The sequence below is a fragment of the Caballeronia catudaia genome, assembly GCF_001544755.2.
Classification (GTDB): Bacteria; Pseudomonadota; Gammaproteobacteria; order Burkholderiales; family Burkholderiaceae; genus Caballeronia; species Caballeronia catudaia.
Genome location: NZ_FCOF02000018.1, coordinates 1 through 56,081, shown reverse-complemented (window position 1 = coordinate 56,081; position 56,081 = coordinate 1). Strand labels below are relative to the sequence as shown.

The 56,081-nt window shown below is 64.9% G+C and carries 55 protein-coding genes and 2 pseudogenes (1 of these 57 running past the window's edge); 27 read left to right on the top strand and 30 right to left on the bottom strand.

The features are described 5' to 3' along the window. Positions 1-373, top strand: the 3' end of a protein-coding gene (hpnH, locus tag AWB75_RS19900; RefSeq protein WP_061125805.1) for an adenosyl-hopene transferase HpnH. 782 nt of this gene lie to the left of the window's left edge; the window shows 373 of its 1,155 coding nt (coding positions 783-1,155); its start codon lies beyond the left edge, outside the window; it ends in the stop codon at positions 371-373. Between the two features lie 64 nt (positions 374-437). Here hpnH and AWB75_RS19895 read toward each other — a convergent pair whose 3' ends face one another. The 4 genes from AWB75_RS19895 to AWB75_RS19880 form a co-directional block, all read right to left on the bottom strand. Next, a complete protein-coding gene (locus AWB75_RS19895) occupies positions 438-833 on the bottom strand; it encodes a type II toxin-antitoxin system VapC family toxin (RefSeq protein ID WP_061125804.1) in 396 nt (131 codons plus the stop codon). Further along, the gene (locus AWB75_RS19890) at positions 830-1,069 is read right to left on the bottom strand and encodes a type II toxin-antitoxin system Phd/YefM family antitoxin (RefSeq protein ID WP_407642155.1); all 240 of its coding nucleotides are present in this window, start codon (positions 1,067-1,069) and stop codon (positions 830-832) included. Before AWB75_RS19890 ends, AWB75_RS19895 begins: the two co-directional genes overlap by 4 nt. A 142-nt stretch (positions 1,070-1,211) precedes the next feature. Further along, the gene (locus AWB75_RS19885; RefSeq protein WP_061125865.1) at positions 1,212-1,406 is read right to left on the bottom strand and encodes a YbdD/YjiX family protein; all 195 of its coding nucleotides are present in this window, start codon (positions 1,404-1,406) and stop codon (positions 1,212-1,214) included. Positions 1,407-1,422: 16 nt separating this feature from the next. Then, entirely contained in the window at positions 1,423-3,507 is a 2,085-nt protein-coding gene (locus AWB75_RS19880) for a carbon starvation CstA family protein (protein ID WP_061125803.1), read from the bottom strand. 152 nt (positions 3,508-3,659) lie between these two features. Between AWB75_RS19880 and AWB75_RS19875 the strand changes: the two genes are divergently transcribed. Together AWB75_RS19875 and AWB75_RS19870 are read left to right on the top strand one after the other, a co-directional pair. Beyond that, entirely contained in the window at positions 3,660-5,087 is a 1,428-nt protein-coding gene (locus AWB75_RS19875; RefSeq protein ID WP_061125802.1) for a cache domain-containing protein, read from the top strand. Further along, entirely contained in the window at positions 5,077-5,715 is a 639-nt protein-coding gene (locus AWB75_RS19870; RefSeq protein ID WP_061125801.1) for a response regulator, read from the top strand. Before AWB75_RS19875 ends, AWB75_RS19870 begins: the two co-directional genes overlap by 11 nt. 29 nt (positions 5,716-5,744) lie before the next feature. Here AWB75_RS19870 and AWB75_RS19865 read toward each other — a convergent pair whose 3' ends face one another. After that, on the bottom strand, positions 5,745-6,362 hold the full coding sequence (locus tag AWB75_RS19865) for an MlaC/ttg2D family ABC transporter substrate-binding protein (protein WP_061125800.1): 618 nt from the start codon (positions 6,360-6,362) through the stop codon (positions 5,745-5,747). Positions 6,363-6,621: 259 nt separating this feature from the next. On the opposite strand from AWB75_RS19865, the gene hpnN reads away from it, so the two are divergent. Further along, the gene (hpnN, locus tag AWB75_RS19860; protein ID WP_061125799.1) at positions 6,622-9,282 is read left to right on the top strand and encodes a hopanoid transporter HpnN; all 2,661 of its coding nucleotides are present in this window, start codon (positions 6,622-6,624) and stop codon (positions 9,280-9,282) included. Continuing rightward, positions 9,279-10,208: an MlaA family lipoprotein gene (locus AWB75_RS19855; protein WP_061125798.1), complete on the top strand. Its 930-nt coding sequence runs from the start codon at positions 9,279-9,281 to the stop codon at positions 10,206-10,208. The genes hpnN and AWB75_RS19855 overlap by 4 nt, the downstream gene beginning before the upstream one ends. A gap of 44 nt (positions 10,209-10,252) precedes the next feature. Here the strand turns inward: AWB75_RS19855 and AWB75_RS19850 are convergent, their stop codons facing one another. The 9 genes from AWB75_RS19850 to AWB75_RS19810 form a co-directional block, all read right to left on the bottom strand. After that, entirely contained in the window at positions 10,253-10,726 is a 474-nt protein-coding gene (locus AWB75_RS19850; RefSeq protein WP_061125797.1) for an acyl-CoA thioesterase, read from the bottom strand. A gap of 129 nt (positions 10,727-10,855) precedes the next feature. Then, positions 10,856-11,512 (bottom strand): phosphorylase, encoded by a 657-nt coding sequence (locus AWB75_RS19845; RefSeq protein ID WP_235012171.1) that lies wholly within the window; start codon positions 11,510-11,512, stop codon positions 10,856-10,858. A gap of 26 nt (positions 11,513-11,538) precedes the next feature. Then, on the bottom strand, positions 11,539-13,518 hold the full coding sequence (gene shc, locus AWB75_RS19840) for a squalene--hopene cyclase (RefSeq protein WP_061125795.1): 1,980 nt from the start codon (positions 13,516-13,518) through the stop codon (positions 11,539-11,541). Continuing rightward, on the bottom strand, positions 13,518-14,795 hold the full coding sequence (hpnE, locus tag AWB75_RS19835) for a hydroxysqualene dehydroxylase HpnE (RefSeq protein WP_061125794.1): 1,278 nt from the start codon (positions 14,793-14,795) through the stop codon (positions 13,518-13,520). The genes shc and hpnE overlap by 1 nt, the downstream gene beginning before the upstream one ends. Beyond that, the gene (gene hpnD / locus AWB75_RS19830) at positions 14,795-15,643 is read right to left on the bottom strand and encodes a presqualene diphosphate synthase HpnD (RefSeq protein WP_061125793.1); all 849 of its coding nucleotides are present in this window, start codon (positions 15,641-15,643) and stop codon (positions 14,795-14,797) included. The genes hpnE and hpnD overlap by 1 nt, the downstream gene beginning before the upstream one ends. A 225-nt stretch (positions 15,644-15,868) precedes the next feature. Further along, a complete protein-coding gene (locus AWB75_RS19825) occupies positions 15,869-16,810 on the bottom strand; it encodes a GGDEF domain-containing protein (protein WP_061125792.1) in 942 nt (313 codons plus the stop codon). A gap of 19 nt (positions 16,811-16,829) precedes the next feature. Next, positions 16,830-17,450 (bottom strand): chemotaxis protein CheC, encoded by a 621-nt coding sequence (locus AWB75_RS19820; RefSeq protein ID WP_061125791.1) that lies wholly within the window; start codon positions 17,448-17,450, stop codon positions 16,830-16,832. Beyond that, on the bottom strand, positions 17,443-17,811 hold the full coding sequence (locus AWB75_RS19815; protein ID WP_061125790.1) for a response regulator: 369 nt from the start codon (positions 17,809-17,811) through the stop codon (positions 17,443-17,445). The genes AWB75_RS19820 and AWB75_RS19815 overlap by 8 nt, the downstream gene beginning before the upstream one ends. A 109-nt stretch (positions 17,812-17,920) precedes the next feature. Next, positions 17,921-18,121 carry a hypothetical protein gene (locus AWB75_RS19810; protein ID WP_143746463.1) on the bottom strand — a complete coding sequence of 67 codons (201 nt, stop codon included), beginning with the start codon at positions 18,119-18,121 and terminating at the stop codon, positions 17,921-17,923. Between the two features lie 490 nt (positions 18,122-18,611). On the opposite strand from AWB75_RS19810, the gene AWB75_RS19805 reads away from it, so the two are divergent. After that, positions 18,612-20,891: a hybrid sensor histidine kinase/response regulator gene (locus AWB75_RS19805; protein ID WP_061125788.1), complete on the top strand. Its 2,280-nt coding sequence runs from the start codon at positions 18,612-18,614 to the stop codon at positions 20,889-20,891. A gap of 166 nt (positions 20,892-21,057) precedes the next feature. Then, entirely contained in the window at positions 21,058-22,458 is a 1,401-nt protein-coding gene (locus tag AWB75_RS19800) for a hypothetical protein (protein WP_061125787.1), read from the top strand. A gap of 69 nt (positions 22,459-22,527) precedes the next feature. Here AWB75_RS19800 and AWB75_RS19795 read toward each other — a convergent pair whose 3' ends face one another. Continuing rightward, positions 22,528-23,079 carry an NADPH-dependent FMN reductase gene (locus tag AWB75_RS19795; RefSeq protein WP_061125786.1) on the bottom strand — a complete coding sequence of 184 codons (552 nt, stop codon included), beginning with the start codon at positions 23,077-23,079 and terminating at the stop codon, positions 22,528-22,530. 481 nt (positions 23,080-23,560) lie between these two features. Between AWB75_RS19795 and AWB75_RS19790 the strand changes: the two genes are divergently transcribed. Next, the gene (locus AWB75_RS19790; protein ID WP_061125785.1) at positions 23,561-23,800 is read left to right on the top strand and encodes a DUF4148 domain-containing protein; all 240 of its coding nucleotides are present in this window, start codon (positions 23,561-23,563) and stop codon (positions 23,798-23,800) included. Between the two features lie 19 nt (positions 23,801-23,819). On the opposite strand, the gene AWB75_RS37130 is transcribed toward AWB75_RS19790, so the two are convergent. Further along, a complete protein-coding gene (locus AWB75_RS37130; RefSeq protein WP_235012164.1) occupies positions 23,820-24,155 on the bottom strand; it encodes a hypothetical protein in 336 nt (111 codons plus the stop codon). A 350-nt stretch (positions 24,156-24,505) separates the two neighbouring features. Here AWB75_RS37130 and AWB75_RS19780 point away from each other — a divergent pair, with 350 nt between their 5' ends. Further along, the gene (locus AWB75_RS19780) at positions 24,506-25,075 is read left to right on the top strand and encodes a lipocalin family protein (RefSeq protein WP_061125783.1); all 570 of its coding nucleotides are present in this window, start codon (positions 24,506-24,508) and stop codon (positions 25,073-25,075) included. A gap of 9 nt (positions 25,076-25,084) precedes the next feature. Here AWB75_RS19780 and AWB75_RS19775 read toward each other — a convergent pair whose 3' ends face one another. Both AWB75_RS19775 and AWB75_RS19770 read right to left on the bottom strand, forming a co-directional pair. After that, the gene (locus AWB75_RS19775) at positions 25,085-25,339 is read right to left on the bottom strand and encodes a hypothetical protein (protein ID WP_061125864.1); all 255 of its coding nucleotides are present in this window, start codon (positions 25,337-25,339) and stop codon (positions 25,085-25,087) included. A 104-nt stretch (positions 25,340-25,443) separates the two neighbouring features. Further along, positions 25,444-26,898, bottom strand: a complete 1,455-nt coding sequence (locus AWB75_RS19770) for a sigma-54 interaction domain-containing protein (protein ID WP_061125782.1) — start codon at positions 26,896-26,898, stop codon at positions 25,444-25,446. A 294-nt stretch (positions 26,899-27,192) separates the two neighbouring features. On the opposite strand from AWB75_RS19770, the gene AWB75_RS19765 reads away from it, so the two are divergent. The 5 genes and pseudogenes from AWB75_RS19765 to AWB75_RS19745 all read left to right on the top strand — a co-directional run bounded on the left by AWB75_RS19765 (position 27,193) and on the right by AWB75_RS19745 (position 31,059). Continuing rightward, positions 27,193-28,593 carry a GntP family permease gene (locus tag AWB75_RS19765; RefSeq protein WP_061125781.1) on the top strand — a complete coding sequence of 467 codons (1,401 nt, stop codon included), beginning with the start codon at positions 27,193-27,195 and terminating at the stop codon, positions 28,591-28,593. 197 nt (positions 28,594-28,790) lie between these two features. Then, positions 28,791-29,585, top strand: coding sequence for a 3-hydroxybutyrate dehydrogenase (locus tag AWB75_RS19760; RefSeq protein ID WP_061125780.1), 795 nt, complete (start codon positions 28,791-28,793; stop codon positions 29,583-29,585). Between the two features lie 108 nt (positions 29,586-29,693). After that, positions 29,694-30,302, top strand: a complete 609-nt coding sequence (locus AWB75_RS19755; RefSeq protein ID WP_061125779.1) for a hypothetical protein — start codon at positions 29,694-29,696, stop codon at positions 30,300-30,302. Between the two features lie 289 nt (positions 30,303-30,591). Next, positions 30,592-30,771, top strand: a pseudogene (locus AWB75_RS19750) (chemotaxis protein); the annotation flags it as partial. A gap of 54 nt (positions 30,772-30,825) precedes the next feature. After that, positions 30,826-31,059, top strand: a complete 234-nt coding sequence (locus tag AWB75_RS19745; protein ID WP_061125777.1) for a hypothetical protein — start codon at positions 30,826-30,828, stop codon at positions 31,057-31,059. Positions 31,060-31,077: 18 nt separating this feature from the next. Here AWB75_RS19745 and AWB75_RS19740 read toward each other — a convergent pair whose 3' ends face one another. Next, a complete protein-coding gene (locus AWB75_RS19740; RefSeq protein WP_061125776.1) occupies positions 31,078-33,075 on the bottom strand; it encodes an AI-2E family transporter in 1,998 nt (665 codons plus the stop codon). A 285-nt stretch (positions 33,076-33,360) separates the two neighbouring features. On the opposite strand from AWB75_RS19740, the gene AWB75_RS19735 reads away from it, so the two are divergent. The 6 genes from AWB75_RS19735 to zwf all read left to right on the top strand — a co-directional run bounded on the left by AWB75_RS19735 (position 33,361) and on the right by zwf (position 39,468). Continuing rightward, entirely contained in the window at positions 33,361-33,543 is a 183-nt protein-coding gene (locus AWB75_RS19735) for a DUF1289 domain-containing protein (protein WP_061125775.1), read from the top strand. A gap of 97 nt (positions 33,544-33,640) precedes the next feature. Continuing rightward, a complete protein-coding gene (locus AWB75_RS19730; protein ID WP_061125774.1) occupies positions 33,641-33,943 on the top strand; it encodes a hypothetical protein in 303 nt (100 codons plus the stop codon). Between the two features lie 157 nt (positions 33,944-34,100). Next, a complete protein-coding gene (locus tag AWB75_RS19725) occupies positions 34,101-34,721 on the top strand; it encodes a glutathione S-transferase family protein (protein ID WP_061125773.1) in 621 nt (206 codons plus the stop codon). 63 nt (positions 34,722-34,784) lie between these two features. Beyond that, a complete protein-coding gene (locus tag AWB75_RS19720; RefSeq protein WP_061125772.1) occupies positions 34,785-36,860 on the top strand; it encodes a 2Fe-2S iron-sulfur cluster-binding protein in 2,076 nt (691 codons plus the stop codon). A gap of 67 nt (positions 36,861-36,927) precedes the next feature. Further along, positions 36,928-37,827 carry a LysR family transcriptional regulator gene (locus tag AWB75_RS19715; protein WP_061125771.1) on the top strand — a complete coding sequence of 300 codons (900 nt, stop codon included), beginning with the start codon at positions 36,928-36,930 and terminating at the stop codon, positions 37,825-37,827. 165 nt (positions 37,828-37,992) lie between these two features. Continuing rightward, positions 37,993-39,468 carry a glucose-6-phosphate dehydrogenase gene (gene zwf, locus AWB75_RS19710; RefSeq protein WP_061125770.1) on the top strand — a complete coding sequence of 492 codons (1,476 nt, stop codon included), beginning with the start codon at positions 37,993-37,995 and terminating at the stop codon, positions 39,466-39,468. A 12-nt stretch (positions 39,469-39,480) separates the two neighbouring features. On the opposite strand, the gene AWB75_RS19705 is transcribed toward zwf, so the two are convergent. The 5 genes from AWB75_RS19705 to AWB75_RS19685 form a co-directional block, all read right to left on the bottom strand. Then, positions 39,481-40,773 carry an FUSC family protein gene (locus tag AWB75_RS19705; RefSeq protein WP_061125769.1) on the bottom strand — a complete coding sequence of 431 codons (1,293 nt, stop codon included), beginning with the start codon at positions 40,771-40,773 and terminating at the stop codon, positions 39,481-39,483. A gap of 89 nt (positions 40,774-40,862) precedes the next feature. Next, the gene (locus tag AWB75_RS19700) at positions 40,863-41,501 is read right to left on the bottom strand and encodes a LysE family translocator (protein WP_061125863.1); all 639 of its coding nucleotides are present in this window, start codon (positions 41,499-41,501) and stop codon (positions 40,863-40,865) included. A gap of 157 nt (positions 41,502-41,658) precedes the next feature. Beyond that, on the bottom strand, positions 41,659-43,275 hold the full coding sequence (locus AWB75_RS19695; protein ID WP_061125768.1) for an alkaline phosphatase D family protein: 1,617 nt from the start codon (positions 43,273-43,275) through the stop codon (positions 41,659-41,661). Further along, positions 43,233-43,829, bottom strand: coding sequence for a universal stress protein (locus AWB75_RS19690; protein ID WP_061125862.1), 597 nt, complete (start codon positions 43,827-43,829; stop codon positions 43,233-43,235). Before AWB75_RS19690 ends, AWB75_RS19695 begins: the two co-directional genes overlap by 43 nt. 26 nt (positions 43,830-43,855) lie before the next feature. Continuing rightward, positions 43,856-44,242 (bottom strand): hypothetical protein, encoded by a 387-nt coding sequence (locus AWB75_RS19685; protein WP_061125767.1) that lies wholly within the window; start codon positions 44,240-44,242, stop codon positions 43,856-43,858. Positions 44,243-44,634: 392 nt separating this feature from the next. Between AWB75_RS19685 and AWB75_RS19680 the strand changes: the two genes are divergently transcribed. Continuing rightward, positions 44,635-45,117 (top strand): glycoside hydrolase family 108 protein, encoded by a 483-nt coding sequence (locus AWB75_RS19680; RefSeq protein WP_061125766.1) that lies wholly within the window; start codon positions 44,635-44,637, stop codon positions 45,115-45,117. Then, entirely contained in the window at positions 45,117-45,806 is a 690-nt protein-coding gene (locus AWB75_RS19675; protein ID WP_061125765.1) for a hypothetical protein, read from the top strand. The genes AWB75_RS19680 and AWB75_RS19675 overlap by 1 nt, the downstream gene beginning before the upstream one ends. Positions 45,807-45,995: 189 nt before the next feature. On the opposite strand, the gene AWB75_RS19670 is transcribed toward AWB75_RS19675, so the two are convergent. Beyond that, positions 45,996-46,763, bottom strand: coding sequence for an IclR family transcriptional regulator domain-containing protein (locus tag AWB75_RS19670; protein ID WP_061125764.1), 768 nt, complete (start codon positions 46,761-46,763; stop codon positions 45,996-45,998). Between the two features lie 268 nt (positions 46,764-47,031). Between AWB75_RS19670 and AWB75_RS19665 the strand changes: the two genes are divergently transcribed. Together AWB75_RS19665 and AWB75_RS19660 are read left to right on the top strand one after the other, a co-directional pair. Continuing rightward, a complete protein-coding gene (locus tag AWB75_RS19665; RefSeq protein ID WP_061125763.1) occupies positions 47,032-48,441 on the top strand; it encodes an MFS transporter in 1,410 nt (469 codons plus the stop codon). Positions 48,442-48,561: 120 nt separating this feature from the next. Further along, the gene (locus AWB75_RS19660; RefSeq protein WP_061125762.1) at positions 48,562-49,476 is read left to right on the top strand and encodes a LysR family transcriptional regulator; all 915 of its coding nucleotides are present in this window, start codon (positions 48,562-48,564) and stop codon (positions 49,474-49,476) included. A gap of 9 nt (positions 49,477-49,485) precedes the next feature. On the opposite strand, the gene AWB75_RS19655 is transcribed toward AWB75_RS19660, so the two are convergent. The 5 genes from AWB75_RS19655 to AWB75_RS19635 form a co-directional block, all read right to left on the bottom strand. Then, positions 49,486-50,370 carry a bifunctional helix-turn-helix transcriptional regulator/GNAT family N-acetyltransferase gene (locus AWB75_RS19655; RefSeq protein ID WP_061125761.1) on the bottom strand — a complete coding sequence of 295 codons (885 nt, stop codon included), beginning with the start codon at positions 50,368-50,370 and terminating at the stop codon, positions 49,486-49,488. Between the two features lie 70 nt (positions 50,371-50,440). Further along, a complete protein-coding gene (locus tag AWB75_RS19650; RefSeq protein ID WP_061125760.1) occupies positions 50,441-51,487 on the bottom strand; it encodes a Gfo/Idh/MocA family protein in 1,047 nt (348 codons plus the stop codon). A 69-nt stretch (positions 51,488-51,556) separates the two neighbouring features. Continuing rightward, positions 51,557-51,778: a hypothetical protein gene (locus AWB75_RS19645; RefSeq protein ID WP_061125759.1), complete on the bottom strand. Its 222-nt coding sequence runs from the start codon at positions 51,776-51,778 to the stop codon at positions 51,557-51,559. Positions 51,779-51,870: 92 nt separating this feature from the next. Next, positions 51,871-53,250, bottom strand: coding sequence for an ATP-binding protein (locus AWB75_RS19640; protein WP_061125758.1), 1,380 nt, complete (start codon positions 53,248-53,250; stop codon positions 51,871-51,873). Further along, positions 53,247-53,909, bottom strand: a complete 663-nt coding sequence (locus AWB75_RS19635) for a response regulator (protein ID WP_061125757.1) — start codon at positions 53,907-53,909, stop codon at positions 53,247-53,249. Before AWB75_RS19635 ends, AWB75_RS19640 begins: the two co-directional genes overlap by 4 nt. A gap of 195 nt (positions 53,910-54,104) precedes the next feature. Between AWB75_RS19635 and AWB75_RS19630 the strand changes: the two genes are divergently transcribed. The 3 genes and pseudogenes from AWB75_RS19630 to AWB75_RS19620 all read left to right on the top strand — a co-directional run. Then, positions 54,105-54,494, top strand: a complete 390-nt coding sequence (locus AWB75_RS19630; protein WP_061125756.1) for a hypothetical protein — start codon at positions 54,105-54,107, stop codon at positions 54,492-54,494. A gap of 156 nt (positions 54,495-54,650) precedes the next feature. Continuing rightward, complete coding sequence (gene hpnI, locus AWB75_RS19625) at positions 54,651-55,853, top strand: bacteriohopanetetrol glucosamine biosynthesis glycosyltransferase HpnI (protein ID WP_061125755.1); 1,203 nt, start codon at positions 54,651-54,653, stop codon at positions 55,851-55,853. A 22-nt stretch (positions 55,854-55,875) separates the two neighbouring features. Beyond that, positions 55,876-56,081 (top strand): annotated as a pseudogene (locus AWB75_RS19620) (hopanoid biosynthesis associated radical SAM protein HpnJ); the annotation flags it as partial.

Below are 56,081 nucleotides of genomic sequence, written 5' to 3'. Positions count from 1 at the left end.
GGCGCGCACGGTGTTCGGCTGGCAGAAGCCGTGCTATCTGGTCGGCGAAGGCTACGTCAAGACCTTCAAGGAATTGATGGAAACGACCGATTGGGACAAGTACGGCACGGGCAAATACGAAAAGTGCGCGGACTGCATGGTCCACTGCGGCTTCGAGGCGACCGCCGTGATGGACACGGTCGCGCATCCGCTGAAGGCTGCGAAGATCGCGCTGTCGGGCCCGCGCACGACGGGCGCGTTCGCCAAGGAACTGCCGATCGACAAGCAACGCCCGGCCGAGTTCGTGTTCTCGAAGCATGTCGAGATCAAGCTGGAAGAGATCGGACGCGCGCAAAAGGGTAAAGGCGCGAAGGCGGCGGCGGCGGTGAGTTGAGCTTCGGCTGAGTGAATCGAAGAAAGGGCGGATGGCTTTGGGTCATTCGCCCTTTTTGTTTCGATCACCAGATCGTCTTGACGTGCTCGTACTTGCGGATCAACTTGTCTTTGGTCACCAACGGCGCAGATAGCGCGCGCGCCGTCGCGACGATTACACGATCTGCAGGGTCGTTGTGAAAATGCCCGGGTAGATCGATCGACCTGATGGCGATGCTGTTGTCGACCGGCAGAAAACGCACGGCGTCGATTTGACCGACCTTTTCCACCCAATCGCTGACGTCCATCGATAATCTTATCTTGCCTCGTCTCACCAGTAGCGCGATCTCCCACGCACTGATGGCGGAAACGACGATCTCCCCGTCTTCGCCCGATTCCGCTTTGATCGCGGCACTCGCTTGCTTGCTGAGCGTCCCTCCGCCGAGCCACCATAGAAGCGTGTGCGTGTCCAGCACGATCATTTATACGCCTCCCAATCGTCCTCTCCAATGGGCTCAAAAGCGTCTTCGCAAAACAACACACTGCCGCGCAATTCCTCCAGCGGCGTGAGCGTTGAATTCTCATATCGCCGTATTTCCAGCACGGGCTTTCCATGGTCTGTCACGATCATACGTTCTCCTGTCGATTCAACGAGTCGGAAGTATTCGAGCGCCTTCGCCTTGAAATCCGATTTTGAAACTCGCTTGACAGTCATGATATCGACCCTGGTCACGTGACGATAGTCATTTTACCCTCGTCCAGATGAAATAGGCAAAAGCGACATTTCGCACTTCAGAATTAAAAAAAAACGCGACGGCTCATCACCGTCGCGTCCTCGTCTGCAAGTCAGCAGCGCTGCGTCAACAACACTTCCCCGCCCCGCTTCCGTACCTCGCCTCCTGCCGCTCGCGGAAAAACTCCGCGTAGCTCATCATCGGTTTGTCCGGGTGCGTCGACTGCATGTGCGTGACGTACGCGTCGTAATCGGGCATGCCGACCATCAGCCGCATCGTCTGGCCGAGATACCGTCCTGCTTGTCGAAGGTCGCTGAACATCGTCATCGCTCCTCGATCAACGGCCCGAGCGCACCGCGGCCGAAGCGCCCGCGGGCATCGCTTCGAACGGCGTTTCGCGTACCGTCGGCTTGGATTCGCGACGCGCGCGCAGCACCGCAAGCACGCCATAGACCGCGATGCTCAGCACCACGAAGATGAACAGCCCGGAAAGCGCCGCATCGACATAATCGTTGAAGATGATGCGCTGCATCTCCGGCAGCGACTTCGCCGGCGCCAACACCTTGCCCGCATCGAACGCTTCCTTCAGCTTGCCCGCGTGCGCGAGGAAACCGACCTTCGGATTGGCGTCGAAAATCTTCTGCCAGCCGGCCGTCAACGTGCAGAGGAGCAGCCAGGCGGTCGGCACGAGCGTCACCCACGCATATTTCTCGCGCTTCATCTTGAACAGCACGACGGTGCCGAGCATCAGCGCAATGCCCGCGAGCATCTGGTTCGAAATGCCGAAGAGCGGCCACAGCGTGTTGATGCCGCCGAACGGATCGACGACGCCCTGATACAGGAAGTAGCCCCACGCGGCGACGCACAGCCCAGTCGCCGTCAAATTCGCAGGCAGCGATTCCGTGCGGCGCAGCGCCGGATGGAACGTGCCGAGCAAGTCCTGCAGCATGAAGCGGCCGGCGCGCGTGCCCGCATCGACGGCGGTCAGGATGAAGAGCGCCTCGAACAGAATCGCGAAGTGATACCAGAAGGCCATCATCGCGGGGCCGCCGATCACCTGGTGAAGAATCTGCGCCATGCCGACCGCGAGCGTCGGCGCGCCGCCGGCACGCGCGACGATGGTCGTCTCACCGACCGCCTTCGCCGTCGACGTCAGCATGTCCGGCGTCAGCGCGAAACCCCAGCTCGAAACCGTCTGCGCCACCGCTTCGGGCGTCGAGCCGAGCAGCGCGGCGGGGCTGTTCATCGCGAAGTACACGCCCGGCTCGATCACGCAGGCGGCGACGAGCGCCATGATCGCGACGAACGATTCCATCAGCATCGCGCCATAGCCGATGAAGCGCATGTTGACTTCGTTGTCGATCATCTTGGGCGTCGTGCCCGACGAGATCAGCGCATGGAAGCCCGATACCGCGCCGCACGCGATCGTGATGAACAGGAACGGGAACAGGTTGCCCGCCCAGACCGGACCGGAGCCATCGACGAACTTCGTGAAGGCCGGCATCTTCAGCTCGGGCGCGACGATCAGAATGCCGATCGCGAGGCCGAGAATCGTGCCGATCTTGAGGAACGTCGACAGATAATCGCGCGGCGCGAGCAGGAGCCACACCGGCAGCACCGACGCGACGAAGCCGTAACCGATCAGGATCCATACGAGCTGCACGCCGGTGAACGTGAAGTACGGCGCGAGCGTCGCGGATTCGGCGACCTGGCCGCCGTAGACGATCGCGAGCATCAGGCCGATGAAGCCGATGATCGACACTTCGCCGATTTTCCCCGGACGAATGTAGCGCGTATAGACGCCCATGAAGAGCGCAATCGGAATCGTCGCGGCGACGGTGAACGTGCCCCACGGCGAATTTGTCAACGCCTTCACGACGATCAGCGCGAGCACCGCGAGAATGATCACCATGATGAGGAACGCGCCGAAGAGTGCGATCACGCCCGGCACGGTGCCGAGCTCCATCTTGATGAGATCGCCGAGCGAGCGGCCGTCGCGGCGCGTCGAAATGAACAGCACGACGAAATCCTGCACCGCGCCCGCGAACACGACGCCCGCGAGAATCCACAGCATGCCGGGCGTGTAGCCCATCTGCGCCGCCAGCACCGGGCCGACGAGCGGGCCCGCGCCCGCGATCGCCGCGAAGTGGTGGCCGAAGAGCACGTACTTGTTGGTCGGCACGTAGTCGAGGCCGTCGTTGTGACGCACGGCGGGCGTCATGCGCAGGCCGTCGAGTTGCAGCACCTTGCCCGCGATGAAGCGCGAATAGAACCGGTAAGCGATGAGATACACGCAGACCGCCGCGATGACGATCCATAGCGCGCTGATACGCTCGCCGTGCGCGAGTGCGATGGTGCCGAATGCGAACGCGCCCAATAGCGCGAGCGCGATCCAGACCAGGAATCCGGAAGCCCGATTCATGGCGTCTCCTTAGTTATTGACCGTTCAGTCGATGGATGCGCCGTGATAGCGCATTGGGCGGTAGTATTCGCTTTCGCCCGAACGCTTACAAGCGCATAACTACGTATGCCCGCTACGTGGCTTCACGTAGCGGAAAACCCTGCCCTGTGTCGATGAATCTGAAAGCCAAGGTCTTTCTGCTGGCGATCGTGCCGTTCGCGCTGGCGATCGGCGGGATCACCTACGGCGTGCGCCAGCAGGCGGAATCGCTCGCAGAAGCGCAGCACGAGACCACGCAGGCCGCCTATATGTCGAGCAAGGAAATCGAGCTGCGGCATTACGTCGAAATCGCGATGAGCGCGATCGCGCCGTATTACGACGCGGCCGCGACCGATCCGCGCAGCGACGGCGAGCGCCGCCGCCTCGCGCTCGACGCGCTGCAACGGCTCGACTTCGGCCAGGACGGCTACTTTTTCGTCTATACGATGCGCGGCACGTCGCTGATGCATCCGCGCCAGCCCGATCTCGTCGGGCGCGATCTCTGGCTCATGCGCGATCCGAACGGCGCGCTGACGATCCAGCAGCTCATTCAGGAGGCGTCGAAGGGCGGCGGCTACGTGCGCTACGTGTGGCGGCGGCCGTCGACCGGACTGCTCGCGCCGAAGCTCGGCTATGTCGTGCCGTTGCCGCGCTGGGGCTGGATGATCGGCACGGGCATCTATCTGGAGGATGTCGAAACGACGCTCGCGCGCATCGATTCGCGGGCGGCCGCGAACATCGACCGCACGCTGATGTGGATCGGCGCGATCGCGCTGGCGGCGCTCGCGATCATCGCCGTGTGCGGCGCGGTGCTCAATATCAGCGAACATCGCAGCGCGGACGCGAAGCTGAAGCGCCTCGCGCGGCAGGTCGTGGACTCGCAGGAGCAGGAACGCGCGAGACTTTCGCGCGAGCTGCACGACGGCATCAGTCAGATGCTCGTCTCCGTGAAGCTGCTGCTCGAATCGGCGCTCGCGCGTTTCGAGCGTGGCGCGGCGCGCGAGCCGACGGCCGAAGCCGCGCTCGCGACGAGCCTCGGCCGTCTCTCCGGCACGCTGCGCGAAGTGCGCCGCATCTCGCACGCGCTGCGGCCCGCGATGCTCGACGATCTCGGCCTCGCCGCCGCGCTCGAACAACTCGCGCGCGAGCTCGACGGTCAGGACGGCATCGAAGTGCGTTTCGAAGCAACGGGAAACAGCGCGTCTGCCGCGACGCAACACACGCCGTTGCCCGATCCCGTCAACACCGTCTTTTTCCGCATCGCGCAGGAAGCGCTGACCAACATCGCGCGGCATGCGCAGGCATCGCGCGCGGCGATTACGCTCGATATCGCGACGCATGCCGTCACACTCGACATCACCGACAACGGTCGCGGCTTCGACGCCCATGACGCGCTCTCCGGCCCGGCGAGCGGCGTCGGCCTGCGCAACATGCGCGAACGGCTCGACACGCTCGGCGGCGCGCTCGCGATCAGTTCGCAGCTCGGCCGCACGTCGATTACCGCGACGGTGCCGCTGCCGCTCGCCGCACCGAACTTTCAGGGACACTCCGATGAGCGCTGAATCCGCCCGCATCATTCTCGTGGACGACCATCCGCTCGTGCGCGATGGCTTGCGCGCGCGACTCGACTCCGTGCCGCACCTGCGCGTGATCGGCGAGGCGGGCAACGCGAAAGAAGCGCTCGCGCTCGCCGCCGACGAGTCGAATCCACCCGATCTCGCGCTGATGGACGTCGGCATGGCGGGCATGACCGGCATAGAACTGGCGGCGCATTTTCACGAGCGCTTTCCGGGCATCCGCGTGCTGATGTTGTCGATGCACGACAACGTCGAATACGTGAAGCAGGCGGTGCGCGCGGGCGCGAGCGGCTATGTGCTGAAGGATTCGCCTTCCGCCGAGATCATCCAGGCGATCGACGCGGTGCTCGCCGGCAAGACCTTCTTCAGCGCGGGGCTCGCCGCGCGCATGATCCAGGCACAGTCGATGCAGACGCCGCACGAACGCCTGACGCCGCGCGAGCTCGACATTCTCGATGCGCTAGCCGAAGGCTTGTCCAGCAAGCAGATTGCGCAACAGCACGGGCTGTCGGTGCGCACGGTGGAGACGCATCGACTGAATTTGAAGCGCAAACTGGATATCGACGGGCAGGCCGAGCTGATCAAGTACGCGGTGGAGCACCGCCGAACCTGAAGCCCGGCCTTGTCGGAGGAAGGGAGAATTCAGCCCGCGGAACGGGCGTTGTGCTCCGAGAGAAACTTGATGAGGCCGTCCACGCCGCCCTTTTGCAACTGACCGGCGAATTGCTGCTGATAGACCTGGATGAGCCATGCGCCCATCATGTCGATGTCGTAGATCTTCCAGCCCTGCGGCGTCTTTTGCAGACGGTAGCGCACGGGATTGTCGCCACCCGTGGAAATGACGTGGGATTCGATGACCGTGTCCTTCGCGTTGGCGTCGATGGTGGGCGCATCGAACTTGAACCTCACGTCCTGATCGCGCAACTGCGAAAGCGATGCCGCGTAGGTGTGGACCAGCAAGGTCTGGAACTGGTCGTAAAGCTGCTTTTGCTGCTCGGGCGTGGCGCTCGCCCAGGCCTTGCCGACCGCGATGCGCGTGGTGCGCTGGAAGTCGGTGGCGGGCAGGAAGCGCGTTTCGACGAGCTGCGTGATCTTCGCCATGTCACCGCCGCGCGCCTGCGGGTCGGCCTTCATCGCGTTGACGGTGCCCTCGACGGCGTTCTTCACGACGGCATCGGGACTCGTTTGTGCAAGCGCCTCGCCCGTGAAGGACATGGAGGCGAGGAGGAAAGCGAAGCAAACAGACAGATAGTGTTTCATGGCACCCGTTCTCTGATCAGGTTTGGTGGCGCGGGTCGCGTGGCCTTCGGACGTCGCGGGAGCGGCCGGATGGCTGCGGGGTCAGTATATCGACACCGCAGCGCCGCAACAGTTCAAGCACGGAGTGTTCCGGCGCGCCCGCTATACTTGCGCGGCACACCGCGTGTCTTGCGGACATGGTTCGGAATCCGGCGGTCGGCATCATGCAATCCGCGCGTTCGCACGCGCAAAGATAACAGGACACACAGGTAGCGTCTTCATGCTGACGTCCAACATTACCCGCTTCGTCACACTCGCCATCCGCCGCCCGGCGTGGATTATCGCCGTTTCGCTTTTGCTCGGCGTGTTGTCCACGATTTATGTCGTCCAGCACTTTCGCATCAGCACCGACGTCAGTCAGCTGATCGAGACCGAGCCCGAATGGGCCGCGCGCAGCAAAGCCATCGACGAGGCGTTTCCGCAGCGCGGCGCAACGCTGCTGATCGTCGTGGAGGCGCCTGGCCAGGAATTCGCCGATGCCGCCGCGAACGAACTCGCCGCCGCGCTCGCAAAGGAGCCGGAGCGCTTCAAGTCGGTGTCGCAGCCGCAGGGCGGCGCGTTCTTCGAGCACGACGGCCTGCTCTATCTGCCGACCGAAAAGGTCGAAGAGACCACGAAGCAACTGGTGCAGGCGCGCCCGCTCATCAACGCGCTCGCGCACGACCCGACGCTCACCGGGCTTGCGCAGACGCTCAACACCACGCTCAATCTGCCGTTGACGCTCGGGCAGGTCAATCTCGGTCAGATGGCCAACCTGCTCGGCAAAAGCGCGACCGTGCTCGACCGTGTGCTTAGCCAAAAGCCCGCCGCGTTCTCGTGGCGCGATCTGGCGGATGGGTCGAAAAGCGATGCGACCGGGCGCGCGTTCGTCACCGTGCTGCCCGAGCTCGACTTCAATGCGCTGAAGGCGGCGGCGGGCACCTCGGATGAGATTCGCGCGAAAGCGGCGGCACTCGGCATCGACAAGAAATACGGCGCGACGCTCCATCTGACCGGTGCGCAGCCGCTTGCCGACGAAGAATTCGCGTCCGTGCAGGACGGCGCCGTACTCAACGGCGTGCTGACCTTCCTCGTCGTGCTGACCATTCTGTGGGTCGCGCTGCGCTCGAAGCGCATGATTCTCGCGGTGCTCATCACGCTCTTCGTGGGACTCGCGATCACCGCCGCGCTCGGCCTCATGATGGTCCACGCGCTCAACATGATCTCGGTCGCGTTCATGGTGCTGTTCGTCGGTTTGGGCGTGGACTTCGGCATTCAGTTCGGCGTGAAGTATCGCGAAGAGCGTTACCGGCACAAGCGGCTCGATGTGTCGCTCGCGGAAACCGCACGCCATGTCGCCGTGCCGCTCACGCTCGCCGCCGCCGCGACCGCCGCGAGCTTTTTCTCGTTTCTGCCGACCGCGTATCGCGGCGTGTCGGAATTGGGGCTGATCGCGGGCGTCGGCATGTTCGTGGCCTACGCGACCAACATGACGCTGCTGCCCGCGCTCATCAAGGTGTTCGCGCCGCCGGGCGAAGCGCATTCGCCGGGTTTTCCGGTGCTCGCGCCCGTCGACGAATTCCTCGACAAGCATCGCAAGCCCGTGTTGATCGGCACGCTCGTGGTCGTGATCGGCGCGTTGCCGCTGCTCTTCGATCTGCGCTTCGACTTCAATCCGCTGCATCTGAAAGACCCGCACACCGAATCGATGGCAACGCTCACCTCGCTCAAGGATTCGCCCCAAGGCGCGGTGAACGATGTCGCAGTACTGGCGCCGTCGCTGGCCGACGCCGACCGCATCGCCGCGAAGCTGGAAAAGCTCCCGGAAGTCGACCGCGCGACGACGCTCTCGTCGCTCATCCCCGCCGATCAGCCCAGGAAGCTCGCGCTCATCAAGGCGGCCGCCGATCAGCTTTTGCCGGCGCTCGATCAGCCGACCGCGTCGCCGGTGACGGACGAAGTGCGCGTCGCGGCGCTCAAGCGCCTGTCGAGCCAGTTGTCCCTCGCCGCCGACGAGCATCCCGGTCCCGGCGACCAGCAAGCGAAGCACCTGTCGCAGACGCTCGCGAAACTGGCTCAGGCCGACGCCGCGACCCGCGACCGCGCCGAGCACGCCATGGCCGAGCCGCTGCGCCTCGCGCTCGCGCAACTGCGCGCGCTGCTCACGCCGACGGAAATCACGCGCGCGACGCTGCCGCCGCAGATGGTGGCGTCGTTCGTGACGCCGGACGGCAAGGCGCTCGTCGATGTATCGCCGAAGGTTCCGGCGGGCGTCGATCCGAGCGACGATACGCTGCTCGCGCGCTTCGCCGACGCCGTGCAGAAGGCCGCGCCCGATGCGATCGGCGGGCCGATCTCCGTGCGCCATTCGGCGGAAACGATCATCAAGGCGTTCCAGCAGGCGGCGCTCTACTCGCTCATCGCGATCGCGGTGCTGCTGTGGATCGCCTTGCGCCGTTTTGGCGACGTTCTGCGAACTTTGGTACCGTTGCTCGTTTCCGCGATCGTCACGCTGGAGTTGTGCGTCGTCTTCCGGATGCCGCTCAACTTCGCGAACATCATCGCGTTGCCGCTGATGCTGGGCGTGGGCGTCGCGTTCAAGATCTATTTCGTGATGGCGTGGCGCTCCGGCCAGACGCGGCTGCTACAGTCCAGCCTCACGCATGCCGTTATGTTCAGTGCGGCCACGACCGCGACGGCATTCGGCAGCCTGTGGTTCTCCCATCATCCGGGGACGTCCAGCATGGGACGGCTGCTGGTGCTGTCGCTGCTTTGCACGCTGATCGGCGCCGTGGTTTTCCAGCCCGTATTGATGGGCAAGCCGCGCAAAGTGCGTGCCGCCGAGCGCGCGAAGCTGCGGGCGGCGCGACGACATGACAACCTAAGAGGAATTGAAGAATGAAGTGGGGATCGACGGCTTTGACCGCTCGTGCAGTGCGCAAGATTGGAGTAAGTCTGGCGATCGCGGGCGCGCTCGCGACCGCAGGTTGCGCGACCGGCCCGGACCGCAATCCGAAAGACCCGCTCGAGCCGATGAACCGCAAGATCTTCACGTTCAACGACACGCTCGATACCTACGTCGCGAAGCCCGTCGCGCAGTTCTATGTCGATTACACGCCGAGCCCGTTCCGCACGGCCGTCAGCAACTTCTTCTCGAATCTCGGCGATTTCTCCAACTTCGCGAACAATCTGCTGCAGTTGAAGATCACCGATGCGACACAGGACTTGATGCGTATCGCGATGAACTCGGTGTTCGGTATCGGCGGTCTGATTGATATCGCATCGCCCGCGGGGTTGCCGAAGCATCATCAGGACTTCGGCCTGACGCTCGGGCACTACGGCATGCCGTCGGGGCCATATCTGGTGCTGCCGCTGCTCGGACCGAGCTCGTTCCGCGATTCCACGACCTGGCTCGTCGACTGGCGCGTGAATCCGCTGAGCTACTCGGGGCCTGAGATTCTCTGGCCGCTTTTCGGTCTGAACTTCGTGAGCGCGCGCGCAGATCTGATCGGCGCGACCGATCTGCTCTCGGCGGCCGCGCTCGACAAGTACGCATTCGTGCGCGACGCCTACACGCAGCGTCGTCAGTATCTGCTGACGGGAGGCGGCGCCGACACACTGCCCGATTACGGCGACGAGGGCGCGTCGGCGCCCGAAGGCGCGAGCGCGCCAGAAGGGACCGGCGCGGCGGCATCGCCTGCGGGCGGAGTCGGCGGCAAGTCGCCCGCGCCGGCGGAGGGCGCGCCGAAAGCTAAGCCTTCGCCGAGTTCGAGCCAGGGGCAGGGGCTGCCGCAATATGACGATCCGGCGGCGCAGCCGGCGAAGTGAGGCTTCAAATAAGAAACGGGCGCTTCGGCGCCCGTTTTGTTTTTTTAGTGTGCCGCTGCTTCGGCCTCTTCCTCGATCAGATCGTCGCCCGACAACTTCGGCGCTTCCACCGTTCGCTGATCGCGGCGATACGCTTCGAACAGCTCATCGGCATATAGAATCTGCGTGCGGCCATGCGGGGCCGGCTCGCCCTGCTCGTTCAGGTTCACGAACACCATCTTCTCGACGGTCAAAATACTCTTGCGCGTGATTTTGTTGCGCACTTCCGCGCGCAGCGTGATCGACGTGCGGCCGAAATGCGTCGCGGTGATGCCCAGCTCGATGATGTCGCCCTGACGCGCGGAACTCACAAAATTGATCTCGGACATGAACTTGGTAACGACGCGCTGGTTGCCGAGTTGCGAGATCGCGTAAATGGCCGCTTCTTCGTCGATCCAGCGCAGGAGACTGCCGCCGAACAAAGTGCCGTTCGGGTTCAGATCTTCGGGCTTGACCCATTTTCGGGTGTGGAAATTCATTGCGGTACCTCACTTGCTTTGTGGCGCGGATCGGCGGATCGGGTGCCGCGACGCGCGATTAACTAGGGTTATCCCTTATTATAAGGAAATGAGGGTTAACCCGCAGAAAGCAAGATTTGTTGAAAGCGCCTAGCCCAACACCAACGCCCGCGCCGAATCCATCGCGTGCCGCGCCTGTACGAGCGTCGCACGGGCTTCTCGCGCATCGGACGCGAGCCGCAGCAGCGCGCCGAATTGCCTGGGCTCGCGCAGCAATTCCCGCAGAATCGGGCCGATCGCCGTGGTGCCATCGTCGCGCAAACCCGCGGTCGCGGCGGGCGGCAGCGTCCGCCAGGCGGGATCGACCACCGCGCGGCACACGGCGAAAGGCAGCCCGCGCGCCGTCGCGATCGCCCCGGCGATATGCGATTCCATATCCACGGCAAGCGCGCCCGTCGACGAATGCAGCGAGCGTTTTTCCGCCTCGCTCTTGACCGGCGCCGTCACGCCCGACATCTTGCCGCGCCGCATGACGCGCTCGACGGGCGTGCCCGCGAACGCATCGACGATACGCGCCGACCACGCCGCGTCCGTGCGCAACTCGCCGAACGGCCCGCACACGCTCTCGGCGACGATCAGCGCGCCCGGACCGAGGTCCGGCGCAAGCCCGCCCGCCGTGCCGAAGCTGATGATGCCCGAGCAGCCGCGCGCGATCGCGTCCGAAAGCGCGCGTTCGAGCCAGTCGGCGCGCGCCGCGAACACGACATCGACGCCGCGCCCGCGCACGATCTTCGCCTCGAACGCCATGCCGGTCACGGCGACGACGGGCGCGTTCACATCGCCGCCGTCACGCGCGTGAGACCTTCGCGCGTCAGATTGCGGTAGCGCGCGAGCGCCCACAGCGGGAAGAACTTGCGATAGCCGTGGTAGCGCAGATAGAACACGCGCGGGAAACCCGTCGCGGTGAAGCGCGTTTCGTCCCACAGGCCGTGCGTCTGCTGCGTCTTCAGCAGATAGTCGATGCCGCGCGCGACCGCCGGATGCCCGACCATGCCCGCCGCCATCAGCCCGAGCAGCGCCCACGCGGTCTGCGACGACGTGCTCGGCGCCTGTTCGTAGCCGCGATAGTCGAGCTTGTAGCTCTCGCCGTCCTCGCCCCAGCCGCCGTCCGCGTTCTGGATGCCGATGAGCCAGCCCGCCGCGCGGGTCATGCGCGGGTCCGTCGGCGCGACGCCGGCTGCGTTCAGCGCGGACATCGCCGACCAGGTGCCGTAGATGTAGTTCAGGCCCCAGCGGCCGTACCAGCTTCCGTCGCGTTCCTGATCGTTCACGATGTAGTCGAACGCGCGCCGCGCCGGTTCGCTGTTCAGCGATGTCTCGCCGAGCTGCGCCAGCATCGAAAGACACCGCGCGGAGACATCGACGGTCGGCGGGTCGAGCAACGCGCCGTGGTCCGAAAACGGGATGTTGTTCAGGTAGTACTGCGTGTTCTCCGGCTCGAACGCGCCCCAGCCGCCGTCGCTGCTCTGCATGCCGACGATCCACTCGCGCGCCCGCGCGATGGATTCGCCGTACATCGCGGTGCCGTTCTCGCGGTCGGCGCGCTCCATCGCCATCGCGACGACCGCGGTGTCGTCGACGTCCGGGTAATGCGGGTTCGCGAACTGGAACGCCCAGCCGCCCGGCCGCACGTTCGGGCGGCGCGAAACCCAGTCGCCGCGCACGTCGAGAACCTGCAGCGGCACCAGCCATTCGAGGCCGCGCGTGACCGCCGCGCGCGCCTTCGGTTCGCCCGTTTCGAGCAGCGCGTGCGCCGCGAGCGACGTATCCCACACCGGTGAAAGGCACGGCTGGCAATACGCTTCGCCGTCGTCGGCTTCGTCGATGACCAGCAGTTTGTCGATCGACTTGCGCGCGATCGCGCGGTTCGGATGCTCCGGCGGAAGCCCAAGCACGTCGTACATCATGACCGAGTTGGCCATCGCCGGGAAAATCGCGCCGAGGCCGTCCTCGCCGTTCAGGCGCTCATCCACGAAGCGCACGGCTTCATCGATCGCGCGCTCGCGGCCCGCTTTCGGCAGCAGCGGGTCGGCTGCGCGCAGGATCGAATCGACGACACGGAAGAACGCGAACCAGCCGCGGCTCTGATGCCCGGAGCGCGACGGCATGCCGGTGTTGACCGGCGGATTCGTGAACACTTCGTCGATGCGCACGCCGCGCGGATTGCGCGCGCGCGGGCGCTTCGCGTTGAGCACGAGCATCGGCACGATCACCGTGCGCGCCCAGTACGACACCTTCGACAGATGGAACGGGAACCACATCGGCAGACGCATGATCTCGACGGGCATCATCGGCACCGCGCGCCACGACACCACGCCGAACAGCGCGAGCAGGATGCGCGTGAACACGTTCACCTTTTCCGCGCCGCCCGCGGCGAGAATCGCGCGGCGGGCGCGCTGCATGTGCTCGGCGTCGGGCGAATCGCCGATCATCTTCAGCGCGAAATACGCCTTCACGGTCGCGGAGACGTCCATCGCGCCGTCGGTGAAAAGCGGCCAGCCGCCGTCCTCGCGCTGAATGCGCCGCAGATAGCGGCCGATCTTCGCTTCGAGCTTGTCGTCGGCGGTCTCGCCGAGATAGTGGACGAGCAGCACGTATTCAGCCGGAATGGTTGCGTCGGCTTCGAGTTCGTACAGCCAGTAGCCGTCGCGATGCTGCGCCGCGAGCAGCGCATCGGTGGCCTGGTGGATTGCGGTATCGAGCGGAGCGCCCGACACGCGCGCGTCCACGGCCGACAGGGATAAATCGTTCATCAGCGTTCCATCGATGGGTTCAACAGCGCGTCCGCGGCCTTCTGGCCGGAACGGATCGCGCCTTCGATCGTCGCGGGCAGGCCGGTCGCCGTCCAGTCGCCCGCGAGCGTGAAATTGTGCCAGCGCGTGCGCGTGGCGGGCCGCAAGCCTTCCTGCGCGGGCACGGCGGCAAACGTCGCGTGTTCCTCGACGACGACTTGCCACGGCGGCATCGGCACGGCGGGCATGCGCACCGCCTTCGCCGTCTCCAGCCACGTCAGCCGCGCGAGTTCTTCGTGCGGCGTCGAAAGCCAGGCGTCAGCGCACGCGAGCGTGACCGATAGCCGCCCGTCGGCCGCGAAAATCCAGTCCGACATGCCGTTGACGATGCACGTCAGCGGCGGAAATCCGGTGGGCGCATCGGCGGCGAAGTGCACCGTGATGATCGCCCGCGATGCTTGCGGCGCGCTCAGGCCCGGCACCACGCGGCGCGCCGCGCCGGGCGGCACGGCGAGCACCACGCCATCGTCCGGGCCGAGCGCGACCGGCTCCGCCGCGCCTTCGAAAGCGAGCGAGCTTACACGCTCTCTCGAATCCGTGCCCGATACCCCGATGCCCGCCACGCGCGAGCCGAGCCGGATGTCCGCGCCGCCATACTGCAAAAGGCGCAGCGCCGGCTCGACGAACGCATGCGACAGCCCGCTTCTCGCAACGAGCGGACGGCACGCCTGACCGCCCTGCGCGACCGTTTCGCGCAGCAGCCCGGCGGCGAGTTCCGCGCTCGCCTCGGACGGATCGGCGTTGAGCATCGGGCGCAAAAGCGGCCGCGCGAGCAGGTTCCACACGCGATCCGTCCGGCGCACGGATTCAGCGATCGTGCGGCCCGGCTTCGCAAAGAACAGCGGCAGGATCGGCAGATAGTCGGCGGGCTGCGTGCCGGGCACGCGCGCGTCGGCGTCGAGGATCCAGCGTGGCAAGCGTCCGGACGACATGCGGATGGTCCACGCGTCGCCGCTCGTCACGTCGAAGAACGGATACTCGGGCTGCGTCGGGCCGATGAGCGTCTCCGCAGCGCCGATCGCGCGCAGATAGGCCATCGTCGAATGATTGCCGGACAGCAGCAGATGATTGCCATTGTCGAGCGTGACGCCGAGTTTCGCATCGAAGAAAGAGCGGCAACGGCCCCCTGCGTGGGACGCCGCCTCGTGCAGCACGACGCGCGCGCCGCGCCGTTGCGCCTCGACCGCGGCGGCGAGGCCGGCGACGCCCGCTCCGACGACGAAAACCCGCCGGGACATCAGATCAGATTGCGCGCCACGATCCACAGCAGGCGCGAACGCGGCGTGCGCACGCGCGTGCGCGGCAGGTCGAAGCCGCGTTTCAGATTGGCGTCGAGCACGGTGCGATACGCCGCCGACATGATGCGCGGCGCGCGCACCTGCGAGCGCGGCGACGCGGCCATGATCGCGTCGGACTGGGCGTAATGGCCCTTCGCGCGCTCGGCGATGACGGCGCACACGCGCGGCAGACGCGCATCGCCGACGATGGTCGCCGGATCGCTCGTCGAAATGCCTTCGCGCGCGAGCAGTTCGCGCGGCAGGTAGACGCGGCCGATTTCCGCGTCTTCGTCGATGTCGCGCAGGATGTTGGTCAGTTGCAGCGCGCGCCCGAGATGGTGCGCGAGGCGCCGTCCGGCGTCCTCGTGCATCCCGAAAATTCTCACCGATAGCCGCCCGACCGCGCTCGCCACGCGATCGCAATAGAGGTCGAGCGTGGCTTCGTCGGGCGCGACGATATCGCCGGCGGCGTCCATCGCCATGCCGTCGATCACGGCCTGGAAGTCGTCGCGGGAAAGCTGGAAAGCCTGGATATGACGCGTGAGCGCTTCGAGCGACGGCTTCGGCGTGCCGGCGTAGCACGCGTCGATGTCCGCGCGCCACTGGTCGAGCGCGAGCGCGCGCTCGCGGCGCGGCAGCGTGCCTTCGTCGGCGATGTCGTCGACGGCACGGCAGAACGCGTAAATCTCGTACATCGCGTCTCGCTGCGCAGCCGGAAGGATGCGCATCGCGAGATAGAACGAGCTCCCCGACGACGTTTTCGCGGCGTCGGGAGCAGATTCGTCAGCGATGGTGTTGGAAACGGCCAAGACGAACTCCGCTGTGGCGCCCCCAAGGGCAAATTAAGTGATCAGGCGCGGTCTCGATTCGACCCGGCGCGCGCGGAACCACCTGGCGCTGTGAGGGAAGAATCGAAGAGGAAAGCCGGCGCGAGCCGGCTGCGACTGCGCCGGAAGCGGCAAAGAGTATATCAATACTTTGCCCGCTTGCGCCTGATCGCGCCGGGGTGCGCCAGGCGGGACGCGTCGCGCGCTTCAGGCGAAACCCACCGCCCGGTTGCGCCCTGCGCGCTTTGCCGTGTATAGCGCCGCATCGGCCTCGTTGATGAGCGCCTCGTACGACGACGTGACGCCGGTGCGCGCCCGCGCCGCGCCGACGCTCGCCGTCACCGGCACGCGCCCGCCCTGCACGTCGATGGGCGTTTCGCCGATCGCGCGTCGCACCTTCTCCGCGACGATCATCGCGTCGTCAAAATTCGTGCAGGGCAACAGCAACGCGAATTCCTCGCCGCCGAAACGCCCGAACACGTCCTGCACGCGCACGCTCTTCGCGACGCGCTCGGCCATCACGCGCAAAACCGTATCGCCGACGAGGTGGCCGAGGTCGTCGTTGATGCGCTTGAAGTGGTCGAGATCGAAGAGCAGCATCGAAAGCTCGCCGCCGTAGCGCTGCCAGCGCGAAAACTCGTCCGCGAGGCGCAATTCGAAATAGCGCCGGTTCGCGATGCCGGTCAGGCCGTCGCGGTCCGCGAATTCCTGCAGCTTCGCCACCGCTTCGTCGCGGGCGCGCTGCATCATGCTCGCGTGCGTCGCGTCGGATATCGTCACGCACACGGCGCGCACTTCGCGCTCGAGCGTGAGCGGCATGAACGTGCAGTCCTGCTGCATGAAATCGACCCCGCCCGTGATCGGACGGTCATGGTCGAACTTGAAGAGATACGGCCGCTGCTCCCACGAGCTGAACGCGAAGCTGCCGAGCTGGAACACGCTTTCGACCTTGCGCGTGAACCACACGCGCGGCAGCTCCGGAAAGCTCGCGAAGATCGACTTGCCAATGACCTGTTCCGCCGTCTTGCCGCTGTGGTCCTGCATGAACCGGTTCCACATCAGCACGTTAAGATCGCGGTCGAGCACGAAAATGCCGAAACCCACGCGCTCGATCACGAGTTCGGACAGCGCGTACCGCAGTTCATCCATGCTCACGATGCCGTCCCGTTCAGATGCTCGACAATAGCGTGTCGAGGGCGTCGCTCAAATGCGCGATGGCGTCTTCGGCCATCAGCATCACGAGGTGCGCGCGGAAACTGTGATCTTCGAGCGCGAAGTTCACTTCGAGCAGGAGCGCGGTCTTCCACGCGAGCATCGCGGGCTGGAAGACGTCGTCGAGGCCGATTTCCTGCCCGAGCATGCCCGGCGGCGAGAAGATCGGCGAGCGGCCGAGGCGGTCGAGGATGCACGACACGCACGCGCCCATCAGCACGGTGGCGACATCGAAAACGAGTTCGGTGCGCGTCGTCGCTTCGTAGGTGGATTTGGTGTACGGATCGTCGACGAGCGCGCACAGCTGATCGACGCTGCCGCTCTTGCACAGCACGATCGCCTCGCCCTTGATGTCGGAGCGGAAGCCCTGGCGCACGGCCGTGACGGTATCGGTGATGCCGGTCATCTCGGCGAGCGTGGAGGACGCCTCGGCCACGCTCACGACACGCACGCGCGGCACCGACAGCTCGATGAACGTGCCGAGCAGCGCCGACAGGCGCGTCGCGGCCTGGCCCATCGCCATGTTGGCGACTTCCTGCAGCGCGTCGCGCTGATCTTCGTTCAGGGCTTCAACCATGAAGGCCGTACTCCTTCAAAACGGGACGCAGCGCTTCGGGCGTCACCGGCTTCGGCAGGAAAGCGATCGCGCCGAGCGCGCGCACCCGCTCCTGGGCCATCGGCTGCACGTCGGCGGACACGACGATCACGAACGTGTTCAGGTCTTCGTGCTGCAACGCGTCCAGCACCTGATAGCCGGTCATGTCGGGCATCGTGAGGTCGAGGAACATCACCGAAGCGCGTCCCGCGCGGTAATGCGCCAGCGCCTCGCGCCCGTTGGTCGCGTAGGAGATCTCGACGTCCCAGTCCGGCGGCAGCGCGCGCGTCAGCACCTTGCGCGCGAGCAGGGAATCATCGGCAATGACAATCGGCAACGGCATGGTTGGCAGGATCTCTTGTGCGGTTTCGGGCTGAGGACGTCATGTCGGCGGACAGGGCGTGCTCTCGCATCGGATTACGGCATCTGCGCGGCGAACTTTATGGCGATCTTCACGGCGCGACCGGCGCGAGCCCTCTCGCCCGGCGGGAACGCGGGCGCTGCCGGAGATGCAGTTCGGCGGCGATGAGCCAGACGCGGCGCCCGTGGACGTAGGCGCGCCATGCGGCGGGCGTGCGCTGGGTGATCGGCGCGCGCAAGGCACGCGATGCGTGTTGGGTCCCGACCGGCGTCATCTTGCCTGCCCCGTGCATGATCCGGACGATTCCGGACAGTGGCCTTCTTCTCCTCGCCTGGTCGCGCGGCTGCCGGCTTCGTCGCCGAGTCAGCGGTACTGCTCCCCGGCACGCGCCGCGAGGCTGCTCACATATCTCCGGCGCGCGCTCTGTGGGCGCATACGTCGGAAGATTGCATTGTGTGCTCATGAGAATGTCAAAGCAACTCGACAATGCGCACCGCAAGAAATGTTCCGACAAAGAAGCGGGCCACGTCGGGCAATTTTCGCTCGATATATCTCGATGTGTTACCTTCCATACTTTTGTGTACGTTTGCGCTTCCGGGAATCTCGCTAAGTGCGCCGCCGGCCCGAGTCGAGCGCCGCGCGCGACGAAAGCAATCGTTCGGCATGTTTCGTGCATGCTCTGTGCGGTTCCACCGCTCACGTCCGACGGGCGGGGCTCGCGCGCTGGCCGCCACGTACGAAAGGCGCGGGGTTCGAGTAAGTTTTCCAATTCGCCGCCAAAAATGACGCTGCAACGTGAAGAGTCCGAGAGCCGGCCTGCTGCGCAATCCTGGCAGGACGAACCGCCTTTTCCGGTGGTGCCCGAGCGCAACTTCACCGCGCAGCGGATGACGCTGTACGCGCTGCTCGTCGCGGCAATCGGGCTGCCCTGTGTGTATGTCGCGGCGACCGCGTTCACCGACTACCACGCGCGCGTCGCCGACGCCTCCGAGCTCGTCGCGCGCAATGCCCACGTCGCCGAAGAGCACGCGCTCAAGGTCTTCGATCTCAACGTGACGCTCAACGAGCGCATCGTCGATCTGCTCGACGACCTCGACGCCAACGCGGTCCGCCGCGACGGCGCGACCATCCATCAGCGCCTCAGGGCGATCAGCAACAGCTACCAGCAGGTCGCGGCCGCATCGGTGTTCGGTCCGGACGGCAAGCTGCTCGCGACGAGCCGCACGTATCCGACGCCCGACATCTCGATCGCGGACCGCGAGGACTTCGGCGGCCTGCGCGCGGGACGGCAGCTCGAGCAGATTTCGCGCGTGACGACCGGCCGCGTCGCCGGGGAGCAGGTGTTCAACACGGCCGTCGCGCGCCTGACGCCCGCGGGCAAGTTCGACGGCGTCGTGTCGATCGCGCTGCGGCCCGCCTATTTCGCCGCGTTTTATCGCGAGCTGATCGGCGATAACCCGAGCGTGTCGCTTGGTCTGTCGCGCTCCGACGGCGAAGTGCTCGCGTGGTATCCGCCGCGCCCGCCGGGGCGCACGTCGCTCGCGGCCAGCTCGCCGCTGCGCGACGCGTATCGCGGCGGCGTCAGGAGCGGCGTCGTGAAGATGGTCTCGGGGCTCGACAACCAGTTGAAAATCGTCGCGTTTCGCCGCGTCGGCGCGTATCCGGTCTACGTATCGAGCGGCTATCCGATCGCGACGATCTGGTCCGCCTGGTGGAAGCATCTGAGCGTGCTCGCGCTGTCGGTCTTCGCGCCGTGCGTCGTGCTGTGGGGCGTGATCGGCCAGTCGCTGCGGCGGCTCGCGACGGAAGAGGAAGCGTGGGAGCGCTGGCAGGCGGAAGCGTCGATGCGCCGCTCGATCGAATCCGCGTACCGGCAGGCGCGCAAGATGGAAGCGCTCGGCAATCTCGTCGGCAGCGTCGCGCACGACTTCAACAATCTGCTGATGATCGTCTCGACCAACGTGCAGATCGCGCGGCGGCGCGGCGCGCCCGGCCTCGACCGCGAACTGACCGCGATGGAGCGCGCGCTGAAGAGCGGGCAGTCGCTCACGCGCCAGTTGCTCGGCGTCGCGCGCAAGCAGCCGCTGCGCAGCGAGATCATCGCGATCGGCAAATGGGTGCCGGCCGGGCGCGAGTTGCTGCGCGCATCGCTCGGAGCGAAGGTCGCGCTCAACGTCGAGGTCGCGCCCGACGTGTGGGCGATCCGCGTCGATCCGGCCGAGCTGGAGCTCGCGCTCATCAATCTCGCCGTGAACGCGCGCGACGCGATGCCCAGCGGCGGCACCTTCACCGTGCGCGCCGACAACGTGCGCTTTCGTCATCAGGACGGCTTTCCGATCACCGGCGAATTCGTGCAGATCACGCTGGAGGACACCGGCATCGGCATGAGCTCCGACGTGCTCGGCCGCGCGTTCGAGCCGCTTTTCACGACGAAGCCGAAAGGCATGGGCACGGGGCTCGGCCTGCCACAGGTGTTCGCGTTCTGCGAGCGAGCGGGCGGGCTCGCGACCATCGACAGCGCGGTCGGCGCGGGCACGGCCGTGCGCCTGTATCTGCCGCGCGCGGCGGCGGCGTCCGCGCCGGGCGCGGCGGCGGCCGACGAACACGCTGCGGCGACCGAAGCCGACGGCCTGCGCGTGCTGCTGGTCGAGGACAACGAGGAAGTCGCCGCCGGCACGGAGGCGCTGCTCACGATGATGGGCCACCACGTCACCTACGTTTTCAACGCCGATACCGCCGCGACCGTGCTCGAAGCCGCGCGCGCCGACGCATCAATCAGTCTTCCGTTCGATGTCGTGCTGTCCGATATTCACATGCCGGGGCAGATGAACGGCATCGATCTCGCCGAAATGTTGCAGCGCTCCGAGCCGCACCTTCCGGTGATTCTCGTCACCGGCTATGCCGAAGAGCTCGACCGCGCGCGGCAGGTCGGCGCGCGCGTGCTGTCGAAACCGTTCGACATCGCGTTGCTCGATTCGCTTTTGCGCGCGATCCGCGAGCGCATGCGCGGGCCCGGCGCGTCGTCGCCGGACGTGCGGACGGCGCGTTCCACCGAGCGTTGAATCGGCGCTATTTATACGCGTGGTTGTAAAAGCGCCCCTGCTTTCGTCCCCGTTTGTCCGCACGCGCCGCCCGCGCGCATCCGGCACGCGAGTTGCGTGAATGCCTCCATGCACGGCGACCCGACGTCGCCGATCCCAGGAATCACGCCCATCGCAGGAGGCTCATATGCGGCACACCGTCATCGGAGTTTTCGATACCTTCGCGCAAGCCGAGGACGCGCGCTCGGCCCTGATCGCCGCCGGCTTCCCGCGCGCGGATATCGAACTGCAGGCCAATCCCAAACGCGACGACGCCGCCGCGCCGTCCGACATGCCCGACGCCCAGACGCACTCGGAACCGGGCGTACTCGCGAACATCGAGCGCTTTTTCAGCATGCTCTTCGGCGGACGCGATCAACCGCCTGAAGTCGCGCATTATTCGGAGGCCGTGCGACGCGGCGCGGTGCTGGTAGCGGTCGATACCCCGAGCGTCGAGCAGGCGGACGTCGCCCGCGCGACCCTGAGCGACAAGGGCGCGATCGATATCGATGAACGCGCGGCGAGCTGGACGACGCTCGAGCACGGCACGCCGGCTTCCGCCGCAGCGGACGACCGCGATCATTCGATACTCGACGAACTCGGTCTCGGACGCGGCAGCGCGGTGCCAGGCCGCGAACCAGTGAACGAGCCGGAAGCCATCCCGCCGCGCGCGCGGGCTTATCCGCGGGCCGACGTCGGCGATCCGGCCGAGTTGACGCCGCGCGATTACGTCAGCGACCCGGCCGACGATCCGCTGATGCCGCGCCAGAGCATGCAGTCGCAATCACAGTCGATGCAGTCGCAGTCTCAATCGATGATGAGCGAAAGCGAACGCGCCGGCCGCGACCCGCTCGCCGGACGCGATCCGCTGACGGGCCGCGATCCGTATGCGAGCACAGGCATCGATCCGCTCGCCGGCACGCCCGCCGATCCGCTGGCGGCGCGCACGGAACTGTCGGGTGAATCGCTGTCGGAGCGTGACGCGCTCGCGGGCCGCGATCCGCTGCGCACGACGGGCGCCGTTCCGCCCGACCGCGCCGCGATGGACGATTCGCTGACGGCCCGCGATCCGCTTCCGGGCGTGCGCACCGACACGGCTTCGGAATGGCGCTCGGTCGAACCGCTCGGCCCGCTCGACGAGCCGGCGACGCCGTATCAGCCGGGCGCGGCACGCGCGGCGGGATCGTCGCCCGATCCGGTCTTGAGTTCGGCCGGCACGCAGGCGGGCGGCCCGGTGGGTCCGGCGCCCACGATGTATCCGCAAACCGTCCCCAACGAGTTCATGGAGTACGAAGAGGACTTCCGCGCCGACTACGATTCGAAATATTCGGCGACGGGCGAGCCTTACGAGGACTATCAGGGCGCGTATCGCTACGGCGCGACGCTCGGCAACGACGACCGCTTCCGCAGCCGCGCGTGGGACGATCAGATGGAGTACGAGACGCGTCGCGACTGGGAAAGCAAGCATCCCGAAGGCGATACGTGGGAGCGTTTCAAGGCGGCGATCCGCCACGGCTGGGATCGCGTGACGGGGCATCATCACGTGTGAGTTTTTTCTCACGTTGGAAAAGCAGCGGCCCGCGTTTGCGGGCCGTTTGCGTTCAGGCGAGGTGAGCGATCACGCCGCGCGGTCGCGCACCCATGCGGCGTACTTGTCCATGAACGTCTGCAGGTACTTGCGCGTGTCCTCGCTGACGATGTTGCCGTTCGCGTCGATCCGATTCTCGTCGTGCTTGATGTACATCTCCGGCTGATTCATCAGCACGATATCGAGATACGCGCACACGCCGCGCAGATGCGATTGCGCGATGGCCGTGCCGATCGCGCCGACCGACGTGCCGATGATCGCGCCCGGCTTGCCGCCCCATACGCTCTGCCCCCACGGACGCGACGCCCAGTCGAGCGCGTTCTTCAGCACGCCCGGCATCGAGCGGTTGTACTCGGGCGTGACGATCAGGAGGCCGTTGGCATCGGCGATCTTCTGCTTGAACGCGCGCGCGACTTCGGGAAAGTCGCTGTCGTAATCCTGGCTGTAGAGCGGCAGGCCGCCGATATCGACGAACTCGAAGGAAAAATCGCTCGGCGCAAGCGAAACGAGCGCATGCGCGAGCTGCTTGTTGAACGAATCCCGCCGCAGGCTTCCAACGACCACCGCGATCTTCAAGGCCATGACATGTCCTCCGTAAAGGATAAAACAGTGAAGGAGCCGGACGGTGGCCCGTCCGGTAACGCCGTCGGCAATGACGGCGCGCGTGCACATGATAGGCGCATCGCGGGAGACTCGTCTTCGATGCCCGCCAACGCATTTCGCCTATTTTTGCGATGAATACTGAAATGTACCTTGCGCCGCGACGCCATGCGGTTCGCGGCGAGCTATCCCCACGGTTATCCACAGAAACTGTGGATAAGTTCGGGGTAAGTGCAATGTCGTTTAGTTTTTGATACGAAAACGAAACACGCCGGATTTGAACGAGCCGATTGCCTGCTCAGGCAGCCAGATTTTTCGATGGATTGAGAGGCGAATCGCGCGCCAGGATTCAACCACTCTCGACAACAATGTGTTGGCTCAATCGGTATTTTTGTCCAATAGATTTCCTCCTAGACTGCCTCTCAAGCGTCACCCTGACGCAACGCCATCGAAGAGGTTTCCCATGAAAAAGATGCTGATCAGCGGTCTGGTCATGTCCGCGCTGCTGGCCACCGTGCCCGCTTTCGCTCAATCGACTTCCGTGGGCAAGACCCGCGCCCAAGTCAAGGCGGAACTCGCCAGCGCCCGGAGCACGGGCGATCTCGATGCCATCAATTCGCTGAGCTATCCGCAATTGCGTCCGTATCAGGAGCGGCACGCGCAGCTTCGCGCCGACACGCGCGACGGCGGCAGCTCGCGGTAATCCGCAACCGATTCGCAAATCAGAGGCAGCAGTCTGAACTGACCTCCTCCACCGTCGAACAGAAGGTGGTTTCGCCCGGTGCGCTCGCGCCCGGGCTTTTTTTTGCTGTGCTCAGAGCATGACGGTCAGCCGGCAGGATGATCGTGAGGAGCGGATTGGGCAGCGAAGGCATGAGGCCGCGCTTCGGATGCGGGATAGAAAGAGCGTGAGGATACGCTTCGCCATGAAGGGTGAGGCGTTTCGGGAGCCTGTCGATGGTGAGCCGCACGGCGCGTGCACGGCTCACTCTTCGACGGATCGTCTGGATCGCGAAGCAAATCTGCAGCTCAGTCACATTGTTAGCTGCATGGCGCAAGCCATTGTTCCTTAACGTATTAAGTTTGCAGGTTGATTACGCGGTCTCGGTAAGCAAGTGGCTTGCGCCATCGGATTCTCGAACGGAGCCCGACGAGTCGAATCGCCATGCGTGGCTTTAGGTGAGGTGATACGGGAGCCGAGCACCCGGCGCGATGTTTGCATGTCCCCGCCTTACCGGTACGAGGCAAAATCCCCGCGCACACAAGCACTTATGGGCTTCAGCCCTGATGCCGCCCACGAGCGTGAACGCCTTCGCCGATGCCTGAAGGTGAGGAAATTCGGGACCTGAAGCGGACGGAACGGAGCTTGCTGCTCCGTCCTCCCTAGACTTCTCACTCACCGGGAAACATGAATATCCGAAGACCTTGGGCATACGGCGCCGCGGCGCTGGCTTTGATCGGCGGCGTCGCGGCGCTTATCGCGTCGGCAACGAACGGGGCGCGTAAGAGCGGCAACGACCACGTGCCGGAACCGTCGAAAGCGGTCGATCTCGATCGCTATATCGGTCAGTGGCATGAGTTTGCGCGCTATGAAAACCGCTTCGAACGCGACAGCGAAGCTGTCACGGCGAATTACGCGCGCCGTGAGGACGGGCTCGTGTCCATCGTGAATGCATGCAGGCAAGGCGGGCTGACCGGGCCGTATCGCTCGGCGGAAGGACGCGCTAAGGTCGTGCCGGGATCGAACGGAACCAAGCTCAAGGTATCGTTCTTCGGTCCGTTCTATGTCGGCGACTACTGGATTCTCGATCACGCCGACGATTACACGTGGTCCATCGTCGGCGAGCCGACCGGGCGTTATCTATGGATATTGACGCGCGAGGCGAAGCCCTCGGCGGAGTTGCGCCGCACGCTGATCGAGCGCACGCGCGCGCTGGGTTACGACGTCACGATGCTGCGCGAGACGCAGCATGTTTGAGCGGCGCGCCTAACTTCCCTTGCACGCGACGAGCAGCGAGTTCTGATTGTTCCCCGTCGACTGGTCGAGCACGTCGTAACCGCTCGGGCAGAGCACTTTCGCGTTGTCGGTGCAATTGCGCCAGCCGCCGTATGCGGGGCACTGGACCTGCTGCGTCGGACGTCCATCGGCGGAAAACAGCGGCGGCGCGCTGCTGCATCCGGCGAGCGCCCACGCGCTGCCCGCAAGCATGATCGAAAGGCCGATTGCACGGCCGGGTTTCATCCCGCGTTTCATCACATACCCCTTTGATTTTTGGTCGTTATTTTCGATTTCGGGAGTATGCCACGCGAAGCTTGCGCGCCGATTCCGCCGTTCGCACAAGCCCTTCAGACGGTGATTCCCAGCGCCGTGATCTTCTTGTACAACGTCGCCCGCCCGATGCCGATTTTCTCCGCCGCGTCCGCGACGCGCCCGCCGCTCGCGCGCAAGGCATCGGAGAGAAAACGGCGTTCGAAGTCGGCCATCGCGTCCGCGTAAGACACGGTCGGTGCATCGTCGCCCTCTTGCGCCGCCGCGTCCGCGGGCGGCGCGAGCGCGAGCCGTCCCGCGTCGATGAACGCACTCAGCATGCGGGCGTCGATATGCTCCGTCTCCGACAGCATCAGCGCGCGTTCGAGCGTGTTGCGCAGCTCGCGCACGTTGCCCGGCCACGCGTACGCCTCGAGCAGCCGCAACGCGTCCTGGTGCAGCACGAAATGGCCGACCTGGCCGGGCCGCGTATCCGCCGACAGATCTTCGAGCGTCGCGTAGGCCAGCGCCTCGATATCGCCGGGACGATCGCGCAGCGGCGGTGCGTGAATCGTCAGCACGTTCAGCCGATAGAACAGGTCCGCGCGAAAGCGTCCCGTCGCGACGAGCGCGGGCAAATCCGCCGATGTCGCCGCGATGATCCGCACGTCCGCGCGCACGATGCGATTCGAGCCGAGCGGCTCGAACTCCTTGTCCTGGAGCACGCGCAGGAGCTTGCCCTGAAGCGGCAGCGGCATGTCGCCGATTTCGTCGAGAAAGAGCGTGCCGCCGTCCGCAAGCTCGAACTTGCCGACGCGGCCCTTTCGCTCCGCGCCCGTGTACGCGCCCGCCGCCGCGCCGAAGAACTCGACTTCGAGCAGCGTGTCGGGAATCGCGGCGACGTTCACGGTGACGAGCGGCTTGCCCGCCCGCGTCGATGCGCCGTGGATCGCATGCGCGAGCAGTTCCTTGCCCGTGCCGGTTTCGCCGAGCAGCAGGACGGGCGAATCGACGAGCGCCGCGCGCCGCGCCTGACGCTTCACTTCGAGACTCGCCGGACTCGTGCCGACGAAGCTCGAAAACGTGTACTTCGCGCGCCGCGCCTGGGCCAGCGACTGACGCGTCGCGATCAGTTCCTGCTGCACGCGCGAGTAATGCGCGAAGAGCGGCGTGAGCGCCTTCATCTCGTCGAACAGCGCGAACCCGATTCCGCCGATGGTCACGCCGGCTTCGTCCTTCAGCGGCAGCCGCGTGACGACGAGCGGCTCGCGGTCCGTCTCCAGCACGTCGAGCAAAATCGGCTTGCCGGTCGCGACGACTTCGCGCATGAGGCTGTTCGGGATCACCGTTTCGCAATCCAGCCCGATCGCGTCGAGCGGATCGGAAAAGCCGAAACGCGCCGCGTAGCGCTTGTTGATCCACACGACGCGCGCGTCCGCGTCGACGATGAAAGTGCCTTCGCTCAAATTCTCGAAGGTCTTGAAAAGCGACTCCATCGCGCGGCGCATCACGTCGCTGTAGTCCGCGGGGACATTGATCCAGTCGTTGCGCATGACGCCCAAAGTCTCCGATTTCTCTTAGTAGAGACGCAATATCTCAATATTGAGACGAGCCGCCAATCCGCATCTGTACTAATCTTCTGGCGGCGATGGCTGTCGTGCGGCGTTTTCCGGGCGTCTCGATTTAGAGACATCTGGCTGAAACGATGCATGTCATCCTCACCGGATGCCCGTTGCGTATGGGTTTCGACGCCTTGGCACGAAAGCTGCGTTTCGCCCGCGCGCCTCGGCGCTTTCACAAGAAGCGCGCGAGGCACGTTTCAAAGAACAAACCACTCAGGAGACTCAATGTCGTTCATCATCGTGCTCGCCGCTCTGGCGTTCCTGATGCTTGCCGCGTATCGCGGCTACAGCGTCATTCTTTTCGCGCCGATCGCGGCCCTCGCGGCGGTCCTGCTCACCGATCCCGCCGCCGTCGCGCCGGTGTTCTCCGGCATCTTCATGGAGAAGATGGTCGGCTTCGTGAAGCTGTACTTCCCGGTGTTCCTGCTCGGCGCGGTGTTCGGCAAGGTCATCGAGCTGTCCGGCTTTTCCGAGTCGATCGTTGCCGCGGCCATTCGATACATCGGCAGGTCGCGCGTGAATGCGGTGATCGTCGCAGTGTGCGCGCTGCTCACCTATGGCGGCGTGTCGCTGTTCGTCGTCGTGTTCGCGGTGTATCCGTTCGCGGCGGAGATGTATCGGCAGAGCAATATTCCGAAGCGCCTGATGCCGGGCGCGATCGCGCTGGGCGCGTTCTCCTTCACGATGGATTCGCTGCCGGGCACGCCGCAGATCCAGAACATCATCCCGACGACGTTCTTCAAGACGACCGGCTGGGCCGCGCCGTGGCTGGGCGTGATCGGCTCGCTGTTCATCATCGTGGTGGGCCTGAGCTTCCTCGAATGGCGCCGCCGCTCGGCGATGGCGAAGGGCGAAGGCTACGGCACGTCGCTCGTGAACGAGCCGGAGCGTGTGGAATCGACGTCGCTGCCGAATCCGGCGCTGGCGATTGCGCCGCTGATTCTCGTGGGCGTCGCGAACTTCGTGCTGACCAAGTGGATTCCGACGTGGTACGGCGCGAATTACACGGTTCCGCCGGAAGTGCTGCCTGGCGTGCATGCGCCGGTGTCGACGGCGATCAAGACTGTCGTCGCGATCTGGGCCGTCGAAGGCGCGTTGCTGCTCGGCATCGTGCTCGTGCTTCTGACCGCCTTTTCGCGAGTGAAGGCGCGTTTTGCGGTGGGCACGCGTGTCGCCGTGGCGGGCGCGTTGCTCGCCGCGATGAATACGGCGTCGGAATATGGCTTCGGCGGCGTGATTGCGGCGTTGCCGGGCTTTCTCGTCGTGTCCGATGCGCTGAAGAGCATTCCGAATCCGCTCGTCAATGCGGCGATTTCCGTTTCGGCGCTCGCGGGGATTACGGGTTCGGCTTCCGGCGGGATGAGTATCGCGCTGGCGGCGATGTCGGATACGTTTATCGCGGGGGCGCAGGCGGCGCATATTCCTTTGGAGGTTCTGCATCGGGTTGTCGCGATGGCTTCGGGCGGCATGGATACGTTGCCGCATAACGGCGCGGTTATTACTTTGCTTGCCGTGACGGGGCTGACGCATCGGGAGTCTTATCGCGATATTTTCGCGGTCACTATCATCAAGACGCTTGCGGTGTTCTTTGTGATCACCGTGTATTACTTGACTGGGCTCGTTTGATTGCTTTCTTCTCGTGAAGTCCTGATTTCGCGGGGTTTATTGGCGTTGCCTATGCGGGGCAATGCTAATAAACCACCACGAATACGGGATCCGGCGAAAACGAAAGCGAAAGCAAAGCAAAACCCCAATTCCCACACTCTCCACGGCACTCCAAACTCTAGCAGTAACGCCTCCAACCCGAAGGAAAAAACACCTCCATGACACAACCCGCATCGAACAAACTGCTCGCAGGCAAGACCGCACTCGTCACCGGCTCGACGAGCGGCATCGGCCTCGCCATCGCCACGGCCCTCGCGCAGGCCGGCGCGAACCTGGTCCTGAACGGCTTCGGCGATATCGACAGCGCGCTGAAACAGATCGAAGCGACCGGCGCGAAAGCCGTGCACCACCCCGCCGACATGACGAAGCCGCAAGAAATCGAAGCGATGATCGCCTTCGCGAACGAGCAGTTCGACGCCGTCGACATCCTCGTCAACAACGCGGGCATCCAGCACGTCGCGACCATCGAGGAGTTTCCCGTCGATCGCTGGGACGCTATCATCGCCATCAATCTGAGCTCCGCGTTCCACACGATGCGCGTCGCGTTGCCGCAAATGCGCGCGCGCAACTGGGGCCGTGTCATCAATATCGCATCGGTGCACGGGCTTGTCGGCTCGGCGGGCAAGTCGGCCTACGTCGCCGCCAAGCACGGCATTCTCGGCCTCACCAAAGTCGCCGCGCTCGAGAACGCGCGCACCGGCGTCACGGTCAACGCAATCTGCCCGGGCTTCGTGCTCACGCCGCTCGTGCAGAAGCAAATCGACGATCTCGCCGCACGCGACTCGCTCTCGCCCGACGCAGCGCGCGCGAAGCTTCTCGGCGACAAGCAGCCGTCCGCGCAGTTCGTGACCGCGCAGCAGATCGGCGACATGGCCGTGTTTCTCTGCTCCGACGCCGCAAGCGAGATGCGCGGCTCGGCGCTGCAAATCGACGGCGGCTGGAGCGCGCAGTAAGCGACACGCGCCGCCCTCCCCGGGCGGCGCGCCATTCGGCTCAATCGCAGCTACGTAAATAATCTGGCGCATTTTTTACTGTTCGGCTATTCGGAGGGTTGCGACTACGTGATCGTCGTTGCGGGTGATCACACGATCGAATTGCCGCAGCGAAACAATATCCGCTACTTGGTCGTCGAAAATCTCAATCATGATTTCGGCGGGTATTGGGCGGCGATTCAAGCGCTCGGGGAGAGCGTGCTGTCGTATGAAGTGGTCTACTTCATCAATTCGTCCGTGCGCGGTCCTTTCCTGCCGTCCTACGTCGCTCAGGACTGGAAAAGCATCTTTCGCGCAAAACTGACCGGCGACGTCGGACTAGTCGGATCGACCATCAATATTCTTGCCCCGGAATCCCCATTCTCGCCGTTCTACAGGGCGAAATACGGTGGACCAGAGCCTTTCTCGCATGTGCAAACCGTGGCCTATGCCATGCCCGGCCGAACATTGGCGTATTTGCGGGAAGCCGGCTTTTATGCGATCCGTGAGAGGCTCGAGAAGCACGAAGTGACCGTCGAATATGAGTTGCGTCTCTCGCAACTGGTCGTGAAGAAGGGCTGGAATATCGCCGCCCTTTTACCGGAATATAGTGCGATCGATTATCGGCAACCGCATGTCGACATCAATCCGGTCGCCCGCCGCTATTCATCCGGAGATCCGTGCGTCAGCGCGTGCTAAATCGGGATCTCTTTAGCGAAGCGGAACTCGACCGGATCGCCTACAAGCGCTTTGTGCGCGCGCAAGAATCTTCCCGACTGGTCCGACTGCGCAATCGTCACGGCGTATATCGGACGGATCAAGGCAGTTGCCAACTCGCTCGATGCAATCGAGCACAAAGCTCAGGCAATGAGTGCAGACGACATCCTCGCCTGGACCGCGACGTTGCTGCAGCAGCATCCCGCCGCGCACGAGCAGGTCGCCGCACTTCTCGAGCGGCATCGACCGAAATAGACGTGCCCAGAAAAAGGCGAGCGGCGAGCAGACCGAGGGCATCGCGCAGGTGAATCAGGCGGTCGCCCATCTGGACGACTCAATCCAGCAGAACGCCGCGCTCGTCGAGCAGGCGGCGGCCACCGCCAAGGGGCTCGCGGAACGCGCCGAAGTGCTCGACGAAGCCGTGCGGCTCTTTACTGTTGCGCAGGCTTAAGCAAGCGCGCGGCGCTTGGTACTATCGGTGCATTCACAACGAGGAGTGTCTCCGATGACCGCTGAGAACAATCGCACGGAAGAAGCGCGAGCGATGGAACGTATCGTCAACGCGACGCGCCAGGTTCAGTCCGCGTTTCTCGCGCTGCAAAAGCACTTTCCGCCCGAAGGCGACGCCCGGCCATCGCAAATGGCGCTGCAAACCTTCGACGCCGCGCTTCAGGAACTCGAAGATGCGCAAGCCGCCTTCGACACCATGCTCAACGATCTGTTCGACGGCAACCGCTGAGCGTCAGTCAAGTCCGCGTCACTCGTTCCGCAGCTCGGCGACATTCTCGCTCGGGCCGCTCAGCGCAGCCTCACCGTCCGTGTCGTCGAGGCCCGCCCACGGCACGCCGTCGGTGGACTGACGGCGCGCGGCGGCCACGCACGCGGCCACCAGTTCCCGGAACGACACCGCCGCCGAGCTGGTGCGCACAAGCACTTCGCCTTGCAACGGGCTTTCTGGAAACACCAGTCCGACGATCAGTTCCGCCAGCGGCGCGCGCTGATGCAGCCGCCGCAGCAGATTGCGCAGATACGGCGGCGACTCGGCCGCATCGAACGACACGACGCAGATGATCGACACGCCCGCGAGGTCCACTTCGCCGAAGCGTCCGCGCGAGAAGCGCTCGTAGCCCGCGAGATCCGCATGCAGGCCGTGTTTGCGGAACAACTGCACGGCGATGGACGCGGCGAGATCGTCGAGTTCGCTGCGCCCCGCGATGCACAGCACCGACGCCGTGTGCCCTTCCTTTTCGGCGTCGAAGCGCGCGGGTGGTAGCTCGTGCGGCAGTTGCCCATCGTCCGGCAAGTCGAAGCTCGCGGGCAGTTCTTCCTTCGGCACGGCGGTGACCGCCGTGTCTTCCGCGTCCTCGAGTCCTTCGATGATGTCCAGCGCCGACTCCTTGATGCGCCGCAGCTGATCCGCCGTCACGACGCCGCGCAGCACGTCGTTATGGGCATAGCGCAGGCCTTCGAGCGCGACTTCGTCGTAATAGGCGATGAGCGAGCGCTCCTTCAGCAGCGACTCCGCCTGCACGAGCGCTTCGTCGGGATCGTTCGCGAGCAGGCGCTGATAGAAGTTTTCGGCGGGCGTGAGCGCGGGCCGGTCGCCGAACAGCACATCGAGAAATTCGAGGCGATCGACGTGACGGCCGAGAATCACGAGACACAGCGTGAGCGGCGTCGAGAGCACGAGGCCGATCGGCCCCCAGATCCAGCTCCAGAAGATCGCCGCGACGATCACCGCGAACGGCGACAGCCCCGTGCTGTGCCCGTACAGGAGCGGCTCGACGACCTGCCCCGCGATGATGTCCGTGGCGGCGAAGATCACGATGGTCCACACGAGCATCGCCCAGCCGGGACCGACCGCCGCCGCGAACACGACCGCGACGATCGCCGCGATCCACGTCCCGACATACGGCACGAAGCGCAGCAGCGCGGTCATCACGCCGAACAGCAGCGCGCCCGGCACGCCGATGATCGCAAGCCCGATCGCGATGACAATGCCCGCGCCCACGTTGATGCCGAGCTGCGCGAGGAAGTAGCGCGACAGGCGCCGCGCGGCCTCGTCCATCGCGGTCGTCGCGCGATGCAGGTCGCGCGAGCCGAAGAGGCGTATCAGGCGGTCGCGCAAATCCTCGCGCTGAAGCAGGATGAACACCGCGACGACCAGCACGATGCCGGTGGTTTCCAGCGGACTGATGACGGGCGACAGGAAGCGTTGCGCGAGTTCCAGCGGCGTCGGCGTCGGTTCGTGGACTTCGACGGGCATCGGCTGATCGATCGGCGACGCGGCCGGGTTGTCCTCGTTCTTCGGCTCCTGCTCGCGCGCCGGCGACAGGCGCTTGAGCGCGCGCGACGCGCGGCCGAGAAACTCGTCGGCGCGGCCGACTGTCATCTTCTGCACGGCGTCGACCTTGCGCTCGACCGCGACCTGATATTTCGGCAGATCGCCGGCGAGTTGCGCGACCTGTGCGCCGATCAGCGCGCCGACCGCGGTCAGCACGGACAGCGCAATCACCACCGCGACGATCACCGATGGCACCTGGCCGAAGCGCAGCCGCCGCAAAAAGTCGACGAACGGCGCGAGCAGGAAGCTCAGCAGAATCGCGAGGATGATCGGAATCATCACCGCGCGCCCAAAATACAGCGCGCAAATAACGACGACGCCCGTCACCAGCGACGCCAGCGCACGCACGCCGGACGCATCGGGCGGCAGGATTTTCGCGGGTGGCCGGCGCGGACCGGGTGCTTGCGGCATGGGTAACGGCTCGCTGTTGGAGTGATGGCAGGCGGCGCCCGGCGGGTACGGGAAGCAACTTCGATAAAGCAAGGCACGTGCCGTCGGGCGCGTGCCCGCCCCGCAAAGGTGAGCCGGTCCGGGAGCCGAATTCTACTGCAAGCGGTGCAACGGTGAGGAAATACGGGAGCGGCGCGGGTGGCGCGGCAGTTGCGGCGTGCTCTATCGAAATGATCGAAACAATCATTTGGATGCGCGCACGGAGCGCGTGCGACATTCACGCAACTGGAACGTACAGGACCCGTCATGGCAGTCGATTCACCGTGCATCAGCATCTGCAAGTTCGACGATAAAACCGGCTTCTGCATCGGCTGCATGCGCACGAAAGACGAATGCAAACAGTGGAAGAAGATGAAGGACAAGCATCGCGTGCGGATCATCAATGACGGGGCGGCGCGCAAGGCGAAGCTCAAGAAGCACAAGAAGTGAGGACAAACGCTGGACTGGTCGGGCGTAGGGTGATCGCGATTTGCTCGCGGCTTGCGGACTACACTGGAAACGCCTTCGGCTCTCCGTGGAGTTCGCCATGAAACTGACGACAGCCGCATTCGTCCTCGCCTCTTCCTTCGCTGCATCAACCGCTTTCGCGCAACTGCATCCCAGCGCCGAAACCGACATGTATGCGCCGCAGAACAGTACGAAGCTCATGCCGAATGCACCGCTCGGCAGCCAATATCCGACGCACGGCAACGCGCAGGCCGGCGAGCTCAATCTCAATCCGAGCGATCCGCGCGCTCAACTGGTCAACGGTCTGCCGAATAACGCGAACAGCGGCGGCTACGGCTCGCCGCTCGCGGGCAATAAAGCGAACGTGCCGCGCGGCGAATAAAGCGGTTCGTAAGCCAAGCCGCAAAGCACCCTCACCGTTCTCGTTTCGAGAATAGTGATTTGAATTCCACTGGTATTCAGCTTCATCGAGCAAGAACGCATACTTGGTTTCACGGCGGACCTTCCCCGCCCGAGACGATCAACCAAGGAAACTTGCCATGAAGCTTTACTGCCATCCGCTGTCCGGGCATGCGCACCGCGCGCGGCTTTTCCTGAGTCTGCTTTCGATCGAGCACGAAGAAGCCTTCGTCGATCTCGCCGCCGCCGCGCACAAGACGCCTGAATACCTGAAGCTGAACAGCTTCGGCCAGATTCCGGTTCTCGTCGATGGCGACATCGTGATCGCCGATTCGAACGCGATCCTCGTCTATCTCGCGAAAAAAGCGGGCGCCGCGCAATGGCTTCCCGAAGCGCCCGCGCAAGCCGCCGCCGTGCAGCGCTGGCTCTCCGTCGCGGCGGGGCAGATCGCATTCGGCCCGGGCGCCGCGCGGCTCATCACCGTGTTCGGCGCGAAATTCAACGCGGATGAAGTCATCGCCCGCGCGCATGCCGTGCTCAAGGTGATCGACGCGGAACTGGCGAATCGCGAATGGATCGCCGATACCGGCAGCGCGCATCCGACCATCGCCGACATCGCGCTCTACAGCTATATCTCGAGCGCGCCCGAAGGCAACGTCGATCTCACCGCTTACGCGAACGTGAACGCCTGGCTCGCGCGTGTCGAAGCGCTGTCCGGCTTCGTTCCGTTTCAAAAGACGGCCGCGGGTCTCGCGGCGTAAAGTGAGCGCGGCGGCAAGGCGATTCCCACCCCCGCCGCGCACGAATCGAAGAGGCATACCATCATGTCCGCTTCTGTCCCCGCTCTTGTGACACCGTCGCCGTGGCATCGCGGTGAAATCGCCATTCAGAAGGCTTTCGGCGCGTTCGAGCGCATGGACGGCGTCGGACGGCGCGTCGTGCGCGATCACATGCCGGATCAGCATCGCCAGTTCTTCGCGCAGTTGCCGTTCATCGTGGCCGGTTCGGTCGATGAGCACGGCGATCCGTGGGCGACGCTCTTCGCCGGACACCCCGGCTTCATGCGCACGCCCGATGCCAAAACACTGTCGGTGACCCGCGCGCGCGATCCGCTCGATCCCGCCGACGCCGGCATGGACGACGGCGCGTCGGTCGGCCTGCTCGGCATCGAATTGCACACGCGCCGCCGTAACCGCATGAACGGCGTGATCCGTCGCGATGGCGCGAACGCCGCGTTCGATGTGGCCGTCGAGCAGAGTTACGGCAATTGCCCGCAGTACATCCAGTTGCGCGATTTCGAATTCGTGCGCGATGCCGCCGCGCCCTCGCCCGTGCAGCCGCTCTCACTCGATGCGTTGTCGCCGCGCGCGAAATCGATGATCGAAAGCGCGGATACGTTCTTCGTCGCGTCGTATTTCGATCGCGAGGACGGGCATCGGCAAGTGGATGTGTCGCATCGCGGCGGCAAGCCAGGATTCGTGCGCCTTGCCGGCGACGGCTCTCTCACCATTCCCGATTTCGCGGGCAATCTCTTCTTCAACACGCTCGGCAACATTCTCGTGAACGGCCGCGCGGGACTCGTGTTCGCGGACTTCGAAACGGGCGATCTGCTGCAACTCGCGGGCGACGCCGAAGTGCTGCTCGATTCGCCCGAAATCGCCGCGTTCCAGGGCGCGGAGCGGCTGTGGCGTTTCACGCCGCGGCGCATCGTGTATCGCGCTCAGGCGTTGCCGCTGCGCTGGAAGGCGCGTGCGGAAGGCGCGTCGCCGAATTCGCTGATGACCGGCGACTGGCGGCAGGTCGACGAGCGCATGAAGGCCGCCGCGCTGGCGAACGCGTGGCGCACGTTCCGCGTGAGCAAGATCGTCGACGAAAGCGCTGCGATCCGCTCGTTCCATCTCGAACCGGCGGACGGCGCGGGCATCGTGCCGCACAAGGCCGGCCAGCATTTGCCCATCCGCGTCACGCTGCCGGGCGAGACCAGGCCGATGATCCGCACGTACACGCTGTCGGTGGCGCCGTCGGACGGCGTGTACCGGATCAGCGTGAAGCGCGATGGACGCGTTTCCGCGCATCTGCACGACACGCTGAAAGCCGGCGACGTCATCGAAGCGCGCGCACCGGCGGGCGACTTCACGATCGATCCGTTCGAGCGGCGTCCGGCCGTGCTGATGGCGGCGGGCGTCGGCATCACGCCGATGCTCGCGATGCTGCGGCATGTCGTCTACGAAGGCCTGAGAAAGCGGCGCGTGCGGCCGGTGTGGATGATCGTGTCGGCGCATTCGCTCGCGAGCCGCGCGTTCGCACGGGAAATCGACGCGCTCGCGCAAAGCGCGGGCGGCGCCGTGAACGTGATCCGCGTGCTGAGCGACACGAACGGCGCGCAGATCGAACGCGATTACGACGTGTCGGGGCGCATCGATATTGATCTGCTGACGAGCCGCCTGCCGTTCAACGACTACGACTTCTATCTGTGCGGGCCGGGCGCGTTCATGCAGACGATCTACGACGGCCTGCGCGCGCTCAACGTCTCCGACACGCGCATTCATGCGGAGGCGTTCGGTCCCTCGGCGCTGAAGCGCGCGGCGGATCGCGGCGCGGACGTGAAGCCGATGCGTCCTGCCGCCGCCGAACCCGTGAAGATCGAATTTCTGAAGTCGGCCACGAGCGCGCAGTGGAAGCCGGGCGGCGGCACGCTGCTCGAACTGGCCGAGGCAAGCGGCCTGTCGCCGGAGTTCAACTGCCGCGGCGGGACGTGCGGAACGTGCAGGACGCGCATCGTGAAGGGCGCGGTGTCGTATGAAAGCGAGCCGGCGTTCCATGTCGACGAAAACGAAGCGCTGATCTGCTGCGCGCTGCCCGCAGCCGACTCGGACGGGGCACTGCAACTGGATCTCTAGATTGTGTCGGGCGCGCCGATCCTCGACAATGCACGGCATCTTTTCAGCGGATGCCCGGCGCGCTCACATGGACCGATTACAGGCAATGACGACATTCGTCACGGTGGTCGAGACGGGCGGCTTCGCATCGGCGGCGCGCAAGCTGGATGTGTCGCCGTCGGTCGTGAGCCGTGTCGTGACGGAGCTGGAAGAGCATCTCGGCGTGCGGCTGCTCACGCGCACGACGCGCGTCGTGCGCCTCACCGACGCCGGCAGCGGCTATTTCGAGGACTGCCGCCGCATTCTCGGTGAAATCGACATCGCCGAGCTTTCCGCGACGGGCACGCATTCGTCGCCGCGCGGCCTGCTCTCGATCACCGCACCGGTCATGTTCGGCCGGCTGCACGTCACGCCGGTCGTGCTCGACTATCTCCGGCGGTATCCCGAAACCGATGCGAACTGCTGGTTCGTCGACCGTGTGGTGAATCTCGTCGATGAAGGCATCGATGTCGCGGTGCGCATCGCGCAATTGCCGGACTCATCGTTGCAGGCGATCAATGTCGGACGCGTCCGGCGCGTGCTGTGCGCATCGCCCGCGTATCTGGATCAGCACGGCACGCCGCGTCATCCGGATGAACTCGCGGAGCATGTCGTGATCGCGTCGACGGGTTCGTCGACGCCGCCGGAATGGCGTCTTCACGACGGCGAGCGGCAGATCGCCGTGCGCACGCATGCGCGCTTCACGACGACGACCAACGATTCGGCCATTGCCGCCGCGCTCGCCGATTTCGGCATCGCGCGGCTGATGTCGTATCAGGTCGCGCAGCATGTGAGCGAAGGGCGGCTCGTCATCGTGCTGCCCGAATTCGGGCCGCCGCCCTTGCCGATTCATCTCGTGCATCGCGAGGGACGCCATGTCGCGCAGAAGGTGCGCGCGTTCCTCGATCTCGCTGTGGCCGCGCTGCGCGCCGATGTAACGCTGCGTTGATTCCTGCGCACCGCGCGTGACAATTCGTCCATCGCCGGTAAATCGAACGCCCGTTAGCACGCCCGCCGTGCAAAATGCCGGCAAAACATGCAACATAGCTGTCTCGAACGATTGCACCGATCGGCGCGCTTTCGCCTTATCTGAACCCTTACCGGCTCACGCACCATGACGAAACCAACCCCTCCCTCGAACGAACGCCCGCTCGACATGATCATCTTCGGCGGCGGCGGAGACCTGGCCGCGCGCAAGCTGCTGCCGGCGCTCTACATGGCGCACACGCACTGCAACCTGCCCGCCGACACGCGCATTCTCGCAATCGGCCGCAAGGACTGGTCGCGCGAGGATTACCTGAAGAACTTCATGGAAGAACAGGCTCGCCCGTTCATCGAAGAGAAAGTCTTCGATGCGCAGTCGTGGGACAAATTCCTCGCGCTGTTCGACTACGTGCGCATCGATGTCGAGAACCCGTCGGACTTCCGGCGGCTCGGCGAGGCCGTGCGTCCGGGCTCGCAGCGCGTGCTCTATCTGTCGACGTCGCCGGAACTGTTCGTGACCATCTGCGAGAACCTCGACAGTGCCGGTATCCTCGACGAGAACGCGCGCGTCGTGCTGGAGAAGCCGCTCGGTCACGATCTCGCCTCCGCGGTCGCGATCAACGATGCGGTCGGCAAGCACTTCAAGGAAGAGCAGATTTATCGCATCGACCATTATCTCGGCAAGGAAACCGTGCAGAACCTGATGGTCCTGCGCTTCGGCAACGCGATCTTCGGGCCGCTGTGGCAGTCGCCGTATATCAAGAGCGTGCAGATCACGGTGTCGGAGACGGTCGGCGTGGGCAGCCGCGCGGGGTTCTACGATCACACCGGCGCATTGCGCGACATGGTGCAGAACCACTTGCTGCAACTGCTGTGCATCGTCGCGATGGAGCCGCCCGTATCGCTCGATCCGGACGCCGTGCGCGACGAAAAGCTCAAGGTGCTGAAGTCGCTGCGTCCGATGACCGTCGCCGATATCGCGCGCGACACGGTGCGCGGCCAGTACACGGCGGGCGCGGTGGGCGGCGAGGCGGTGAAGGGTTATCTCGAGGAACAGAACGTCCCGGCCGACAGCCGCGCGGAAACCTTTGTCGCGGTGCGCGCGCATATCAACAACTGGCGCTGGGCCAACGTGCCGTTCTTCCTGCGCACCGGCAAGCGCATGCAGAATCGCCGCTCGGAGATCGTCATCGACTTCGCGGATCTGCCGTTTTCGATCATTCCGGAAGGTCCGCGTCACTACGGCAACCGGCTCACCATCACGTTGCAGCCGGAAGAGTCCATTCAGTTGCAGATGATGGCGAAGGAACCGGGGAGCGGCATGCACATGCAGCCCGTGACGCTCAATCTCGACCTCCAGCAAGCGATGACCCAGCGCCGCGCCGAGGCGTACGAGCGTTTGCTGATCGACGTGATTCGCGGCCGCCTCACGCACTTCATGCGACGCGACGAACTGGAAGCGGCGTGGACGTGGGTCGAGCCGATTCTCGACGGCTGGAAGGAACTGGGCGATCGGCCGCGCGGTTATACGGCGGGAACGTTCGGGCCGGCGGCATCGAGTGCGTTGATGGCGCGGGAGAATCTGGCCTGGGCGGAAGAGGCGTGATGCGGGCCTGACTTACCTCATCGCGGCGTGTGGCGCTTTTTTCGCTGCCCACGCCGCGCCCGCCGCCATCACCGCCGACAGCACCACGATCCCGCCGAGAATCCCGCCGAGCCTCATCAACGCCGGCATCGGATCAGACGACCAGTGATGGTCCTGCACGAACACCATGATGAACGCGATGCTGAACTGCCGCCCGACATAGCTCGCGCCTTGCGTGCCTGTCTGCACGTGGCAGCCGATCCATACGCCGGCGCACAGCGCGATCATGCAGGCGAACGCGCTGTCGCCGAGCACGGGCAGCAGCGCGAGACTCACCGCCCCCGCGAGCAGGCAGCCGACGAAGCGCTGAATCATGCGCTCCGCGATCGGCTTGTGCGTCGGCTTGCCGAGCGCCGACGCGGGCAGGATCAGCACGGCGATCGCCGTCACCATCGCCTGCGCGAAGCCGGGCAGATCCCACACGTAGGCGAGCGATGCCAGAATCATCACCGACCAGGCGCTTTGCCAGCCTAGCCGCTTGCGCATCGCGAGCGCGCTTTGCTCGGCGCGCGCCGCGTGGGTCGCGTCGAGCGCCTGCACGGCCAGGGCCGCATCGGACGGCATGACGGTGACGAACTGCGCATTGGCGCCGTCGACGCGATCGATCGTCGATGCAGCCTGCGCGCGCGGCACCGGCGCCGCGCCGCGCGACTTGCGATAGTGCTGCACGCCCGCATGAAATACCGCCGACACCGCCACGCACGCCACCGTCCCGACGACCACTTCCGCGACGCGTAATAGCGCGAAGGACGCCGTCGCCGCCGCGGACGCGAGCCGATGCGCCTCGAAGATCACCATCAGCGACGTCACCGCGCCGAGCACCCACGCGTAGCCCGCATCGGAGACGAGCGCGCGGTACACCGCTACGCCCGTGATCACGCCGAGCAGCGGCACGAAGATCCACGGCACATCGCCGATGACGGGTCCGGCCGCCGCGCCGATCAGCGCGCCCGCGACCGTGCCGACCACGCGCTGCACGCCGCGCTGCGCGCATGCGGAGAATTTCGACTGCATCACCGCGAAGCCGCTGATCGCCGCCCACCAGATGTTGCTCAGGTGAAACGCATAGGCGAGCGCCACGGCGAGCCCGACGGAGAGCATCGCCTGCGTGGCGAAGAGCGCGCGCGCGGGCGTCGGTCTGATCGCGATCAGTTCGCGCCCGAGCGACGCGAACGCATCGCCGACGATGCGGACGAGCGCGCCCAGTACCGCGGCGCTTTCATGGAGGATCGGCTGGGCGCTTCGGGGAGAATCGTCGGTTGGCATCGTTCTGGCGATTGATCGGGCGTTTGACTTGAGCGTAGCCGCCCGTCGCCCGGATGCAAAGCCGAACTGCGCGAGGTGCGGCAAATCCGCTACACGCGCGAGGTCAAAAGCCGGATGCCCGCCGCGCCGAACACGAGCGCGAGACATGCATCGAGGCCCCGCTGGATGCGCTTGTAAATGCGCCTGGCGGATGCCATCGAAAAGAGCGCGGCGTAGCCGCCGAACACGCATGCGCCGATGCACAGACATCCCGCGACGACGACGAGCATATGCCCCGGCCCCTCGCCCGACGACGATCCGAGCGCCGCCACCGACATCCACACGAGAATCGCCTTCGGGTTGGTGAGATGCAGGAGCGCGCCGCGCGCGTAGAGCTTGCGGCCGCTTTGCTCGTGTGCATCCGCCGGCGCTGAACGCACCGGCGGCTTCAACGCCACGCGCCCGGATTTGAACGCGAGCCACAGCAGATACAGCCCGCCGCAGATCTTCACGCCGATTAGAAAGCCCGAATAAGCCGTCAACGCCGCTGAAAGGCCGAGCGCTGCGAGCATCGCCCAGAAGAACGAGCCGGACATCACGCCCGCCGCGAACGCGAACGCCGCACGCCGGCCCGACGTGCTCGCGATCGACATGATCGCGAGATTGCTCGGTCCGGGGCTCGCGGTGCCGACGAAGTAGGCCGAATAAGCGATGAGCAGATTCGCGCTGAGCAAGGCGTGGCCGTTCATGGCGGTGGCGTCCATTCGGATTGGAATGTCCGGCATTGTCGGCGAGGCACGCTGTGCGCGTCCATGAACGCTTTGCGTTTGCGCGGGCGGGCCAGTTCCATGTGCGTGGCTGCGTTGAACCCGCGCAAGGCGACGGGCCATTTTTCATCCCGAACGCTTAGGCCTCCACATCGAGCTTCACTTCATAAAGCGACTTGCCGTTCAGATCATGCAATGAAACGGTCATCGCGCGGCTCACCGGATCGATCTTCGCGCGACCATAGAACTGTTGCAGCGCCGCGGGCGAGCGGTTCTGCGGATTGTCCTTCGGCACGCTCACATAGCGCAGTTCCGGACCGAAGGTCATGTCGAGATCGTTCGGGCCGAACGTGCCCGCGTTGATCGGCCCGCCGACGAACTCCCAGAACGGCTTGAACTCCGTGAACTGCGCGCGCGACGGATCGTAGTGCGTCGCCTGCGCGTAGTGAACGTCCGCCGTGATCCACACGACGTTCCTGATATCTTCCTGCTTGATGAAGCGGAGAATCTCCCTCAACTCCAGCTCGCGTCCGAGCGGCGCACCGTTGTCCGCGTTGGCCCAGGCTTCGAATGTGCCCTTCGGCACGTCGGGATTGGCATCGGGCACGACGAGCGAGATCGGCATGTCGCTCGCGATCACCTTCCACGTCGCGCGCGAAGCCTTCAGCGACGCCTTCAGCCATGCGGTCTGCTGCGAGCCGAGAAAGGCCGAATCCGCATCGAGGCGCGTCTGCCTGTTCGGCGAATTCGCGCCGCGATACGAACGCTCGTCGAGCATGAACACATCGAGCAGCGGGCCGAACTGAAAGCCGCGATAGACCTGCTCCGGATCGAGCTGATTGATGCGATACGGGTTGTATTCGAACATCGCCTGCTTCGCACGCGCTGCGAGCAGGTTGATCGAGCGCGTCTGATAGCGCTTCTCCGCCTCGCCGATTTGCTGACCCGGATACCAGTTGTTGCGCACTTCATGATCGTCCCATTGCACGAGGAACGGCACTTCGGCGGCGAAGCGGCGCTTGTTCTTGTCGAGCTGGTTATAGGCGAAAGCCGCGCGGTAATCGTCGAGCGTCTGCGCGACATGCGACTTGCCTTCGGTGACGATGTTGGTCCACATCGTGCCGTCGGGCAGCTTCACTTCCGCTTCGATCACGCTGTCCGCATAGATCTGGTCGCCCTGATGGATGAAGAAGTCCGGCGACTCGCGGCGCATCGCCTCATAGATGCGATAACCGCCGAAGCGCTCGTTGATGCCCCAGCCCTGCCCCGCTTCATCGCCGGAGAAGACGAACGTGATCGGCTTGTTCGCATCGAGCGACGCGGTGCGCAGGTGTCCCGTCACGGGTTCGCTGTACGCCTTGCCATCTACGAGATCGGCGAAACGCACGCGATAGAACATGTCGGCGCCGGGCGGCAGATCGGTGAGATCGACGCGCGCCGTGAAGCCGCTGCTTTCGAGCGCCGCCGGCCCGATGCGCCGCTGAAACTTCTCGAAGCGCTCGCTCGTCGAGTATTCGACGATCATGCGCGCGGGCCGGTCCGTGCGGCTCCAGACGATGCCGCTCGTCGCGGTGACATCGCCGCTCATCACGCCGCCGGGCAGTTGCGGGCGCAGCCTGTCCGACGTGACGACGGCGGGCGCGACACCTTGCGCGAGCGCATCGGCGAGACCCGCGCCCGTGAGCGCGAGTCCCGTGCCGGAAACGAGACCCTTCAGCAAGGTGCGTCGGGACGGTTTGACGATGCGATCCGGCATGGCAGGCTTCCTCTGGAACTGTACGCTGGGGCAGCGGTGCGCTGCGTCGAGTCGACGATGATAAGACGTAACGGTGTCGCTTTTGTTGCAGCGGGCGCTTCAACAACATCGCCCGCGGGGTCCGAAGCAATCAGCACGCGGCGGTTGCTATGACGGCTCACCGCGTCGGACACGCGCTCCTGCCAGAAGCGCCAGTGCGTGCCCTGCGCGCGGCCGATCACGATGAGGTCCGCATCGAACTCGCGCGCCGCCTGAGCGATCATGCGCGCGAGCGTTACGCCCATCGGCAGATCCATCGTGACGCAAATGCCGTCCACGTCCGATGCGCGCATGGTCTGCAAGGTGCGCCGCTCGACTTCGCGCGCCAGCTCGTCGACATGCGCGAGCGCCGCGCCGAAGTCGTGCTGCGCCGACGATACCGCCCAGAACGGCATGCGGTCCACGATATGCAGCGCGGTGAGACGTGCGTTGAATTCGCGGGCCCGCGCGATGCCGAGCGTGAGCGCGGCATGGCTGAGGCCCGGTCCCACCGCGACGAGAATGTGTTTTTGCATGATGTCGTCTCCAGTCGATCGCGCGTTCACTGCATGCGCCACGTGCGCTTCACGGCATCGATCACGTCGGCTTCGGAGGACGTCATGAAGCCGTCCGCGACGACCGCCGATTCGCATAGCGTCAGCACCTCGCGTCTCATGCGCTCGTCGCGCACTTCTTCCGCAAGCTGCTGCACGATGTGCGTGTCGACGCGGCACACCTCGTCCCACGTGAGATGCGAATGACGCATGAGGTCCTCACACACCTCGCGCACGATGTCGTGCAGGTCGCCGGGCGCGAGTCCGAGCCGCGCATAGTATCCGCGCCGCTCCAGCTCCTCGATTTCCGCACAACCGATATGCCCGTCCGCGATCAGCGACATCACGACGATGCGCGCCGCCGCGCGGGGACTGTCCGATGGATAGTGACGCATGGCTTCTCTCCTCGATGAAACGTCGTCAACGAAAGGCAGTGCGTCCTGCTTCATCCATATCGCGCCGCCTGATGCCTTGCATCGTAGGGACGGAGAATGAGCCTCGAATGAGCATCGATTTTGTTCGTACCGCGCGAACAGGCGCGTTGAAAATAGTTGGCTAAAGCACGACAGTTCGCTTTCGCTGCCACCGTCTTCAATGCCGGCGAGCCTTGCAATACAAGGCTTCCGCACAACTGGCACAGGCGATGCATAGGGCATAGCCGTCGCGTCATGACTGCCTGCCACTGTTTGACGCGACCGGGCCGGCCGCCTCGTGCGCCGGCCCGTTTCATCCGGCGCCGCGCTCGTTCAGGTTCCGGCGGCACGCGCAGGCGCCAGGGAGAATCACCATGAACAACTTCGACGACGCCTTCGAAGCGCTCATCGGCAGCGAAGGCGGTTACTCGTTCCATCCGGCGGACCCGGGCGGCGAAACGATGTGGGGCGTGACGGCGCGTGTCGCGCGCGGCTACGGCTATGCGGGCGCGATGAAGGACTTGCCGCTCGAGCTTGCGAAGCGCATCGCCAAGCAGAAGTATTGGGACCCGCTGCATCTCGATGAATTCGATCCGCGCGTCGCGTTCCAGATTTTCGATGCGAACTACAACGGCGGCCTCGTCGTGCTGTGGATGCAGAAGGCAGCGGGCGCGAAGGAAGACGGCAAGTTCGGTCCCGATACGGTCGATGCCGTGAAGGCCGCCGATCCAATGCGCTTCGTACTCCGATTCATCGCGTATCGATTGCGTTATCTGAAGGGCCTGCACGCATGGCCGACGTTCAGCCGCGGCTGGACCGAGCGCATGGCGGTGAATCTTCTTTTGGGAGCAGCATGATGGACTGGTCGAAAGTGGCGGCAACGATCGGCGCGAAGGCGCCTCTTCTGGCGGGTCTCATCGGCGGGCCGGTGGGCCTCGGCGTGACGACCGCGGCCGCGATCATCTCGCATGCGCTCGGCACGCCGAGCGATCCGGATGTCGTCGAGACCGCGCTCAACGATCCCGACGCGCTCGACAAGATCGGCAAGGCGGAAAGCGCGAACTCGCTTCAGTTGCAGCAGCTCGTGGTGGCGGCGGCGCAGGCGCGCCTGACGTTCGAAGCGGACATGGCGCGCATCGCGGCGGGCGACCGTGCCGATGCGCGCGCAATGGGCATCGCCAACAAAGACTGGGTGCCGAAGGTGCTCGCGATGTGCGTGACCCTCGGCTTCTTCGGCATTCTGTTGCTGATGGCGTTGCGCGCGTTGCCCGAGCCGAATCGCGATCTCGTGAACGTCGTGGTCGGCGCGCTCGGGACAGCGTGGATCAGCATCATCGGCTATTACTTCGGGACGTCCGCGGGCTCGATGCGCAAGACCGAGCTGCTCGCGCAACCCAGCGTGCCGATCACGTCGGAGACCGCGGTGACCTTGCGCGATCCGGCGCCGGCGTCCACGGCTCGCGACGCGTCCGGCGCTCACGCCGATCATGCGCCGCGCGCGTTCGTGCCAGGTGGACAGGGTCCGATCTTTACGGGCGGGTCGTGAGTTGCAGCGTTGTTGTCATCGCATCACAGCCCCGTTCCATGATCACCTCGCTGTATTGCAATTGCGATACATGGTAGCAACGATCGGCGTCCCGAAAACCCTCACCGTTACCGCCTCCGGGTTCGCGCGAGGCCCTTGCTACAAGGGCCTCGAACGCTCTCAGCAATCCCGCTCCCGAAAACCCTCACCTCAGATCACGTTCAACATCGACAACGCCGTTTCCTGCAATGGCTGCAGCACCCGGAGAAGCGCGGCCTCACCCGTCTCCTTCCCGATCGGCATGTTCGCCGACAAAGCCGCCACCACTTCGCCATGCCGGTTCTTCATCGGCACCGCGACGCCGCGCACGCCCATCTGCAATTGCTGCTCGATCGCGACATAACCATCCACGCGCGCCTGCCGAATCTTCTCGTAGAGCTTTTCCTTGTTGGTGATCGTGAGCGGCGTGAAAGGCTTGAACTCGGTCGCGTCGAGCCACTGCCGCACGGAGGCTTCGTCCTTGTACGCGAGCATCGCGATGCCGCCCGACATCAGCGCCGCCGGCACGCGCGCGCCGAGCACGAAGCCCGTCGTCATCACGCGCGTGGAACCGTTGCGCGCGATGATCACGAGATCCCAGTCGTCCAGCACGCTCACATACACGGACTCGTGTATCGACGCGCTCAATTGCTGCAGATAAGGCTGCACGATGCGCGGCAGCCGCGCCGACTCGAAATACGACCAGCCCATGCGCAACACGCGCGGCGTCAGATTGAAGAGCTTGCCGTCGGTCTGCACATAGCCGAGATGCGCGAGCGTCAGCAGATAGCGGCGCGCGGCCGTGCGCGTGAGGCCCGTGCGCATCGCGGCCTGGGTCGGCGTCATGCGCGCGTGCTGATCGTCGAAGGCTTCGAGAATAGCCAGACCCTTTTCCAGACCCGCGATCCAGTCGCGTTTGTCGAGTGCCGGTTTAGTCATGCTGACATGCTTGTTTAGTTATGGATCCCCGGATGTTTCGGTGCCCCACGAAAGCCAATTGCTAGTGCTAACCCCCAAAGTGAACGATTATCGGACACTCGCGTGCGATAATCGCGCAAAATTTATCATAAAACGTTGATCCAAAGGGGTTGCGCTCTTATTCTCCAATCACTTTCAGAGCGACGCGATTCCCGGCGAACAAAATGCCCCGCCGCTCGACCAGGTTCCCAGGCTCAACTCCATAAACCCATTGTTCGGAGACATCTCTATGGCTAGCCCTAAGGAAGACGCGCACGGCGGCCGCCAGGCGAAAAAAGCGACGGCGAGCGGCTGGATCGGCTCGGCGCTCGAGTATTACGACTTCTTCATTTACGCCCAGGCAGCAGCGCTCATTTTCCCGCAGTTGTTCTTCCCCTCGGGCAATCCGAAGGTGGCGATCATCGCGTCGCTCGCGACCTACGGCGTGGGTTACGTGGCCCGTCCGATCGGCGCATTCGTGCTCGGCCATCTGGGCGATACGCACGGCCGCAAGAACGTGCTGCTCATCTGCATGTTCCTGATGGGTTTCTCGACGATGGCAGTCGGTCTCCTGCCGACGTATCACAGCGTCGGCATGCTGGCTCCGGCGTTGCTCGTCGTGTTGCGACTGGTGCAGGGCTTCGCGGTGGCAGGTGAAATCTCCGGCGCGAGCTCGATGATTCTGGAACATGCGCCGTTCGGACGCCGCGGTTACTACGCGAGCTTCACGCTGCAGGGCGTGCAGGCCGGCCAGATTCTCGCCGCCGCCGTGTTCCTGCCGCTCGCCACGTTCATGCCGGAAGACATGTTCAACTCCTGGGGCTGGCGCGTGCCGTTCCTGCTGTCGGCCTTCGTGCTGGTCGCGGGCTACATCATCCGGAAGGAAGTGCATGAAACGCCGGCGTTCACGTCCGAAGAATCGCACGGCGATCTGCCGAAGTCGCCGATCAAGGAAGCGTTCGCCAACAGCACGCCCGACATGATCCGCGTCGTCTGCATGGCGCTGATGAACGTGATTCCCGTCGTCGCGACGATCTTCGGTGCGGCGTATGCGGTGCAGTCTTCGTATGGCATCGGCTTCCACAAGAGCGTGTATCTGTGGATTCCGGTGGTCGGCAATATCGTTGCGGTGCTGGTGATTCCGTTCGTCGGCAACCTGTCGGACAAGATCGGCCGTCGACCGATGATGATCGGCGGCTCGCTGATTTCCGGCATGCTGGCGTTCGCCTATCTCTATGCGATCAGCATCCACAGCGTGCCGCTCGCATTCCTGATGTCGCTGTTGATGTGGGGCGTCGTGTATCAGGGCTATAACGCGATTTTCCCGAGCTTCTATCCGGAACTCTTCCCGACCCGCTCGCGTGTTTCGGCGATGGCGATTGCGCAGAACATCGGCACGACCATCACCGCGCTCTTGCCCGCGCTGTTCGCAGCGGTTGCGCCTCCGGGATCGAACAACATCCCGCTGACGGTCGGCGCCATCGCGTTCGGCGTGACGATCATCGCGGCGATCGCGGCTTACTCGGCGCGCGAGACGTATCGCATCCGCCTGAGCGATCTGGGCAAGAAGGACGCCGTGCCGATGAGCGAGCAGGAATACGAGCGCCTGCGCGCCGACTCGATGAACGTGGACAAGGTCGCTAAGGCGCACCACGCGTAAGCAGACCGTGTTGGAGTGATTTTCGGGCCCTTCGGGGCCCGTTTTTTTTGTGCGCGGCGTCCGATCTCGCGTTAGCCGATAACATGGATGCCATTTCATCGCGATGACACGGAGTCGTGAATGGCGGGCTTCAACGAACGCATCCTCAACGGCATCAGCGTGTTCGCGGCGATCGTCGATGCGGGCACGTTCGCGGCCGCGGGCGATCGTCTCGGCATGTCGCAGCCCGGCGTGAGCCGCGCGATCGCACGTCTCGAAGCGCGCCTGAAGATTCGTCTTTTCGATCGCACGACACGCAGCGTCGCGCTCACCGACGACGGCCGGCGTTTCTTCGCGCAAGTCATGCCGCATCTCGCGGGCCTCGAAGAAGCGGCGGCCACCGCATCGGGCAGTTCCACGGCCGTGCGCGGGCGCTTGCGCGTGAATGTCGATCCGATTTTTTCGCGTCTCTTGCTCGGCCCGAAGCTCGATGCGTTTCTGAAGGCGCACGCCGATCTGCAACTGGAGCTCATTACGAGCGACCGCCTGGGCGACATGATCGCCGACGGCTTCGATCTCGCCGTGCGCTTCGGCGAGCCGCGCGAATCGAGTCTCGTCGCGCGCAAGCTGCTCGACACGCCGGTGCGCACCGTCGCGGCGCCGTCCTATATCAAGCGATGCGGCAAGCCCGCGACGCCACAAGCGCTCGCCGATGACGCGCATACCTGCATCGAGTTTCGCGATCCCGAAACGGGGCGGCCGTTCGTCTGGGAGTTCCATCGGAAGAAGAAGCGCATGACGGTTCAGACGCGCGGCCGTCTGACGCTGAACGATCCGGGCACGATGTTGAGCACGCTGCTTTCGGGCTATGGCATCGCACAGATTCTCGCGCTCGGTCACGAGCATCTGCTCGCGGATGGCAAGCTGATCGATCTCTTTCCGGACTGGCCCGACGAGCGTTTTCCGCTGTATGCGTTTTATCCGTCGCGGCACCATCCGCCGGCGAAGACGCGTGCGTTTCTCGATCTCGTCATCGCATTGACGGGCAAGGGCTGACGACGCGCATCAACGCAAGATTTTTTCGAACCAGTGATCCGCGTAAGGTTCGTCGCTGAATGGAGCGACTTCGACATAGCCCGCCTGCCGATACAGCTTGACCGCCTCTGGCAGCGCCTTGTTCGTCTCCAGACGCACGGCTTTCGCGCCGCTTTGCCGTGCGTGCTGCTCGGCCTCCGCCAGCAAGCGCCGCCCGACGCCCAGGCCGCGCGCGGACGCGCTCACCCACATGCGTTTCAACTCCGCCGCGGACCTGCCATGAAACTTGAGCGCCACGCAGCCCAGCGCCGCGCCACGCAACCTCGCCACGATCAGCGCGCCTTGCGGGGCGACGAGCTCGCGCGCATCGGCGGAGAGGCTGAGCGAAGGATCGAAACCCGCATCGAAGCGCGCGTTCAACTCGGCGAAATATTGATCGATGCACCATCGCGCGTCGTCGCTCGTTGGATCTTCGAGCGCGAAGCGCATCAGCGAGGGCTGCAGCAAGCGTTCGACTTCCGCCATCGCCGCGACGAGCCGCTCGCGCTGAGACTCGCTCAATGGCTCCAGCATGCTGCCCGCGACCGCGTCCGATAGCCGTTCGAGTTCGTCGCGTTCGCCGCGGCCCGCTTCGGTCAGCACGGCGCGACGCGCCCGGCGATCGTCGGGACGGGATTCGATCGTGACGAGCCCTTGCCGTTCCAGCGATGCCAGCGTGCGGCTCAGATAGCCCGAATCGAGACCGAGGCGCTCCCGCAACACGCGAAGATCGACACCTTGCGCACCGATCTCCCAGAGCAGCCGCGACTCGCCCATCGGCCGGCCGCGCCCGAGAAAGTGATCATTGAGCGCGCCGATGCCTTCTGCAACGGTGCGATTGAAACTGCGAATCTGGCTGATGACGGTCGGATTCATGGCGATGACTCGGGCGATTCGATATCTCTGACCTTAGTCAGAGAATCAGCGGGCGTCAAGCCCGTGAAAATCAGAGCGTCACGGGCTTTTCGCTGCGCGCGCTCTTGATGATCGCGGCGAGCGTCGCGGCGTTGTCGAGGCTCACTTGCGCGTAGTACTCGATCGCGGCGGCATCGTTTGCCCTGATCATGCGCGCGAAGCTTTCCGCCGCAAAAAAGAAGCCGCTGCCCGCGTCCGATGCGACCGGCTCGAACGGCACCGAATTCGGAATGCCGCGCCGCACGCGCAACTGGCTCGGCAAATAGCCGTACTGGTCGCCGGCAGTCTGCGCGCTCGTGTGATTCAGGTACTCGGTGTCGATCGTGCCCTGCGTGCCGATGATCGTCGCATGACGATGATTCGCCGCGTCCATCGAGCACGAGACTTGCGCGCGGCGGCCATCGGCGTAGATGAGCGTCGCCATGAGGCTGATGTCGACGTTGCTATCGGCCCAGGTCGCGACCGCATCGACGCGTTGCGGCGCGCGTCCCATCACGAGGCGGATGAGGCTCAGCGGATAGCTGCCCGCATCGAGCAGCGCGCCGCCGCCGAGCTCCGGCTTCATGCGGATATTCGCGCCGGGATTGCCCACCGTGAAACCGAAGTTGGCCTGTATCGCACGCACATCGCCAATCGCGCCTTCGCCGATCAGCGACATCATCGCGGCCGTCTGTGGCTGGAAGTAATACGGGAACGCTTCGAGCAGCATCACGTCGTTGCGGTCGGCGGCTTCGAACATGCGCACGGCTTCGTCGAGATCGAGCGCAAGCGGCTTCTCGCACAGGATGTGCTTGCCGTGATTCGCGGCCTTGATCGCCCATTCCGCATGCAGGCTGTTCGGCAGCGGAATGTACACGGCATCGATATCGGGAGAAGCGAGCAGCGCGTCATAGCTGCCGAACCAGGTTTCGATGCCGTTCGCTTCGGCGAATGCTTTCGCGCTTTCGTCGCTGCGGCTCGCGACCGCGACGACGCGCACGGTTTCGCTCGGCCTGACGTCGCGCGTGAATTGTCTTGCGATGTTCGCGCCGCCGAGAATGCCGAGGCGCAGAACGGAAGAGGCTTGAGTGGAAGACAAGGCGGCTCCTTGAATTTGTACCAAACGGTTCACTCACGAAAGGTACCACAGTCGCGCGCCTTCCGGCTTTCAATGCGCACACGAATTGGGACGAACCTTCGTGCCGCGCCGGTCGACGGGCACGTTGCAATTGTCCACCCGTTGTTCGTCGCTGGCCTTGTCGCCGAGGCGCTCTTTCAACGTCTTCGGCTCCGATGCGGCAGGTGAAGCCGCATCAGGCGCGGCTGCATCCACGGCATGCGCGGCGCCGGTCCACGCGATGCAAGCACAGATCAGAACGAGCTTCTTCATGAAAGGCCCGGCAGCAAGGATCGAAACAGCAAGCATCGCCGCGCGCGAACGGCGCGACGCCCCGCTTCTTGCGCTTTCATTTGCGCTTTCATTCACGCATGCATTCCGCTGACAATATCGCTCGCGCGCGCCGATGACGTCACCGCGCGCAGGCCGCGCACCGATACGCTGAGCCCGCTCGCGCCTTCGCGGTTCTTCACGGCGAGCGTCGCATGATGCCGTTGCGCGACGCGATGCGCGATGGCGAGTCCGAGCCCGCTTCCGTGCCCCGACGTGCCGCTGCAACGATAAAACCGGTCGCACACGCGGTCGATCTCGCTTTCCGGAATGCCTGCTCCGGAATCGAGCACCGTCAGCGCGATGCCCTGCGCTTCGCGCCGCAAGGTCACGTCGACGCGGCCGCCGACCGGCGTATGGCGAACCGCGTTGTCGAGCAGATTGTTCACGAGCGCGGTGAGCGCGTGCGTGTCGCCCATGATGACGAACGCGTCGTCGTCGCTCAGTGCGTTCTCGAGTTCGAGACCGAGATCGATCGTTCTGGCCTCCGCCAGCAGTGAGAAATCGCCGACGCGCATTTCGCAGAGCGCGCGCAGGCTCATCGGCGCGATGGCCGCCTCGGGCGCGGCGTCTTCGCGCGCCATGCTGAGCAGTTGTTGCGCGAGATGGATGAGCCGGTTCAGGCGGCCATCGATCTTCGCGATCGTCGCATGCTCGACCTGCAGCGAACCGTCGCTGATCGCGCTCTGGATCTGCAGCTTCAGCGCGGTGAGCGGCGTGCGCAGTTCATGCGCCGCATCCGCGACGAAGGTTCGTTGCGCCTGCGAGGCCTCGTTCAGGCGCGCGAGCAGGCCGTTCAGCGCGTCGACGAGCGGGCGCAGCTCGTCCGGCATCGGCTTCGCCAGTGCAATGGGTTCGAGCGATTCCGGCGAGCGCGTGGCGAGCGATTGCGACAGCCCGCGCACCGGCGACAGCCCGCGCGCGACGACGACGAGCACGATCACGACGATCACCGGAATGAGCAGCGCGAACGGCCAGATCGTGCGCAGCGCGAGCGTGACGACGAGCTCGTCGCGAATGAAATACGGTTGCGACACCTGCACGAAGCGGTCCGGCTGCTGCACGCCGAACGCGCGCCAGCGATAGCCTTCGCGGTCGGCCGATTGAAAACCTTCGCCGAAGCGCGGCAACGCCGGTTCGTGCGGCGAGTGATAGATGAGGCGGCCCGAGCGGTCCCATATGTCGATGACGAGCCGGTCGTCCGCGATGCCGTGCAGCTCGGGACTGCGTCCCTGGGCGACGTCGTCGGCGCCGATGTTGTGCGGCAGCGAGAGCGCGACGGTGCGCAGTTCGTAGTCGAAGAGCTCGCCCGCCTCGACCCGCACGGTGTTGAAAATGCCGATGCCCGCGATCAGACATGCGATGCCAAGCCCGCAGATGAGCCAGCCGAGCAGCCATCGGCGGATCGATGTCATCCGATCCTCTTCAGGCGATAGCCGACGCCGCGCACCGTCACGATCTCCTCCGCGCCGATCTTGCGCCGCAGGCTGTGCACGTGGACTTCGATCGCGTTACTGCCCACTTCCTCACCCCAGCCGTACAGCTTTTCCTCGAGCTCGTTGCGGCGAAACACGCGCGACGGCTCTTCGATCAGCGCCTGCAACAGCGAGAATTCGCGCGGCACGAGATTGAGCGCCACACCGCCCTTGCTGGCTTCGTGCGCGGCGGGATCGAGCGACAATTCGCCATGCGTGTACACCGGATGCTTGTGCCCCGTGCGCCGTCGCAGGAGCGCGCGCACTCGGGCGGCGAGCTCGTCGAGATCGAAGGGCTTCATCAGATAGTCGTCCGCGCCGGTATCGAGGCCGCGAATGCGGTCGTCGATGCCATCGCGCGCGGTCAGGATCATCACGGGCGCGTCGCCGCCCTGCTTGCGGTAGCTCGCGAGCACGTCGATGCCGTCGCGTTTCGGCAGCGTCAGGTCCAGCAGCACGAGGTCGTACACGTCGTTGCCGAGCGAAAGCTCCGCGGCCCGGCCGTCCTGCGCCCAGTCCACGGTGTAACCGGCGCGGCGCAGCGCGGCCAGCACGCTCTCCGCGATCATCTCGTCGTCCTCCACCAGTAACAGGCGCATGCACTTTCTCCGCTCGAAAACCTCGCCGCCGATTCTCCGTCTCGCATGCTTAAGCGCCACTTAAGCAATGCGTGCGGCCGCACACTGTGTCCCCGTAATCAGGGCGCGCGCTCGTGGCTTAAGGATCGCATAAGGTGGGCCCACGCACTATACGACGACGCGCCCGTTCGTGGCGGTGCAGTAACGGAGATGCCAATGCGACCCTCGACGCTCGTTTGCCTGCGCGCGAATGCAGTGCTGATTGCATTGTGCGTCGCCGCGTCGGATGCGGCATGGCTCACCGTCTGCGGCTGCGCGGGCCACGTGCAGGCGCTCCAAAGCACCGCGATACGGCTCGCGACGCTGACGAGCGCGGCGGGGATCGTGCTCGTCGTACGTCATTTCGCGAAGCTCGCATTCGACGCGGCCCACACGGCGCGACGCATCGCCTGGGCATCGGACAGGCTGGTAATCGACGGAACAGGTCCGGGCGACTGGCTCGTGCAGCTCCATGCGGAGCTGCATCCCGCCGGCTCCCGGCAAAGCGCCGCGCATGCGTGTTCCCGCAGCGCGGCGTGCAGCAGAGTGCCACGCGATCGGGCCTGACTCGGAACTCGCCCGATCTCTTTTAGCCCGGCATCGAGCCGGGCTTCTTTTTTGTGCACCGCCTTACATTTCGCTGTGCCGACTCCTCCGGCGATAAGCATTTCTTAAGCGTCACGGCCTCAGGCTGCGGGTTCACCCTGCCTACGCGACTTGCACATGACCGCACAATCGCTTCCGCTCGTACTGTGGCTGCTGATCGCGCTGTGCTGCGCGGCGACGTGTCACGCGGCGCTTGCCGCGCTCGTGTATCCGGGCCCGCGCGCCGCATCGGGCGCGCGGCGTCACGTCGACGTGTGCGGCTCTGTCAGCGTCCTCAAACCGCTGTGCGGCGACGAGCCGCGCCTTTACTCGAATCTCGAGACGTTCTGCACGCAGACGCATCCGTCGTATCAACTGCTGTTCGGCGTGGCGAGCCCATCCGATCCCGCCGTCAACGTCGTGCGGCGTCTCGCGCGCGCGTGGCCTCAGCGCGATATCGAACTCGTGGTCGATGGCAGCGTGCATGGCAGCAACCGGAAGGTATGCAATCTGATCAGTCTCGCCGCGCGCGCGAAGCACGACCTCATCGTGATTGCGGACAGCGATATCGCCGTCGAGCCGGACTATCTGGTGCGCGTGACGGCCCCGCTCGCCGATGCCGACGTCGGCATCGTCACGTGCCCGTATCGCGCGCGGCGCGTGGGCGGCTTCTGGTCGCGCATCGGCGCGCTGTTCATCGACGAATGGTTCGCGCCTTGCGTGCATGTGGCGCATGCGCTCGGTCGCGCGCGCTTTGGCTTCGGCGCAACGCTCGCGCTCAGGCGCGGCACGCTCGCGAAAAGCGGCGGCTTCGAGGCGCTGCGCGATTGCCTCGCCGACGACTACTGGCTCGCCGAACGCGTGCACGCGCTCGGCTTGCGCACGGTGCTGTCCGATGTCGTCGTCGCAACCGATGTGACCGAAAGCGATCTCGCGTCGCTCTGGCATCGCGAGACACGCTGGCTGCGCACGATCCGCTCGATCGAGCCGATCGGATTCGCGTTCCTCTGCCTCGGCTTCACCACGCCGTGGCTGCTGACGAGCGCATTGCTCGGACTCGGCTTCGAGCACGTCATGGACCCGTCGCAATCCATCGCCGATACCATCGTCGATCTGAGCACGTCGCTCGGCCTTTCCGCGCGGCTCGTGCTGCACTGGCGCAGCGCGCGCTCGTGGCGCGCTTTCTGGCGCGACCTGCCGCTCATTCCATTGCGCGACATGCTGATGTGGCTGCAATGGCTCGCCGCTTCGTTCGGTTCGAGCGTCGTGTGGCGCGGCGAGCGCATCCCGCTCGACGATGCCCGCGACCGCTACGACGCCAACGCCTCCGACAGTCAATAACGCACTCACCGGACTACGCATCATGAAGCACACGCTTTTGCTGCAGGCACCGTCCTTCGACGGCTTCGACGGCGGCGCCGGTTCACGTTATCAGGCGAAGCGGGAGATCCGCTCGTTCTGGTATCCGACGTGGCTCGCGCAACCCGCCGCATTGATTCCCGATAGCCGCGTGCTCGACGCCCCCGCCGATGGCCTGTCCGTCGAAGCGACGCTCGATATCGCCGCGCA

Coding starts and splice junctions, on each gene's coding strand:
- AWB75_RS19895 (WP_061125804.1), bottom strand. CDS start 833: ATGATCGTGCTGGACACGCACACGCTTCTATGGTGGCTCGGCGGAGGG.
- AWB75_RS19885 (WP_061125865.1), bottom strand. CDS start 1,406: ATGTTCAGCGACCTTCGACAAGCAGGACGGTATCTCGGCCAGACGATG.
- AWB75_RS19880 (WP_061125803.1), bottom strand. CDS start 3,507: ATGAATCGGGCTTCCGGATTCCTGGTCTGGATCGCGCTCGCGCTATTG.
- AWB75_RS19875 (WP_061125802.1), top strand. CDS start 3,660: ATGAATCTGAAAGCCAAGGTCTTTCTGCTGGCGATCGTGCCGTTCGCG.
- AWB75_RS19870 (WP_061125801.1), top strand. CDS start 5,077: ATGAGCGCTGAATCCGCCCGCATCATTCTCGTGGACGACCATCCGCTC.
- AWB75_RS19865 (WP_061125800.1), bottom strand. CDS start 6,362: ATGAAACACTATCTGTCTGTTTGCTTCGCTTTCCTCCTCGCCTCCATG.
- hpnN (WP_061125799.1), top strand. CDS start 6,622: ATGCTGACGTCCAACATTACCCGCTTCGTCACACTCGCCATCCGCCGC.
- AWB75_RS19855 (WP_061125798.1), top strand. CDS start 9,279: ATGAAGTGGGGATCGACGGCTTTGACCGCTCGTGCAGTGCGCAAGATT.
- AWB75_RS19850 (WP_061125797.1), bottom strand. CDS start 10,726: ATGAATTTCCACACCCGAAAATGGGTCAAGCCCGAAGATCTGAACCCG.
- AWB75_RS19845 (WP_235012171.1), bottom strand. CDS start 11,512: ATGGCGTTCGAGGCGAAGATCGTGCGCGGGCGCGGCGTCGATGTCGTG.
- shc (WP_061125795.1), bottom strand. CDS start 13,518: ATGAACGATTTATCCCTGTCGGCCGTGGACGCGCGCGTGTCGGGCGCT.
- hpnE (WP_061125794.1), bottom strand. CDS start 14,795: ATGTCCCGGCGGGTTTTCGTCGTCGGAGCGGGCGTCGCCGGCCTCGCC.
- AWB75_RS19825 (WP_061125792.1), bottom strand. CDS start 16,810: ATGGATGAACTGCGGTACGCGCTGTCCGAACTCGTGATCGAGCGCGTG.
- AWB75_RS19820 (WP_061125791.1), bottom strand. CDS start 17,450: ATGGTTGAAGCCCTGAACGAAGATCAGCGCGACGCGCTGCAGGAAGTC.
- AWB75_RS19815 (WP_061125790.1), bottom strand. CDS start 17,811: ATGCCGTTGCCGATTGTCATTGCCGATGATTCCCTGCTCGCGCGCAAG.
- AWB75_RS19810 (WP_143746463.1), bottom strand. CDS start 18,121: ATGCACGGGGCAGGCAAGATGACGCCGGTCGGGACCCAACACGCATCG.
- AWB75_RS19805 (WP_061125788.1), top strand. CDS start 18,612: ATGACGCTGCAACGTGAAGAGTCCGAGAGCCGGCCTGCTGCGCAATCC.
- AWB75_RS19800 (WP_061125787.1), top strand. CDS start 21,058: ATGCGGCACACCGTCATCGGAGTTTTCGATACCTTCGCGCAAGCCGAG.
- AWB75_RS19795 (WP_061125786.1), bottom strand. CDS start 23,079: ATGGCCTTGAAGATCGCGGTGGTCGTTGGAAGCCTGCGGCGGGATTCG.
- AWB75_RS19790 (WP_061125785.1), top strand. CDS start 23,561: ATGAAAAAGATGCTGATCAGCGGTCTGGTCATGTCCGCGCTGCTGGCC.
- AWB75_RS19780 (WP_061125783.1), top strand. CDS start 24,506: ATGAATATCCGAAGACCTTGGGCATACGGCGCCGCGGCGCTGGCTTTG.
- AWB75_RS19775 (WP_061125864.1), bottom strand. CDS start 25,339: ATGAAACCCGGCCGTGCAATCGGCCTTTCGATCATGCTTGCGGGCAGC.
- AWB75_RS19770 (WP_061125782.1), bottom strand. CDS start 26,898: ATGCGCAACGACTGGATCAATGTCCCCGCGGACTACAGCGACGTGATG.
- AWB75_RS19765 (WP_061125781.1), top strand. CDS start 27,193: ATGTCGTTCATCATCGTGCTCGCCGCTCTGGCGTTCCTGATGCTTGCC.
- AWB75_RS19760 (WP_061125780.1), top strand. CDS start 28,791: ATGACACAACCCGCATCGAACAAACTGCTCGCAGGCAAGACCGCACTC.
- AWB75_RS19745 (WP_061125777.1), top strand. CDS start 30,826: ATGACCGCTGAGAACAATCGCACGGAAGAAGCGCGAGCGATGGAACGT.
- AWB75_RS19740 (WP_061125776.1), bottom strand. CDS start 33,075: ATGCCGCAAGCACCCGGTCCGCGCCGGCCACCCGCGAAAATCCTGCCG.
- AWB75_RS19735 (WP_061125775.1), top strand. CDS start 33,361: ATGGCAGTCGATTCACCGTGCATCAGCATCTGCAAGTTCGACGATAAA.
- AWB75_RS19730 (WP_061125774.1), top strand. CDS start 33,641: ATGAAACTGACGACAGCCGCATTCGTCCTCGCCTCTTCCTTCGCTGCA.
- AWB75_RS19725 (WP_061125773.1), top strand. CDS start 34,101: ATGAAGCTTTACTGCCATCCGCTGTCCGGGCATGCGCACCGCGCGCGG.
- AWB75_RS19720 (WP_061125772.1), top strand. CDS start 34,785: ATGTCCGCTTCTGTCCCCGCTCTTGTGACACCGTCGCCGTGGCATCGC.
- AWB75_RS19715 (WP_061125771.1), top strand. CDS start 36,928: ATGGACCGATTACAGGCAATGACGACATTCGTCACGGTGGTCGAGACG.
- zwf (WP_061125770.1), top strand. CDS start 37,993: ATGACGAAACCAACCCCTCCCTCGAACGAACGCCCGCTCGACATGATC.
- AWB75_RS19705 (WP_061125769.1), bottom strand. CDS start 40,773: ATGCCAACCGACGATTCTCCCCGAAGCGCCCAGCCGATCCTCCATGAA.
- AWB75_RS19700 (WP_061125863.1), bottom strand. CDS start 41,501: ATGAACGGCCACGCCTTGCTCAGCGCGAATCTGCTCATCGCTTATTCG.
- AWB75_RS19695 (WP_061125768.1), bottom strand. CDS start 43,275: ATGCCGGATCGCATCGTCAAACCGTCCCGACGCACCTTGCTGAAGGGT.
- AWB75_RS19690 (WP_061125862.1), bottom strand. CDS start 43,829: ATGCAAAAACACATTCTCGTCGCGGTGGGACCGGGCCTCAGCCATGCC.
- AWB75_RS19685 (WP_061125767.1), bottom strand. CDS start 44,242: ATGCGTCACTATCCATCGGACAGTCCCCGCGCGGCGGCGCGCATCGTC.
- AWB75_RS19680 (WP_061125766.1), top strand. CDS start 44,635: ATGAACAACTTCGACGACGCCTTCGAAGCGCTCATCGGCAGCGAAGGC.
- AWB75_RS19675 (WP_061125765.1), top strand. CDS start 45,117: ATGGACTGGTCGAAAGTGGCGGCAACGATCGGCGCGAAGGCGCCTCTT.
- AWB75_RS19670 (WP_061125764.1), bottom strand. CDS start 46,763: ATGACTAAACCGGCACTCGACAAACGCGACTGGATCGCGGGTCTGGAA.
- AWB75_RS19665 (WP_061125763.1), top strand. CDS start 47,032: ATGGCTAGCCCTAAGGAAGACGCGCACGGCGGCCGCCAGGCGAAAAAA.
- AWB75_RS19660 (WP_061125762.1), top strand. CDS start 48,562: ATGGCGGGCTTCAACGAACGCATCCTCAACGGCATCAGCGTGTTCGCG.
- AWB75_RS19655 (WP_061125761.1), bottom strand. CDS start 50,370: ATGAATCCGACCGTCATCAGCCAGATTCGCAGTTTCAATCGCACCGTT.
- AWB75_RS19645 (WP_061125759.1), bottom strand. CDS start 51,778: ATGAAGAAGCTCGTTCTGATCTGTGCTTGCATCGCGTGGACCGGCGCC.
- AWB75_RS19640 (WP_061125758.1), bottom strand. CDS start 53,250: ATGACATCGATCCGCCGATGGCTGCTCGGCTGGCTCATCTGCGGGCTT.
- AWB75_RS19635 (WP_061125757.1), bottom strand. CDS start 53,909: ATGCGCCTGTTACTGGTGGAGGACGACGAGATGATCGCGGAGAGCGTG.
- AWB75_RS19630 (WP_061125756.1), top strand. CDS start 54,105: ATGCGACCCTCGACGCTCGTTTGCCTGCGCGCGAATGCAGTGCTGATT.
- hpnI (WP_061125755.1), top strand. CDS start 54,651: ATGACCGCACAATCGCTTCCGCTCGTACTGTGGCTGCTGATCGCGCTG.